Consider the following 57,671-nt stretch of genomic DNA (forward strand, 5'->3'; position numbering starts at 1 on the left):
AATGGGCCGGTGCGCCGGCGGGGGACCGTCGCGCGTCCCCGCCGTCGTCGTCTCGAAGGATCGCCATGTCCCGCAAGGCCTCCCTGTCCGGTTTCCACGAGTGGCTGCCCGCCGAGCGGCTCGTGGAGCAGCACGTGCTCGACACGCTGCGGCGGACCTTCGAGCTGCACGGGTTCGCCGGCATCGAGACCCGTGCCGTGGAGACCCTGGGCCAGCTGCTGCGCAAGGGCGAGGTGGACAAGGAGGTCTACGCGGTCTCGCGCCTGGCCGAGGACGAGGAGGTCGCCGCGGGCCTGCGCGATCCCAAGGACCCGGCCGACCCCAAGCGCCTGGCCCTGCACTTCGACCTCACCGTGCCGTTCGCCCGCTACGTCGTGGAGAACGCCGGCCACCTCGCCTTCCCCTTCCGTCGCTACCAGATGCAGAAGGTCTGGCGCGGGGAGCGCCCTCAGGAGGGCCGCGCCCGCGAGTTCACCCAGGCGGACATCGACGTCGTCGGCGACGGCGCCCTCTCGCCCCGGTACGACGCCGACGTCGCACTGGTGATGGCCGAGGCGCTCGGCGCCCTGCCGATCGGCGACTTCCTCATCCGCGTGAACAACCGCAAGCTCGCCGAGGGCTTCTACCGGGGCATCGGCCTGGAGGACACCGCCGGCGTGCTGCGCAGCATCGACAAGCTGGAGAAGGTCGGCCCGGAGGAGGTCGCGCGGCTGCTCCAGGAGGAGGTCGGCGCGAGCCCCGAGCAGGCTGCGCAGGCGCTGGCCCTGGCGGACATCCGCACGTCGGACACCTCGTTCGTCGAGCGGGTCCGCGCCCTGGGGGTGACCCACGAGCTGCTCGAGGAGGGGCTGACCGAGCTGGCCGACGTCGTCGCCACCCTGCACCGCCGCGCCCCCGGGCGCGCCGTGGCGGACCTGTCCATCGCGCGCGGCCTGGACTACTACACGGGCACCGTCTACGAGACCGTCCTGGTGGGCCACGAGCAGCTCGGCTCGATCTGCTCGGGCGGCCGCTACGACGCGCTCGCGTCCAAGGGGAACCGCGTGTTCCCCGGTGTCGGACTGTCCATCGGCGTGACGCGGCTGGTGATGCGCATGCTGTCCCAGCAGATGGCCGTGGCCTCCCGCTCCGTGCCGACCGCGGTGTACGTGGCGCTGACGGCGGACGAGGACTGGTCCGAGGCCCAGGACGTCGCGGCCCTGCTGCGGGAGCGCGGCATCCCCGCGGAGGTCGCGGTGTCCGCGGAGAAGTTCGGCAAGCAGATCAAGTATGCGGACCGCCGCGGCATCCCGTTCGTCTGGTTCATGGGTCGGGACGACGCCGGCGCGCGGGTCCACGAGGTGAAGGACATCCGCTCCGGCGAGCAGCACGCCGCGGACCCGGCCGACTGGACCCCGCCGGCCGAGGACCTGCTGCCGCAGGTCGCCCGCGCGCAGGACTGAGCGGACGCGGCCGCTATGCCGGCCCCGGTGTGCGACGCCGACACCCGTCCGCGCGTCGGGTCACCGGCCCCGGCGCCCGGCCCGCACGAACGCGCGCCCGCCCACCCCGATCAGGAACACGCCCGCCATCGCGGCCACGGACATCGGCGGCAGGCTGAGGGCGAGCAGCAGGCACAGGGCCAGGCCGAGGACGTTGACGGCGCGGGGCACGCGCAGCGGGCGCGGCCGGGCCGGGCGGCGGCCGTCGTCGTCCCCGCGCAGGGTCAGGGCGGACAGGTTCGCCACCGCGTAGTAGACGAGCACGCCGAACGAGCTGAAGCCCACCACGGTGAGGATGTCCGTGGTGAGCAGGAGCAGGATCACGGCCGCGGCCACCGTCAGCTGAGCCGTCCACGGCGTGCCGGTCCCCGCATGGACCCGTGCCAGGGGGCGGGGCAGGTCGGACTCGCGGGCCATGGCCAGGGCGGTGCGGGAGATGCCCGTCAGCAGGTTGAGCATGGCCCCGGCCGCGGCGAGGGCGGCGCCGGCCACCGCCACCCAGCCCCAGCCGGAGCCCAGGGCGGTCTCGAGCAGGTCGCGCACGGGCGCCGGGGACCGGGCCAGCCCGGAGGTCCCGAGGCCCGAGATCAGCGCCGTGGCGAGCAGCAGGTACAACGCCACGGTCACGGCGAGGGCGATCAGGATGGCGCGCGGGATCGTGCGTGCGGGGTCGATGACCTCCTCACCCATGGTGGCCACGCGCGCGTAGCCGGCGAACGCGAAGAACAGGACGCCCGCGCCCATGAGCACGCCCTGCACGGGGGAGTCGACGCCGAGCGCCGCGGCCGAGCCCCCGGGGGCCTCGCGCGCCAGGCCTGCGCCGATGGCCAACACGAGCACGGCGAGCACGGGCACGAGGATCGCCAACGTCGCCTGCGCGGTCCGCGTCACGCCCGCCATCGCCACCCCGGTGAGCACGACGACGGCGGCCACGCCCGTCCACCGGGCCGCGGCGGCGTCGTCGGGGAAGAGGTACAGGCCGAGGGTGGCCGCCATCGCGGCCACCGACGCGGTCTTGCCCGTGACGAAGCCCCAGCCGGCGACGAAGCCGGCCCACGGGTGCAGCTGCCGCCGGCCGTAGACGTAGGCGCCGCCGGACTCGGGGTGGACGGTGGCCAGCTGCGCCGTGGACAGGGCGTTGCACAGGGCCGCGACGGCCGCGACCGCCAGGGCCCCGTACAGCAGGCCGGGGTGGCCGCCGGTGAGCGCGGCCGCCAGGCCGATCGCGGTGAACACGCCCGCGCCGATCATCGAGCCGAGGCCGATCGCGACGGCGTGGAGCAGGGTCAGGCGGCGCTGCAGGGCGGCGGTCATGACGGGGTCCTCCTGGGCTGGGGCAGTGTGGACGGGGCACTAGACTGACGGGAACGGCGCGCGCCCGCCCCGCAGGCGTATCACACGGCGTCGACCATCACATGAACCCCGCACATCGTCCGGCGACCGGACGGAGAGGATCCTCGTGCTGCGCACCCACTCCCTCGGCGAGCTCAACGCCTCGCTCATCGGCCAGACCGTCACCGTCACCGGCTGGGTGGCGCGGCGGCGAGACCACGGCGGCGTGGCCTTCGTGGACCTGCGCGACGCCTCGGGCTTCGCCCAGGTTGTGGTGCGGGACGAGGCGGACTTCGACCCGCTGCGCAACGAGTGGGTTCTGCAGGTCACCGGCACGGTCGAGCGCCGCCCCGAGGGCAACGAGAACCCGAACCTTCCCTCCGGTGAGATCGAGCTGATCGCGGAGACCGTGACGGTGCTCAACACCGCCGCCGCGCTGCCGTTCCAGGTGGACGAGCACGTGGAGGTCGGCGAGGAGGCCCGGCTGCGCCACCGCTACCTCGACCTGCGCCGCCCGCAGCCCTCGCGCATCATGCGCCTGCGCTCCGAGGTCAACCGGACGGCGCGCGAGCTGCTGCACGGCGAGGGCTTCGTGGAGGTCGAGACCCCGACCCTCACGCGCTCGACGCCGGAGGGCGCCCGCGACTTCCTCGTCCCGGCCCGCCTGGCTCCCGGCTCCTGGTACGCCCTGCCGCAGTCGCCGCAGCTGTTCAAGCAGCTGCTGCAGGTGGGCGGGATCGAGAAGTACTACCAGATCGCCCGCTGCTACCGGGACGAGGACTTCCGCGCGGACCGTCAGCCCGAGTTCACCCAGCTGGACATCGAGGCCTCCTTCGTGGAGCAGGATGACGTGATCGCCCTCGGCGAGAAGATCGTCAAGGCCCTGTGGGCCCTCGTGGGCGTGGACGTGCCGACGCCGATCCGCCGCATGACCTACGCCGAGGCCATGGAGAAGTACGGCTCGGACAAGCCGGACCTGCGCTTCGGCCTCGAGCTGACGGACCTGACCGAGTACTTCAAGGACACCCCGTTCCGCGTGTTCCAGAACGAGTACGTGGGCGCCGTCGTGATGCCGGGCGGCGCCTCCCAGGCCCGCCGCACCCTCGACGCGTGGCAGGAGTGGGCCAAGCAGCGCGGCGCCAAGGGCCTGGCCTACGTGCTCATCCAGGAGGACGGCGAGCTGACCGGTCCGGTGTCCAAGAACATCTCCGAGGAGGAGAAGGCCGGGCTGGCCGCCGCCGTGGGCGCGAACCCGGGCGACTGCGTGTTCTTCGCCGCCGGCAAGCCGAAGGAGTCCCGCGCGCTGCTGGGTGCGGCCCGCGTGGAGATCGGCCGTCGCTGCGGGCTGTTCACCGACGCCGGTGACGGCGTGGCCGCGAAGGACGCCGACTGGGCGTTCGTGTGGGTCGTGGACGCGCCGATGTTCGAGCCGGCGGCCGACGCCGTGGCCTCGGGCGACGTCGCCGTGGGCGCGGGCGCCTGGACCGCCGTGCACCACGCGTTCACCTCGCCCAAGCCGGAGTTCGCGGACACCTTCGACACCGACCCGGGCTCGGCCCTGGCCTACGCCTACGACATCGTGTGCAACGGCAACGAGATCGGCGGCGGTTCCATCCGCATCCACCGTCAGGACGTGCAGGAGCGCGTGTTCGAGGTCATGGGCCTGTCCCCGGAGGAGGCGAACGAGAAGTTCGGCTTCCTGCTCGAGGGCTTCAAGTACGGCGCCCCGCCGCACGGCGGCATCGCGTTCGGCTGGGACCGCGTGGTCGCCCTGCTGGCCGGCACCGACTCGATCCGCGAGGTCATCGCGTTCCCGAAGACCGGCGGCGGCTTCGACCCGCTGACGGCCGCACCGGCGCCCATCACCGCCCAGCAGCGCAAGGAGGCCGGCGTCGACGCGCAGCCGGAGCCGAAGCAGGCCGAGGCCGAGCCGGGAGCCTGATCCGGGCCCGCGGCGGGCCCGCCTCAGCCGCGCCGCGGACCGGCCAGCTCGTCCGAGTCCACGATCAGCGTGAACGGCCCGGAGTTGGTGAGGGAGACGTCCATCTTCGCGCCGAACACCCCGCGCTCCACGCGCACGCCGGCGGCCTCGAGCTCGGCCGTGAACCGCTCGTAGAGCGGCTCGGCCTGGTTGCCCTTCGCCGCGCGCGTCCAGGACGGCCGCCGGCCCTTCCGCACGTCGCCGTACAGCGTGAACTGGCTGACGACGAGCGCCGGGGCACCGGCGTCGGTGAGGGACCGCTCGCCGTCGAGCATGCGGAGCCCGGCCACCTTGCGGGCCACCTGGACGGCCTCGGCCTCGGTGTCGTCGACGGTCACGCCGAGCAGGATCACCAGCCCCTCGCCCTCGAAGGAGCCGACGACTTTGCCGTCGACGGTCACGGACGCGGAACGGGCGCGTTGCAGAACGGCTCTCATGCAGCCATTCTGCAACGCGCCCGGAACCGGTCCGCGTCAGCGGATCACTGACGACGGGTCGGATTCACCTCGTACACGGTGGTCGAGCCGGAGACCTCGTTGGCGACGATCAGCAGGGCGGTGCCGGAGGGGGACTCGTCGGCCGGCACGAAGGTCAGGCCCTCGGCGCCCATGTCACCCAGGCCGGCCGCGGCGTCGTCGCCCGCGGCATCCCAGTCACGGTCGTTGACGTAGTCCACGTAGGTGGCGTTCCGCGGGTCGGTGATGTCGAAGACCATCACGCCGCCGATGCGCTCGAGGCCCACGAACGCGTAGGTGCGGCCCTGGATCGTGCCCACCACCACGGACTCGGGCTCGGGGCCCTTGTCATCCGAACGGGAGTCCCCGGACGGGGTCTCGTCGTTGTTCGCGTTGAACGCGTGCTCCGGCAGCTCGCCGGCGGCCACGAGCCGGGCGATCTGCTCCTCGATCATGCCGGCGGAGTCGAACAGGCGGGTGCCGTCCGCGGTGTAGATGGAGAAGGACCGGCCGCCCAGTGTGGTCAGGGAGGAGTGGCACTCGCGCTCAGAGTCGTAGCCGAGGTCGGTGAGCACCTTCAGGCGGCCCAGGGCATCCTTCTTCTGCAGGGCCTTGGCCCCCGGGAACTCGGCGGCGCACAGGTCCAGGTCGCTGACGCGCTCGGAGTCGTTGAAGTCGCCCCACTCCCGCCCGTCACCCTCGTTGGCGGTGACGACCAGGTTCTGACCGCGCCAGCGGTACGTGTCGATGCCGTCGGGCATGGGCAGGCCGTCGACCGGCCAGTGGCCCAGCTCGATGCCGCCGTCCTTGTCCGAGGCGTCCAGCATGCCCTCGGTGGACCAGTCGGTGGGCGTCAGCGCCCAGAGGTCCTCCAGCGTGGCGGACTTCAGGTCCACGACGGCGACGGCGTTGGCCTCCTGCACGGACACGTAGGCGGTGCGTCCGGTCGGGTCGACGGTGACGTACTCCGGCTCGAGGTTGCGGGCCACCCGACCGGCGGGCTCGTGACCGGCGGGCACGGCCACATCGGGGCCGGAGACGCGCACGCCGGCGGGCAGGGCGGTGCCGGCGTCGTAGGCGCGGAAGTCCACGGTGCGCACCGCGTCTTGGGTCAGGCGGGAGAACTGCTGGGCGTTCTTCGGCACGGAGACCACGGAGATCGTGCCCTCCGGGTCGACGGAGAAGTCGTCGGCCGGTTCGCCCTCGTTGGCGACCACCACGTACGCCCCGTTCGGGGAGAAGGCCAGCGAGTCCGGCAGGGCGCCCACCCGCACGCCGCCGAGGTAGCGCAGGGTGGTGGTGTCGAAGAACACGACCCAGCCGTGGTCGGTCTTCTCGGCGGCCTCCACGGCGACGGCCATCACGCCGCCGGAGACGGCCACGGAGTTCACCGTGGCGCCCTTGTCCGTGACGGAGCCGTCCGCGGTGCGCAGGCCCTCGGCGGAGAGGGTCCGCTCGGCCACGGGGGCGGCGTCGGCGCCCAGGCGCATGACGTCGACGGCGCCGCGCTGCGCATTCACCACGAACAGGCGGCCGGAGACCGCGTCGAAGGCCGGGATCTCGGCGGCGGACTCGCCGAACACGCCGGTCTCGTGGGTGCCGGCGCGGGTGAGCTCGATGCTCTTGCCGGACGGGTTGGCGGCGATGGCGGCGCGCTGGGCCGTGGCCGAGTGCGGGGCGGGCGCGCTGAGGGAGGCCGGGGCGAGGAAGGCCGTGGACAGGGTCGCGGCGGTGACGGCCGTGGCGAGGCGTGCGAGGCGAGGCATGGATGCTCCAGTCAGGGCAGGGAGGCGGAGGACGGGGTCACCCCATCGCACGGATGTGAACGGTCCGTGACGTCCCGGCCAGCGCGCGGTGTCCCGCGGGTGTCGACGCCCCGGACGCCCCGCGTGCCGTCCGCCGAGGTCAGTCCTCGCTCGGCAGCCCCGCGAGCACCCGCACCGTCGTGAGGTTCCGGGCCGTGCCGCGCACCCCGAGCGCCCGGTCGAGGCGGGCCGGAGTGAGCGGGGAGTCGGCGACCCCCGCGGCGCAGCGCATCCACAGCAGCCGTCCCTCCAGGGCCGTGCGATCCGGCCCCGCGGGTCGGTCGTCCCCGTGGTCGAGCGCGGCCAGGGCGGCGGCCGCCTCGGGTGCGGGGTCGTCCTCGAGCACGGTGAGCTGCGTGCGTTTCGGCTCGCCGCCGGCCCAGGGGAGCGCGTCGTGCAGCTCCAGGGCGCGCCGGAGCGTGCCCACGTCCACGAGGACCACGGGGACGTCGAGGCCGCCCTCCTCACGCGCCCGTCGCGCGAACCCCTGCCGCACGCCCTCCGCGGCTGCGTCGGAGGACGCCCGGAACAGGACGTTGCCGCTGGCCAGGTGGGTGGTGACCGCCTCCCCGCCGGCGGCCTGGGCCCAGCGGATCAGCGTGTCCTTGCCGACACGGTTGCTCCGCCCCACGTTGATCCCGCGCAGCAGCAGGACGTGGGTGTGGTCGGTGCGCGGGGCGGCGGGGCTCATGCGGCCATGATGCCACCCACGCCCCCGCGGGCCGAGGACTACCCTGGACCCGATGGACGACCTCTTCAGCGCCGCCCACAACGGGGCCGACGACGACGGCCCGGCCGGCACCGTGGCCGCCCCGCACCCCGGCGCACCGCTGGCCGTGCGCATGCGCCCGCGCACGCTGGATGACGTGCTGGGCCAGCGGCACCTCATGCGGCCGGGCTCCCCGCTGCGCAAGCTCGCCGAGCCCGATCCGGACTCCGCCGCGGGACCGAGCTCGGTCATCCTCTACGGGCCTCCGGGCATCGGCAAGACGACGCTGGCCCACGTGATCGCCCGCGCCCCCGGGCGCACGTTCACGGAGCTGTCCGCGATCACGGCCGGTGTGAAGGACGTGCGGCAGGTGATGGAGCAGGCCCAGCGCGAACGGGACCTCTACGGGCGCACCACCGTCCTGTTCCTCGATGAGATCCACCGCTTCTCCAAGGCGCAGCAGGACGCGCTGCTGCCGGGCGTCGAGAACCGCTGGGTCGTGCTGGTGGCCGCGACCACGGAGAACCCGTCCTTCTCCGTGATCGCACCCCTGCTCTCCCGGTCGCTGCTGCTCACGCTGCGTCCCCTCACGGACGACGACATCGTCGGGCTGCTGGACCGTGCCGTGACCCAGGAGCGCGGGCTCAACGGCGCCGTGGTGCTCCAGGACGACGCGCGGGACTACCTGGTGCGGATGGCCGGCGGCGACGCGAGGCGGGCGCTCACGGTGCTGGAGGCCGCGGCCGGCGTCGCCCTGGACAAGGCGCGCGAGGCCGGCCGGGCGGGGGAGGGCGCCGTCGCGGTCACGGACGAGGACGCCGCGCAGGCGATGGACCACCACGTCCAGCGCTACGACAAGGACGGCGACCAGCACTACGACGTGATCAGTGCCTTCATCAAGTCCATCCGCGGCTCGGACGTGGACGCGTCGATGCACTACCTCGCCCGGATGCTGGAGGCGGGGGAGGACCCCCGGTTCATCGCCCGGCGGCTGATCATCTCCGCGTCCGAGGACGTGGGCATGGCCGACCCGACCGCGCTGCAGACCGCCGTGGCCGCCGCCCAGGCCGTGCAGCTGATCGGCATGCCGGAGGGACGCATCATCCTGGCGCAGGCCGTGACGCATCTGGCCACCGCGCCGAAGTCCAACGCGAGCTACACCGCCGTGAACGAGGCGATCGCGGACGTGCGGGCCGGCCACACGGGCGCGGTGCCGGCGCACCTGCGGGACGCGCACTACCCCGGCGCGGCGGCCCTCGGCCACGGCCAGGGCTACGTCTACAGCCACGACGAGCCGCACGCCGTCGCCCGTCAGCAGTACGCGCCGGACCCCCTGGTCGGGAGGGACTATTACCGGCCCAAGCCCATCGGACACGAGAAGCGGCTCACCGAGCAGGTGGCCGCGCTGCGCCGGATCATCCGCGGCGACTGAGCGCGCGCCGGGCCCGAGGGCGGACGCCTCGGGCGGCCGCGCGGAATAAAGACCCCGGATCACCGGTTGTCCAGGGATGAGCGGGGCGGTCGACGTCGGCCCGCCGACTCCTCGCCCGCTCGCGCCCCCATGCACCACCGACGCACAGAAGGAACAGAAGGAGCCGCCCCCATGACCCAGTCCACTCCGCAGCAGTCCACCCCCCAGCACACCGCCGCGCAGCAGCCGGCCCCGTACGGCCGCCCCGGCGCCGGCGGCCCCGCCCTCCCGCAGGCCGACTACCGCATCCTGCGCTCCGTCCCGGCCTACGCCGAGGCCCAGGCCCTCGTGGACCAGCTCTCCGACGCCGGGTTCCCCGTGGAGCGCGTGCGCATCGTGGGCACCGGGCTGCGCTCCGTGGAGCAGGTCCTGGGCCGGATGACCACCGGCAAGGCCGCCGTCCGCGGCGGGCTGCAGGGCCTGTGGTTCGGCCTCCTGCTCGGCCTGCTCTTCTCGATCTTCGCCCCCGGCTTCGGGTTCCTCTGGATCCTGCTGATCTCCCTGGGCCTGGGCGCCCTGTGGGGGGCCGTCTTCGGGGCGATCGGCCACGCGGCCACCGGCGGCAGGCGCGACTTCACGTCCCTGCAGACCATGGAGGCCGAGTCGTACGACGTGCTGGTCGAGGCCTCCCACCTGGACCAGGCCGGTCAGCTCCTCGGCGCGGACCCCGGCACCGCGGCCACGCCGCGCGCCTGAGCCCCGGCCCGCCCCGTCGTCGTCGCTCTGGTAAGGTGGACCGGTCTGGCAGGCGCTGCGCCCCGGACGCATCCCCCTCGAACGGTCCACGGGACACCCGCGTGCCCGGTCGAGGGACGCGCAGCGCATCAGTGGATGACGGGCGGCGGCACGCCCCTCAGCTCTCCTCAGGATCGCGGGGAGGCCAGGTTCGAGTCCCCTTGACCCGTGTGCCCCGGCGCGCGGACGAGACCTCGAGACAAACCCGAACCGTGCCGCACGTCAAGGAAAGGCAGGTCCACCATGAGTGGCAACCTTCGCACCCGCCGCACCGTGCGGCACTCCCGCGCCCTGGGCATCGCGCTGACCCCCAAGGCCGAGAAGTACATGGAGCGTCGTCCGTACGGCCCCGGCCAGCACGGCCGTGCCCGCCGCAAGCAGGACTCGGACTACGCGGTGCGCCTCAAGGAGAAGCAGCGTCTGCGCGCCCAGTACAACATCCGCGAGGCCCAGATGCGCCGCTACTTCGAGGAGGCCAAGCGCACCGCCGGCCTGACCGGTGAGAACCTGGTCGAGCTCCTCGAGCAGCGCCTCGACGCCCTCGTGCTGCGTGCCGGCTTCGCCCGCACCATCCAGCAGGCCCGTCAGCTCGTCGTGCACCGCCACATCCTGGTGGACGGCAAGCGCGTGGACGTCCCCTCGTTCCGCGTGAAGGAGGGCCAGATGATCCACGTGCACGAGCGCTCGGAGAAGATGGTCCCCTTCCAGCTGGCCGCCGCCGGCGCCCACCAGCAGGTCCTGCCCGCCACCCCGGGCTACCTGACCGTGGAGATCGACAAGCTGCGCGCCACCCTCACCCGTCGCCCGAAGCGCTCCGAGGTCCCCGTGACCTGCGAGGAGCAGCTCGTGGTCGAGTACTACGCGCGCTGATCCGCCGCGGCCGGGTCCGTCCCGGACGACGGCGCCCCGCGCGTCCCGCAGGCCCGGTCACCTCTCGGAGGTGACCGGGCCTGCGGCGTCCCCCGGGCCCGCCGCCGGGGATCGGCGCCGCGCCCGGTAAGGTGGGGCCGGAATCCCTGCCGTCCGAAGGAGGCCCCCGCCATGCTCCGCTCGCTGCTGCTCGTCGGCGCCGGCGCCGCATCCGGCTGGTTCGCACACCGCGCCCTCGGCGACCGTGCCCACCCGGCCACCGACGCGACCGACGCGCCGACGTCTGACCCTGGCTCCGCGGGGGGGCGCGCGGGGTTCTCCGCCCGCCTGGACCCGGAGCGTCTGGCCCGCCAGGCCGGTGAGGCCGCCGCCGACGCCGCGGCGGCCGCCCTGCAGGACGGTGCCCGGCGCCTGGCCGAGCGCGTCCGCGCCGAGGCCCCCTGGGCCGCGCCCTACCTGCCCCACACGGGGCCGATCATCTCCGGGGAGACCGTGGAGCCGCCGTCGCACGGCGCCGCCCGCCCCCAGACCACCACCACGCAGAAGGACACCCCCGCATGAAGTCCCAGGAGATCGCCCGCCGCTGGACCGCCTTCTTTGAGTCCAGGGGGCACCGCGTGGTGCCGTCGGCGTCGCTCGTCTCGCCGGATCCGTCGCTGCTGTTCACGGTGGCCGGCATGGTCCCGTTCATCCCGTACTTCCTGGGGGAGCAGACCCCGCCGAGCCCGCGCGTCGTCTCGGTGCAGAAGTGCATCCGCACCGCGGACATCGAGGAGGTCGGCAAGACCGTCCGCCACGGCACCTTCTTCCAGATGTGCGGCAACTTCTCCTTCGGCGACTACTTCAAGGAGACGGCCATCCCGATGGCCTGGGAGCTGCTGACGTCCTCGGTCGAGGACGGCGGCTTCGGCCTGGACCCCGAGCGCCTCTGGGTCACCGTGTACCGCGAGGACGACGAGGCCGAGCGCATCTGGCGCGAGGACGTGGGCGTCCGTCCCGAGCGCATCCAGCGCATGGGCAAGGACGACAACTACTGGAACACCGGCCAGCCCGGCCCGGGCGGCCCCTGCTCGGAGATCTTCTACGACCGCGGCCCCGCGTACGGCGTCGACGGCGGCCCGGCCGCGGACGACACCCGCTACATCGAGATCTGGAACCTCGTGTTCATGCAGTACCGCCTCTCCGCGGTGCGCTCGAAGGACGACTTCGACATCGCCGGCGAGCTCGAGCACAAGAACATCGACACCGGTCTCGGCCTCGAGCGGCTCGCCATGATCCTCCAGGGTGTGGAGAACATGTACGAGACGGACCAGGTCCGCCCCGTGCTCGACCGCGCCGCGCAGCTGGCCGGCCGCTCCTACACCTCCACCGAGGACCCGGCCGACCCGCACTACGACGACGACGTCCGCCTGCGCATGGTGGCCGACCACGTGCGCTCGGCCCTGATGCTGATCAGCGACGGCGTGCGCCCCGGCAACGAGGGCCGCGGCTACGTGCTGCGCCGCCTCATCCGCCGCGTCGTCCGCGCCCTGCGCCTGATGGGCGTCACCGAGCCCGTTTTCCCTGAGCTGCTGCCGGTCTCCCGGGACGCGATGAAGGGCACCTACCCGGTGGTCGCGGACGAGTTCGAGCGCATCTCCCGGATCGCCTACGCCGAGGAGAAGGCGTTCCTGCGGACCATCGCCGCGGGCACGGCCCGCCTCGACGCCGCGGTGGGCCAGGCCCGCTCGGCGGGCGGCGGCATCGCGGGCCCGGACGCGTTCGAGCTGCACGACACCTACGGCTTCCCGATCGAGCTGACGCTGGAGATCGCGGAGGAGGCCGGCGTCGCCGTGGACGAGGCCGGGTTCCGCGCCCTCATGGCCGAGCAGCGCGACCGCGCCCGCGCGGACGCCAAGGCCAAGAAGGCCGGCCACACGGACACCGCCGTGTACCAGCGCCTGCGCGCCGAGGGCCAGACCCACTTCACCGGCTACACCGAGCACACCACCGAGTCCGTGGTGCGCGGCCTGCTGCAGAACGGCGAGGAGGTCGCGTCCGCCGGCGCCGGCACGGAGCTCGAGCTCGTCCTGGACGCCACGCCGTTCTACGCGGAGTCCGGCGGCCAGGCCGCGGACACCGGCCTGATCACCGGCGACGGCTTCCGCCTCGAGGTGCTCGACGTGCAGGCCCCCGTGAAGGGGCTGTCCGTGCACAGGGTCAAGGTCCTCGACGGCGAGGTCGCCGCCGGCGCGCAGGCCCTCGGCGCGATCGACCTGCAGCGCCGCCTCGACGGCGAGAAGGCCCACTCCGGCACCCACCTGGTGCACGCCGCACTGCACCAGATCCTCGGCCCCGAGGCCACCCAGTCCGGCTCCTTCAACAAGGAGGGCTACCTGCGCTTCGACTTCCGCTGGGCCGAGGCGCTCTCGGCCGGGGCCCGCTCCGAGGTCGAGGACGTGGTGAACATCGCCATCCGCGACGACCACGCCGTGCTCACCCAGGAGATGAGCCTCGAGGAGGCGCGCGCACTCGGCGCGATGAGCCTGTTCGGCGAGAAGTACGGCGACCGGGTGCGCGTCGTGGAGATCGACGGCGCCTGGTCCCGCGAGCTGTGCGGCGGCACCCACGTGGGCCGCACCGCGCAGATCGGCTCGCTGACCCTGCTCGGCGAGCAGTCCGTGGGCTCGGGCAACCGCCGCGTCGAGGCGCTCGTCGGCCTGGACTCGTTCCGCCACCTCGCCGCGGAGCGCACCCTCGTCTCCGAGCTCTCGGAGATGTTCAAGGCCCCGGCCGAGGAGCTCAAGGACCGCATCGGCGCCACCCTGGACCGGCTCAAGGCGGCCGAGAAGCAGGTCGCGGAGCTGCGGGCCCAGGCGCTGCAGGCCCAGGCCGGGCAGCTCGCCGGGCAGGCCCAGGACGTCACGACGTCCGCCGGGACGTCGGTGCGGGTGCTGGCGCACCACGTCGGCGACGTGGCCGGGGACCAGCTGCGTTCCCTCGTGCTGGACCTGCGCGCCCGGATCGAGTCGGCCGGCGGCAACGCGGCGGGCACGCCCGTGCTCGTGGCCCTCACGGCCGAGGCCAAGGGCCGGCCCCTCGTGGTCGTGGCGACCAACGAGGCCGCCCGCGCGGCCGGCCTCAAGGCGGGCGCCATGGTCAAGACCGCCACCGGCGTGCTCGGCGGCGGGGGCGGAGGCAAGGACGACGTCGCCCAGGGCGGCGGCCAGGACGTCACGCGCGTCGGGGACGCGCTCGAGGCCGTCGTCGCCGCGGTGCGCGCGGCCTGAGGCGGACGTGAGCGCAGGTCAGGACGGGGCCGCCGTGGCGAGCGACGCCGTGCGCCGGGGGCGCACCCTCGGCGTCGACGTCGGACGTGCCCGCGTGGGCGTCGCGTCGGCCGACCCCGACGGCCTGATCGCCACCCCCGTGGCCACCCTGCGGCGGGATGCGCGTCGACGTCGTGACGTGGACGAGCTCGTCGCCCACGCACGCGAGCTCGACGTCGTCGCCGTGTACGTCGGCCTGCCGGTGAATCTGCGGGGCGAGCACACGCCGTCCACGCAGGACGCCCTCGACTACGCGGACGCCGTCGCCGCCGCCCTGGTCGAGGCGGGCCACCCCGTGCCGGTCCGGCTCGTCGACGAGCGGCTCAGCACGGTCTCCGCGCAGGCCGGACTGCGGGCCGCGGGCCGGTCCGTCAAGTACAGCCGCGGCGTGATCGACCAGGCGGCCGCCGTCGCGATCCTGCAGGCCGCCGTGGACGAGCAGCGCCGCACCGGCCGCTGGGCCGGCCAGGACCGGGAGCAGATCCGGTGACCGGCGACCACCAGCACGCGCGGCGTGAGGACCACTGGGACGATCTGCTCGGCGACGAGGCCGACGTCCACGACGACCTCGACGTGTTCGGCTTCGCCCACGGCGAGGCGGACGAGGCCGATCTCGGCGTCCCGTCCCAGCCGGTCGACGCGGCCGGCCCATGCCGGCCCCGCACGTTCCTGCGTCGCCGGGGCTCCGGGTCCCACCCGGCCCCGCGGGTCGATCGCGGCGCCGGCCGGCGGCGGACCGCGCTGGTGCTGGGCACGGTGCTCGTGGCGTTCGCCGTCGTGGTCGGGCTGATCGTGCGCGGGTTCCTGGGCGGCCCCGACCACACGGCCGTCGAGGGCGACGAGGTGACGTTCTCGGTGGAGCCGGGCGAGGACCTGGGCTCCGTGGCGGCCCGCCTGGACCGGGCCGGCATCGTGGCCTCCGCCCGTGCGTTCGAGCGCGCCGCCAGGGACACGGGCAGCGGTCTCGTGCGCTCGGGGGACTTCGTGCTGCGCGAGCGGATGCCCGCGGCCGAGGCCCTCGCGGTGCTCCAGGGCGCCGCGGACGGGGCCGTGCACTACGTGCTCGTGGAGCGCGGCCGGCGACTCACCGAGGTGCTGGACGCCGTCGCCGAGGCCACGGGGCTGCCCCGCGAGGAGCTCGAGGCCGCCGCCCACGACCCGACCCGCTACGGCGTCCCCGGGGAGGCGGGCACGCTCGAGGGCTGGCTCGACGCGGGGGAGTACCGCCTCCCCGTCGACGCCACCGCCGAGCAGGTGCTCGACTCCCTGATCCGGCCCACCCTCGCCGAGCTCGACGCCCTCGACGTCCGCGACCCGGCCGAGCAGCAGCGCCTGCTCACGATCGCCTCCATCCTCGAGGCGGAGGCCCTGCCCCAGGACTACCGGCAGGTCGCCGGCGCCATCGAGAACCGCCTCGCCCCGGACAACACCGAGACGCGCGGGCTCCTGCAGATCGACGCCACCGTCACGTACGGCCTCGGCGTGCGCAGCCTCAGCTTCACCTCGGGCCAGCGCCAGGACGCGTCGAACCCCTACAACACGTACGTGCACCCGGGCCTGCCGCCGGGTCCGATCGGCATGCCCTCCGACGCGGCCGTCGAGGCCGCCCTCGACCCGGCCGAGACGGACGCCTACTACTGGGTGACCACGGACATCGGCACCGGCCACACCGAGTTCTCCCGCACCTATGAGGAGCACCAGCAGCACGTGCGCACCCTGCAGCGCTACTGCGCCTCCAATCCGGGGGTGTGCTGATGCGCCCCACGCTGCGCGCGGCGGTCCTGGGCCGGCCGATCGCCCACTCGCTCTCCCCGGTGCTGCACGCGGCCGGCTACCGGGTCCTGGGCCTCGACGTCGACTACGGCCGCCGAGACCTGGGCGAGGACGAGGTGCTCGCCTTCGCGGCCGAGCACCTCGGCGCCCCGGGCACGGCCGACGGCGGCGCGGCCGCGGCCCGCGGGCAGGACTGGCTCGGCTGCTCCGTCACCATGCCGCTGAAGCGGGCGGTCGTCGCCGCCGCCGGGCACGTCAGCGACCGCGTCCGCCTCCTGGGCACCGCGAACACCCTCGTGCGCGACCACCCCTCCGCGCCCGGGGTCGTCCACGCCGAGAACACGGACGTGGACGGCATCCTCGGCGCCCTCGCCGCGGCCGGCCTCGACCGTGCCGCCCGGGGCGGGACCGTCGGCGTCCTCGGGAACGGGGGGACCGCGACGGCGGCCGTCCTCGCCGCCGCCACGCTCGGCGCGGACGCGGTGCTCTTCGGCGTCCGCGACCCCGCCCGCGCCGCCGAGGTGACGGCCCTGGCCGACGCGCTCGGGCTGCGCTGGGCGACCCTGACCCAGGCGGATCTGCTCCGGCGGGCGCCGGGGCTGCGTGCCGTCGTCGCCACCCTGCCGCCGCGCGCCGCGGACGCCCTGGCCGCACACGTGCCGGCCGGCGCCGCCCTGCCGCCCCTGCTGGACGCGGCCTACGACCCGTGGCCCTCCGTGCTGGCGTCCGCCTGGTCCCGGGAGGGCGGTCCGGTGGCGTCCGGGCTGTCCATGCTGCTGCACCAGGGCATCGAGCAGGTCCGGCTGTTCACGGCCCGGCCCCGCGCCGCGGCCGGGATGCCCGAGCCGGACTGGGCGGCGGTGACGCGCGCCGCGGCGGACGCCCTGGGACCGGCCGCCGGCTGAGCGTCGAACGCCGGATCCGGTGCGTCCCGTCCGGTCACACGTGACGGCGCGGCGCCCCGTGCGTGAGAGACTGCACGCCATGGTGCGCTGGTTGACAGCGGGGGAGTCTCACGGCCCCGCGCTCACAGGAATCGTAGAGGGACTGCCGGCCGGGATCCCGGTCACGACGCAGGACGTGCAGGACGCGCTCGCGCGCCGCCGCCTGGGGTACGGGCGCGGCGCGCGCATGAAGTTCGAGCAGGACGCGGTGACGATCCTCGGCGGCGTCCGCCACGGCCGCACCCTCGGCTCGCCTGTGGCGATCCAGGTGGGCAACACGGAATGGCCCAAGTGGGAGAAGGTGATGGCCGCCGATCCCGTCCCCGCGGAGGAGCTCGACGGTCTGGCCCGCAACGCGGCGCTCACCCGCCCGCGGCCCGGCCACGCCGACCTGACCGGCATGCAGAAGTACGGCTTCGACGAGGCCCGCCCCCTCCTCGAGCGCGCCTCCGCCCGTGAGACCGCCGCCCGTGTGGCCCTGGGCACCGTCGCCCGCGCCTTCCTCGGCGAGCTCGGCGTGCGGATCGTCTCCCACACCGTGGCCTTCGGGGAGGCCGCCCTGCCGGAGGGCCACCCGTTCCCCGTCCCCGAGGACGAGGCCCGCCTCGACGCCGACCCGGTCCGCTGCCTCGACCCGCAGACCTCCGCGGCGATGGTCGCCGAGGTCGACGACGCCCACCGCGCCGGGGAGACCCTCGGCGGCGTCGTGGAGGTGCTGGCGTACGGCGTGCCGATCGGCCTGGGCTCCCACGTCCACTGGGACCGCCGCCTCGACGCGCGGCTGGCGGGGGCGCTCATGGGCATCCAGGCGATCAAGGGCGTGCAGGTCGGCGACGGGTTCGCCACGGCCGCCCGACGCGGCACCGCCGCCCACGACGGGATCGCCCGCGGCGCGGACGGCCGCCCCCGGCGCACGACCGACCGGGCCGGCGGCATCGAGGCCGGCATGTCGACGGGCGAGCTGCTGCGCGTGAGCGCCGCGATGAAGCCGATCGCCACGGTGCCGCGCGCACTGCCCACGGTCGACGTCGCCACGGGCGCGGAGACCACGGCCCACCATCAGCGCTCCGACGTGGCGGCCGTGCCCGCCGCGGGCATCGTCGCCGAGGCCATGGTCGCCCTCGTCCTGGCCGACGCGATGCTCGAGAAGTTCGGCGGCGACTCCGTGGCCGAGACGCGCCGCAACCTCGAAGCGTTCCAGGCCGCGGTCCCCGCCCTGCCGGAGCCGGGCGCCGACGTCGTGGCGGACGGCCCGATGGGCGACCCCCTGCCGTGACCGACACCCCCGGGACCGCGCCGGCCCCGGGACCGGACCCGAGCACGCGTCCCGTCCCCGGGCCCGTCACCGTGTGCCCGTGGGAGGGCATGATCGGTGCCCTCGAGGCGCGCCTGACGGCCGCGGCCACGGTGGCCGCCGCGGCCGACGAGGACCCGGCCGCGCGCCCGGCCCGCCGGATCGTCCTCGTCGGCCCGATGGGGGCCGGGAAGACGACGGTCGGCCGGGCCCTGGCCGCCGTGACCGGGCTGCCCTTCGTGGACTCCGACGAGCTGTTCACCCAGGTGCACGGCCCGATCCCGGAGTTCTTCGCCGAGCACGGCGAGGCCGCGTTCCGGGCGGAGGAGGCGCGCGTCATCGGCCATGTGCTCGGCCGACCCGCCCCGTGCGTCCTCTCGTGCGGCGGCGGCGCCGTCCTGCATCCGGGCACCCGCCGCGCGCTGGCCGGGCCGGACTCCGACGTCGTCTACCTCGCGGTCGGAGAGGAGGAGGCGCTGCGCCGCGTGGGCGGCGGCGCGGGCCGCCCCGTCCTGGCCGGAGACCCCGCCGGGACCTGGCGGCGCATCCTCGCCGAACGCGAGGGGCTGTACCGCGAGGTCGCCGACCTCGTGCTCGACACCACAGGCCTGACGGCCGCCGAGGCGGCCTGGCGTATCGTGGGGGACGCCCACCGCCCCCGAAGGAGTGAGTCACACCCATGACCGACCGTGAGCCGGACATCACCGAGCAGGAGACCCCGGGGGCGGCGCCCGCGGCCGCTCCGGCCGCACCCGAGGACGTGACGGTCATCCCCGTGGCCGGCGGCCACGAGGCGGCCGTGCACGGCGGCTACGACGTGGTGGTGGGCCGGGGCCTGCTCGCGCGCCTGCCGGACATGCTCGGCCCGACCGTCCGACGCGTGCTGGTCATCCATCCGCGCGCCCTCCGGGCCACCGGCGACGTCGTCAAGAACGACCTCGAGGCCGTGGGCCTGACCGCACTGACCGCCGAGATCCCGGACGCCGAGGAGGGCAAGCACCTGCAGGTGGCCGGGTTCTGCTGGCAGGTGCTCGGCCAGAACGACTTCACCCGGTCGGACGCGATCGTCTCCGTGGGCGGCGGCGCCGTGTCCGACCTGGCCGGCTTCGTGGCGGCCACGTGGCTGCGCGGCGTCCGCGTCGTGCACATGCCCACCACCCTGCTGGGCATGGTGGACGCGGCGGTGGGCGGCAAGACCGGCATCAACACCGCCGAGGGCAAGAACCTGGTGGGGGCGTTCCACAATCCGGCCGGCGTGCTGGCGGACCTGGACACGCTGCTCACCCTGCCGGCCAACGAGCTGATCTCCGGCCTGGCCGAGGTCGTGAAGTGCGGCTTCATCGCCGACCCCGCGATCCTCGACCTCATCGAGGAGGACCCGGCCCAGGCCCAGAACCCGCACTCCGCGCGGCTGCGCGAGCTGATCGAGCGTTCGATCCGGGTCAAGGCGGACGTCGTCTCCCGCGACCCCCGCGAGTCGGGCGCCCGCGAGGCGCTGAACTACGGCCACACGATGGGGCACGCGATCGAGCTCGCCGAGCGCTACCAGTGGCGCCACGGCGCCGCGGTGTCCGTGGGGCTGGTCTTCGCGGCCGAGCTGGCCCGCTCCCTCGGCCGGCTCGACGACGCCACCGCGGACCGCCACTGGTCGGTGCTGACGGCCCTGGGCCTGCCCGTCTCCTACCGCGGGGACCGGTGGCAGACCCTGCTCGAGGGCATCCGCCGGGACAAGAAGAACCGCGGCGACCAGCTGCGCTTCGTCCTGCTGGACGGGCTCGCGCAGCCCACCACCGTGGACATCCCGGACGCGTCCCTGCTCTTCGCGGCGTACCAGGAGATCGCGGAGTGAGCCGCCGCTGACCCCGGCCCCGCGCGGGGCCTCCCGTAGACTGGCCCGCGCACATCCAAGACCCCACCCACTGCAGGCGGACCCGTGACGGTCCGCGAGACCGATTGGGAGCACACACGTGGCAACGAGCAACGACATCAAGAACGGCGCCGTCCTGAAGCTGGAGGGCCAGCTCTGGAACGTCACCGAGTTCCAGCACGTCAAGCCGGGCAAGGGCGGCGCGTTCGTCCGCACCAAGATGAAGAACATCACCACGGGCAAGGTCGTGGACAAGACCTTCAACGCCGGCGCCAAGGTCGAGTTCGCCACCGTGGACCGCTCCGACTACCAGTACCTCTACCAGGACGGCGCGGACTACGTGTTCATGGACGTCAAGGACTACGACCAGATCACCGTGCCCGGGGCCGTGGTCGGCGACGCCGCGAAGTACATGCTCGAGAACACCCAGGTGGTCATCGCCCTGCACGAGGGCACGCCGCTGTACCTCGAGATGCCGGCGTCCGTGGTCCTGGAGATCACCTACACCGAGCCGGGCCTGCAGGGGGACCGCTCGTCCGCCGGCACCAAGCCCGCCACCGTGGAGACCGGCGCCGAGATCCAGGTGCCGCTCTTCGTCGAGCAGGGCACCCGCGTCAAGGTCGACACCCGCACCGGCGACTACCTCGGCCGCGTCAATGACTGAGCGGGCCTCCGCCGGCTCCGCTGCCAAGCGGGGGACCACGGCGCGCAGCCGCTCCCGGCAGCGTGCGGTGGAGATCCTGTTCGAGGCCGAGCAGCGGGGCTCCAGCGCGCTGGAGGGCATCCGCACCCGCCGCGAGAGCACCGATCTGCAGGTGAACGCCTACACCCAGCGGCTCGTGGAAGGCGTCATCGCGGACCAGGAGCGGCTCGACGAGGCCCTGAGCTCCTACTCCCGCGGCTGGTCCCTGGACCGCATGCCCGCCGTCGACCGGGCGATCCTGCGCGTGGGGGCCTGGGAGCTGCTGTTCCAGGACGACGTGCCGGACGCCGTCGCCATCTCCGAGGCCGTCGCCCTGGCCGCCCAGCTGTCCACGGACGACTCGCCCGAGTTCGTCAACGGTCTGCTCGGCCGCCTGCAGCAGGTCAAGCCGACGCTGCTCGCCTGAGCGGCCGAGAGCTCCGTCACGAGGCCCGTCCCGCACCGCGTCATCCGCGCCGTGGGGCGGGCCTCGCTGGTAGAGTCGGCGACGTCCCGCGCGGGGGCCCACCGGCGCCCCGGGACGAACCACGCATCCTTTAAGAGCCGTCCTGTGAGGCGGGGAAGGAGGCGCCGGCATGGGAACTGACCCCGCCGCACCTCGTGCTGCCCGGACCGTGCTGTCCACGTCCGAGATCGACCGGGCGCTGACCCGGATCGCCCACGAGATCCTCGAGTCCAACAAGGGCGCCGAGGGTCTCGTCCTGATGGGGATCCCGCGCCGCGGGGCCCCCCTGGCCCGGCGGCTCGGCGCCCTGCTGGCCCGCATCGAGCCGGCCTTCGACCCCACCGCCGCCGTCGGTGAGGTGGACGTGACGCTCTACCGGGACGACCTCCGCCGCGGCACGGCCCGCACCCCGATGCCCACCCGCCTGCCCGAGGTCCCCCTCGACGGCGCCGTCGTCGTGCTCGTGGACGACGTCCTCTTCTCCGGCCGCACCGTCCGGGCCGCCCTCGACGCGATCGCCGACCTGGGCCGCCCCGCCGCCGTGCGCCTGGCCGTCCTCGTGGACCGCGGGCACCGCGAGCTGCCCGTCCGGGCCGACTTCGTGGGCAAGAACCTGCCGACCTCCACCGCCGAGCGCGTCCAGGTCCGGCTCATGGAGGTCGACGGCCCCGAGGGCACCGGCGAGGTCACTGAGGACGCCGTGAGCATCGTCGACCGTGTCGCGACCCGGGAGGGTTGAGCCGTGCGCCACCTGCTGTCCACCGCCGACCTCTCCCGCGCCGACGCCCTCGCCGTCCTCGACACCGCCGAGGAGATGGCCGCCGTCAACCAGCGCGAGGTCAAGAAGCTGCCCGCCCTGCGCGGCCGCACCGTGGTGAACCTCTTCCTCGAGGACTCCACCCGCACCCGCATCTCCTTCGAGGCCGCCGCCAAGCGGCTCTCCGCGGACGTGATCAACTTCTCCGCGAAGGGGTCGTCCGTCTCCAAGGGGGAGTCGCTCAAGGACACCGTCCAGACGCTCGAGGCCATCGGCGCGGACGCCATCGTGATGCGCCACTGGTCCTCGGGCGCGGCCCGCCAGCTGGCCGACTCCGGCTGGGTGCGCTCCGCCGTCGTGAACGCCGGCGACGGCACCCACGAGCACCCCACCCAGGCCCTCCTGGACGCCTTCACCCTGCGCCGGCGCCTCGCCGCGGCGACGGGAGAGGACCTGGTCGGCCGGGACCTGACCGGCATGCGCGTGGTGATCGTGGGGGACATCCTGCACTCGCGCGTGGCCCGGTCCAACGTGTGGCTGCTCAGCACGCTGGGCGCACAGGTCACCCTGGCCGCCCCGCCCACCCTGCTGCCCGTGGGCGTGGCCGCGTGGCCGTGCCAGGTCACCTACTCGCTGGACGAGGCCCTCGACGCCGGCCCCGACGCCGTCATGATGCTCCGCGTCCAGGCCGAGCGAATGGGCGGCGCCTTCTTCCCGTCCGCAGGGGAGTACACCCGGACCTGGGGGCTGACCGACGACCGCTTCGCCCGCCTCACCGCCGGCCGGGGCGCCCTGCTCGACGAGCCCGTGGTCATGCACCCCGGCCCGATGAACCGCGGCCTGGAGATCAGCCCGGCGGCGGCGGACTCGCCCCGCAACACCGCCCTCGAGCAGGTCGCCAACGGCGTGTCCGTCCGCATGGCGGTCCTGCACCTCGTCCTCAACCACGACCAGGAGGTCCGCCCGTGAGCGCCCCCAGCCCCGCCCCCCTGCTGCTGCGCAGCGCGCGCCTGACCACGGGCGAGACCGCCGACGTGCTCGTCGCCGAGGGCCGGATCGCCGCCCTCGGCCCGGACGCCGCGACCCACGCCGCCGGCCTCGACCCGGCCCCCGAGGAGGTCGACTGCGCCGGCCTGGTGCTGCTGCCCGGGCTCGTCGACCTGCACACCCATCTGCGCCAGCCCGGCAAGGAGGACGCGGAGACGGTCGAGACCGGCACCCGCGCCGCCGCGATGGGCGGCTTCACCTCGGTCCACGCGATGGCCAACTCGACGCCGACGGCCGACACCGCCGGCGTGGTGGAGCAGGTGTGGCGGCTGGGCCGGGACGCGGGCTGGTGCGATGTGCACCCCGTGGGCGCGGTGACCGTGGGCCTGGCCGGCGAGGCCCTGGCCGACCTCGGCGCGATGGCCGACTCGCAGGCCCGCGTGCGGATGTTCTCCGACGACGGCATGTGCGTCCACGACGCCGTGCTGATGCGCCGTGCGCTCGAGTACGTGAAGTCCTTCGGCGGCTTCGTGGCCCAGCACGCGCAGGAGCCGAACCTCACCGCCGGCGCCCAGATGAACGAGTCCGAGCTCTCCGGCGTCCTCGGCCTGGCCGGCTGGCCCGCCGTGGCGGAGGAGGCCATCATCGCCCGTGACGTGCTGCTGGCCCAGCACGTGGACTCCCGCCTGCACGTGTGCCACGTCTCCACGGCCGGCTCCGTCGAGCTGATCCGCTGGGCCAAGGCCCAGGGCGTGGCCGTGACCGCCGAGGTCACCCCGCACCACCTGCTGCTCACCGAGGAGCTCGTCCGCTCCTACGACCCCGTGTTCAAGGTCAACCCGCCGCTGCGCCGCGAGTCCGACGTGATGGCCCTGCGCGCCGGGCTGGCCGACGGCACCATCGACACCGTGGGCACCGACCACGCCCCACACACCGCCGAGACCAAGCAGTGCGAGTGGACGGTCGCGGCGATGGGCATGACGGGCCTCGAGACCGCCCTGTCCGTGGTGCAGCAGGCGATGGTGGACACCGGCCTGATGGACTGGGCCGGCGTCGCCCGCGTAATGTCCACGGCGCCGGCCCGGATCGCCGGCCTGACCGACCAGGGCCAGGCCGACGAGCGCGGCGTCCCGCGCGTCGGCGCCGTGGCCAACCTCGTGCTCGTGGACCCGCAGGCCCGCCGCACCGTGGACCCCGAGCAGCACCTGACCAAGTCCCGCAACAGCCCGTACCGGGGCATGGAGCTGCCGGGCGCGGTACGCCACACGGTCTACCGCGGCGCCCGCGTCGTCGCCGACGGCGCCCCCGCCCGGCCGTACCGCCACCCGGCCCTGACGGAGACGGGGGAGCGCGCGTGAGCATCACCTCCCTGGCCGCCGCCCTGGCGGCCCGTCCCGTCCCGCCGCGGACCCCGACGAAGGACTACGCGGACGTGTGGCTGCCGGTGACCCTGGGCACCCTGGCCGTCGTCCTCGTGCTGCTCGGCCTGCTGGCCCTCGGGTGGCGGGCCCGCCGCCGGGCGCAGGCCGGGATCCCGGCCCCGGCCCCCGTGCCGACGGCCCTCTACGACGCCGAGCCGACGCTGTCCGCGGAGGGCATGCACGTGGGCACGGTGCGCGGCGAGGACCGACTGGACCGCGTGGCGGTGCACGGCCTGGGCCTGCGCTCGCGCGCCGTCCTCGAGGTCCACGACGCCGGCACCCACCGCGGCCTGCTCGTGCTCCGCCCCGGGGCCGCCAACCTGTTCATCCCCGCGGACGACCTCGTCGAGGCCGGCCTGTCCGGCGGGATCGCCGGCAAGTTCGTCGAGCCGGGCGGGCTCGTCGCCTGGGGCTGGCGCCTCGGCGACGTCGAACTCACCTCCGCCTTCCGCCCCGACCGCCCCGAGGACCGCGACCGGCTCCTCGCCGCCCTGCAGACCATCATCGACCCCGCCCCGGCCGACCCGGCCGGCCGCGCAGGAGAAGGAGACCCCCGATGAGCACCCCCACCGACGACCTGGCCCTGCTCGTCCTCGAGGACGGCACCGTCCACCGCGGCCGGGCCTACGGCGCCCGCGGCCGCACCCTGGGCGAGGCCGTGTTCACCACGGGCATGACCGGCTACCAGGAGACCCTCACCGACCCGTCCTACGCGGGGCAGATCATCGTGCAGACCTCCCCGCACATCGGCAACACCGGGGTCAACGACGCCGACCGCGAGTCGCGGGCGATCTTCGCCGCCGGCTACGTGGTCCGCGACGCGGCCCGGCGTCCGTCCAACTGGCGCGCCGAGCGCACCCTCGACGAGGAGCTCGAGACGTTCGGCGTCGTCGGGATCCGCGAGGTCGACACCCGGGCCATCACCCGCCGCCTGCGCACCGAGGGCTCGATGCGCGCCGGCGTGTTCTCCGGCGAGCACGCCGCCCGCCCGGAGGCCGAGCTGCTGGCGGAGGTGCGCGCCCAGCCGTCGATGGCCGGCGCCCGCCTCGCGGAGTCCGTCACCACGGAGCAGCCGTACGTCATCGAGCCGGCCGAGCACGGCTGGGAGGGCGAGCCGATCGCCGAGATCGCCGCCCTCGACCTCGGCATCAAGGCCGCCACGCCGCGGCACCTGGCCTCCCGCGGCATCCGCGTGCACGTGCTGCCCGCGGCCACGGACCTGGCCGGCATCCGCGCCGTGGACCCGGACGGCGTCTTCCTGTCCAACGGCCCCGGCGACCCGGCCACGGCAGACGCCCAGGTGGAGCTGCTGCGCGAGGTCCTCGACGCCGGCCTGCCGTTCTTCGGCATCTGCTTCGGCAACCAGATCTTCGGCCGCGCGCTCGGCTTCGACACCTACAAGCTGAAGTTCGGCCACCGCGGCCCGAACCAGCCGGTGCTGGACAAGGCCACGGGCCGCGTGGCCATCACCTCCCAGAACCACGGCTTCGCCGTGGACGCCCCCCTCGGCGAGCCGATCGAGGCGCCGGAGTCGCGCTTCGGCCGCGTCGAGGTCTCCCACTGGTCCCTGAACGACCAGGTCGTCGAGGGCCTGCGCCTGCTCGACCGGCCCGCCTTCTCCGTGCAGTTCCACCCGGAGTCCGCGGCCGGCCCCAACGACACCCTCGACCTGTTCGACCGCTTCGTGCAGCTGCTCACCGAGCACCGCGCCGCCACCACCCCCGCCACCGAAGGAGCCTGATCCATGCCCAAGCGCACCGACCTGAAGTCCGTCCTGGTCATCGGCTCCGGCCCCATCGTGATCGGCCAGGCCGCCGAGTTCGACTACTCGGGCACCCAGGCCATCCGCGTCCTCAAGGAGGAGGGCGTCCGCGTCGTCCTCGTCAACTCCAACCCGGCCACGATCATGACCGACCCGGAGCTGGCCGACGCCACCTACGTCGAGCCCATCACCCCGGCCGTGGTCGCCAAGATCATCGAGAAGGAGCGCCCGGACGCCCTGCTGCCCACCCTGGGCGGCCAGACGGCGCTGAACACCGCCATCGCCCTCGACAAGGACGGGGTGCTCGAGCGCTTCGGCGTCGAGCTGATCGGCGCGAACATCGAGGCCATCGAGCTCGGCGAGAACCGCGAGCTGTTCAAGGGCGTCGTGGAGCGTGCCGGCGGCGAGTCCGCCCGGTCCCACATCGTGCACACGATGGAGGAGGCCCTGGCCGCCGTCGAGGACCTGAAGTACCCCGTGGTGGTGCGCCCCTCGTTCACGATGGGCGGCCTCGGCTCCGGCATGGCCTACGACGAGGCCGACCTGTACCGCATCTGCGGCGCCGGCCTGCAGTACAGCCCGACCTCCGAGGTCCTGCTCGAGGAGTCCATCCTCGGCTGGAAGGAGTACGAGCTGGAGATGATGCGGGACAAGAACGACAACGTCGTCGTCGTCTGCTCCATCGAGAACGTGGACCCCGTGGGCGTGCACACCGGCGACTCCATCACCGTGGCCCCGGCCATGACGCTGACGGACCGCGAGTACCAGAAGCTGCGGGACATCTCGATCAACGTCATCCGCGAGGTCGGCGTGGACACCGGCGGCTGCAACATCCAGTTCGCGGTGAACCCCGTGGACGGGCGCGTCGTCGTCATCGAGATGAACCCGCGCGTCTCCCGCTCCTCGGCGCTGGCCTCGAAGGCCACCGGCTTCGCGATCGCCAAGATCGCCACCAAGCTGGCCCTGGGCTACACGATGGACGAGATCCCCAACGACATCACCCAGAAGACCCCGGCGTCCTTCGAGCCGGTCCTGGACTACGTGGTCGTGAAGGTCCCGCGCTTCGCGTTCGAGAAGTTCCCGGCGGCGGATCCCACGCTGACCACCACCATGAAGTCGGTCGGCGAGGCCATGGCCATCGGCCGCAACTTCACGGAGGCCCTGCAGAAGGCCCTGCGCTCGCTCGAGCAGAAGGGCTCGGAGCTCGCGTTCCCGCAGGACGCCGACCCGCAGGCCCTGCTCGCGGCGGCGAGCACGGCCACCACCGACCGGCTCTCCCAGACCCAGCAGGCGCTCTACGCCGGCGCCACGATCGAGGAGGCCTTCGAGGCCACCGCGATCGACCCGTGGTTCCTGGACCAGTTCGTGCTCATCAACGAGGTCGCGGACGAGATCCGCGACGCCGAGGTCCTCGACGAGGCCCTGCTGCGCCGCGCCAAGCGGCACGGGTTCTCCGACGCCCAGATCGGCTCGCTGCGGCACATGGACGCCGCGGTCGTGCGCGGCGTGCGTCACGCCCTGGGCGTGCGCCCCGTCTACAAGACCGTGGACACCTGTGCCGCCGAGTTCGAGGCCTTCACCCCGTACCGGTACTCCAGCTACGACCTCGAGACCGAGGTCGCCCCGCACGAGGGCGAGTCGGTGATCATCCTCGGCTCGGGCCCGAACCGGATCGGCCAGGGCATCGAGTTCGACTACTCGTGCGTGCACGCCACCATGGCGCTGCGCGAGGCCGGCTACGAGACCGTGATGGTCAACTGCAACCCGGAGACGGTATCCACGGACTACGACATCTCCGATCGCCTCTACTTCGAGCCGCTCACGCTCGAGGACGTCCTGGAGGTCATCGCGGCAGAGGAGGCCTCCGGCGGCGTGCGCGGCGTCTTCGTGCAGCTCGGCGGCCAGACCCCGCTCAAGCTGGCCCAGCAGCTCGCCGACGCCGGCGTGCCGATCCTGGGCACCTCGCCCGCGGCCATCGACCTGGCCGAGCACCGCGGTGAGTTCGCGCTCGTGCTCGAGCGCGCGGGCCTGGTGGCGCCGAAGAACGGCACGGCCGTCTCCTTCGACGACGCCAAGCGCGTGGCGGACGAGATCGGCTACCCCGTGCTCGTGCGCCCCTCCTACGTGCTCGGCGGCCGCGGCATGGAGATCGTGTACTCCGAGGAGGCGCTGGCCCACTACGTGGCGCACGCGACGGAGATCACCCCCGACCAGCCGATGCTCGTGGACCGCTTCCTCGAGGACGCGATCGAGATCGACGTCGACGCCCTCTACGACGGCACCGAGCTGTACCTCGGCGGCGTCATGGAGCACATCGAGGAGGCGGGCATCCACTCGGGCGACTCCGCGTGCGTGCTGCCCCCCGTCACCCTGGGCCCGGACGTGCTCGAGCGCGTGCACCGCGCCACCGAGCGGATCGCGGCCGGCGTCGGCGTGCGCGGCCTGATCAACATCCAGTTCGCGCTCGCCTCGGACGTGCTGTACGTGATCGAGGCGAACCCGCGCGCCTCGCGGACCGTGCCGTTCGTCTCGAAGGCCACGGGCGTCCAGCTGGCCAAGGCGGCCGCGCGGATCGGCGTCGGCGAGAGCATCGCCGACCTGCGCGCGGCCGGCATGCTGCCCACGGCGTACGACGGCGGCACCCTGCCGATCGGCGCGCCCGTGGCGGTCAAGGAGGCGGTGCTGCCGTTCACCCGCTTCCGCACCGCGGAGGGCCGCGTGGTCGACTCGCTGCTGGGCCCGGAGATGCGCTCGACGGGCGAGGTCATGGGCATCGACAAGCACTTCGACACCGCGTTCGCCAAGTCCCAGTCCGCCGCCGGCGGCCCGCTGCCCACCTCGGGGCGCGTGTTCGTGTCGGTCGCGAACCGGGACAAGCGCACCCTCGTGGGCCAGGCCAAGCGCCTCGTCGACCTCGGCTTCCAGGTGGTCTCCACCGGCGGCACCGCCGAGGTGCTGCGGCGCAACGGCATCCCCGCGGAGGTCGTGGCGAAGATCGCCGACGCCGGGCACGAGGACGGCGCGGGCACCGTGCTGGAGCAGCTGCACGCCGGCACCGTCGATCTCGTGCTGAACACGCCCTCCGGCGGCGACGCCCGCACGGACGGCTACGAGATCCGCGCGGCCGCGACGTCGCTCGGCGTGCCGGTGATCACGACCACGGCCGAGTTCGGGGCGTGCCTGCAGGCCATCGAGGCCATGCGGTCCTACGAGTGGTCCGTCACCTCACTGCAGGAGCACGACGCGCGCCTGCAGCAGGCTGTCGCCGGTCCGGAGGCCGCGGCGTGACCACGACGGCGACGGGCGGCGCGGGGCCCCGCGCCCCCTTCGGGCGGCGGCTGGCCCAGGCCATGGAGACGGCCGGTCCGCTGTGCCTCGGCGTGGACCCCCATCCGGGCCTGCTGCGGCAGTGGGGCCTGAGCGACACCCCGGCGGGCCTCGAGGCGTTCTCCCTGACCGCCCTCGAGGCGGCGGTGGGTCCCGAGGGGCCCCGCGTGGCGGCGATCAAGCCCCAGGTGGCGCTGTACGAGCGCCACGGATCGGCCGGCCTGGCGGCCCTGGAGCGGCTGCTCGCGGCCGCCCGAGACGCCGGGGTGCTCACGATCGCGGACGCCAAGCGCGGTGACATCGGCTCCACCATGGACGGCTACGCCGCCGCGTGGATCGCCGATGCCTCGCCCCTGGCCGCGGATGCGGTGACGCTCAGCCCGTACCTGGGTTTCGGCACCCTCGTGCCGACCATCCGCGCCGCCCACGAGGCCGGCCGCGGCGTGTTCGTCCTCGCGCTGACCTCCAATCCGGAGGGCCGCGAGGTCCAGCACGTGGGCGAGGGGTCGGCCGAGGGATCGGTCGCCCGGCGCATCGCCGCGGCGGCGGCCGCCGAGAACGCGGCCCTGCGCGGCGACGACGCGTGGGGGCCGGTGGGACTCGTCTTGGGCGCCACGGTGGCCGCCGAGGCGGACCGCCTCGGCCTGGACCTGCCGGCCCTCGGCGGGCCCCTGCTGGCGCCCGGGTTCGGTGCCCAGGGCGCCACGGCCCGGGGCATGCGGGCCGACTTCGGGACGGCCTGGCCGCAGGTCTTGGCGACCTCGTCCCGCGGCATCCTGAGCGCGGGCCCGTCGGTGGCCTCGCTGGTGGACACGATCGAGGAGAATCGCGCCGCCCTGCGGTGACGCCCGCGTCCTCCCGGCGCGCCCGTGCCGTGTGGACGGGATGGTATCTTCCCTTTCGATCGGCTGTGCTCGTCGTCCTTGACGGTGGAAGGGTCTCGACGGGGCCGGTGAGGAATGAGAGGCATCGAGGTCAGACCATGGCGTTGCGGCAGCTCAGTGTGCAGGAGCGGGCGGAGGCCCGGAGGAAGGCCCTCCAGGCCCGCCAGGCGCGGGCGGAGCTCAAGGCGGCCTTCGCCGCCGGTGCGGTCGGCCTGGCCGACGTGTTCGCGCGCGCGGACACCGAGGACGCCGTCGCCCGCCTGCGGACCGTGGACCTGCTGCTGGCCCTGCCGGGCGTGGGCGAGGTCCGGGCCCGGGAGACGATGGCGGGGTGCGGCATCTCGCCGCGGCGTCGGCTGGGCGGCCTGGGCCGTCGTCAGCGCGAGGCGTTGATCGCCTATATTGGCCGGTGACCCCCACACCCCGGCGGGTCGGCGCCGGCCCGGGTGAAGGGCCTGCGAGGCCCGTCCCACCAGGAGGATGCGTGACCGACACGTTCGACCCCGGACCCGCCCCCGCCGTCCCGGTGGCCCGCACCGCCGTCCAGGAACGCCCCCCGGGCCCGGGCGTCACCGTCCTGGCAGGACCCACCGCCGTCGGCAAGGGCACCGTCTCGGCCTATGTCCGCGAGCACTATCCCGAGGCCTGGCTGTCCGTCTCCGCCACCACCCGCCCGGCGCGCCCGGGTGAGGAGGACGGGGTGCACTACTACTTCACGACGCCGGAGGAGTTCGACTCCCTCGTCGAGGCGGACGAGATGCTGGAATGGGCCGTCGTCCACGGCGTCCACCGCTACGGCACGCGGCGCGACCGTGTGATGGAGGCCGTGGCGCAGGGGCGCCACGTCCTGCTGGAGATCGACCTGCAGGGCGCGCGCCAGGTCCGCCGTGCGCTGCCGGAGGCCACCTTCGTGTTCCTGGCGCCGCCGAGCTGGGAGGAACTCGTGTCCCGGCTGCTCGGCCGCGGCACCGAGAGCCCGGAGGAACAGCGGCGTCGGCTCGAAACGGCTAGACTGGAACTCGCAGCGGAACCCGAGTTCGACGCCGTCGTCGTGAACGACCGCGTGGAGCGGGCCGCCGAGGAACTGGTGAGACTCATGGGGCTGGACCCCGAGCGCCGTCCGACCGAGGCCTGAGGACCGGCCGCACCGACGCCGCACCCGGCGCCGACGTGACAGTGAGATGAAGACTTTGGAGACCCCGTGACCGAACAGTACGAAGGCATCGTCAACCCGCCCATCGACTCCCTGCTGGAGCGGGTCGACTCGAAGTACGCCCTGGTGCTCTTCGCCGCCAAGCGGGCCCGGCAGATCAACGCCTACTACTCGCAGCTGCACGAGGGGCTGTTCGAGTACGTCGGCCCGCTCGTGGACACCCAGCTGAACGAGAAGCCGCTGTCCATCGCCCTGCGCGAGATCGAGGCCGACCTGCTCGAGTCCCACGAGGCCGTCGAGGCCACCCCGGAGGCCGACCTGGCCGCCGAGGACTTCGGCGACTTCTCCCTGCCGGGCGAGGACGACCCGTTCGCCACCCTCGAGTCGTCCGACGCCCACCAGCCGATGGGCGATCCCGCCGCCATCGAGGAGGCCGCCGAGACGGTGCGCGCCGAGGAGGGCACCTCCGAGGACGCCACGGAGGCCTGAGCCCGTCATGGAGATCGTCCTCGGGGTCGGCGGCGGCATCGCGGCCTACAAGGCGGCGCTGCTGCTGCGCTTGATGACCGAGGCCGGCCACGGCGTGACCGTGGTGCCCACCGCCAACGCCCTCGAGTTCGTGGGCGCGGCGACGTGGGAGGCCCTCTCCGGTCGCCCGGTCCGCACGGACACGTTCGAGGCGGTCGACGAGGTGAACCACGTCCGGCTCGGCCGGCGTGCGGACCTCGTGGTGGTCGCGCCGGCCACGGCCGACCTGCTCGCGCGCACCGCCGCGGGGATGGCGCCCGACCTGCTGGGCAACGTGCTGCTCACCGCCACGTGCCCCGTCGTCCTGGCCCCCGCCATGCACACCGAGATGTGGCACCACCCCGCCACGGTGGCCAACGTCGCCCTCCTGCGCGAGCGCGGCGTCACGGTCGTGGATCCCGCCGTGGGCCGCCTCACCGGGGCCGACTCCGGCGCCGGACGTCTGCCCGAGCCCGCCGAGATCTGGGAGCGTGCGCAGGCCGCCGCCGCCGCGGGCGCCCCGCGCCGTCCCCGGGCCTCCGGGTCCGACGCCGAGCCGACGCCCGGCCCGCTGGCCGGTCGCACCGTGGTGATCACGGCCGGGGGCACCCGCGAGGCCCTGGACCCGGTCCGCTACCTGGGGAACCGCTCCTCCGGCAAGCAGGGGGCCGCCCTGGCGCGCGCCGCCCTCGACGCCGGCGCCACCGTGCGGTTCGTCGCCGGGTCCATGTCCGTCCCGACGCCCGAGGGCGTCGAGCGCGTCGTGCCCGTGGAGTCCACGCAGGACCTGTTGGACGCCGTGCAGGCGGAGGCCGCCGACGCCGACGTCCTCGTGATGGCGGCGGCCGTCGCGGACTTCCGGCCGGCCGAGGTCTCGGACGCCAAGATGAAGAAGGGCGACGACGGCGGCGCGCCCGTCATCGTGCTCGAGCGCACCCCGGACGTGCTCGCCACGGCCGTGCGCACCCGCTCCGAGGGCGGGCCCATGGCCCCGCTCATCGTCGGCTTCGCCGCGGAGACCGGCGACGCGACGTCCTCCGTGCTCGAGTACGGCCGGGCCAAACTGGCGCGCAAGGGCTGCGAGGTGCTCGTGGTCAACGAGGTCGGCACGGACAAGGTGTTCGGCCGGGACGAGACCGCCGTGACCATCCTGTTCGCCGACGGCCGCCCCGCCGTGGAGGCCGCAGGCTCCAAGGACGAGGCCGCGGCCGCCGTCGTGCAGGCGATCGTGGATGACCTCGCCGGTCGCGACCCCGTCGGCGCGTCGGGCCGCTGACCTAGACTGTGCGGCATGACCGATGCCGCCTCGCTGAGCCCCGCCCGCCACGCCGACCCGTATTCGGGGGTGGGCGGCGGAGAGCTCCGCCTCTTCACCTCCGAGTCCGTCACGGCGGGCCACCCCGACAAGATCTGCGACCAGATCTCCGACGCCATCCTGGACGCGATCCTCGCCGCCGACCCGTCGGCGAAGGTGGCCGTGGAGACCCTGACCACCACCGGCCTGGTGCAGGTGGCCGGCGAGGTGAACACCTCAGCGTACGTGGAGATCCCCAGGATCGTGCGCGAGACCATCCTGGACATCGGCTACGACTCCTCGGCCAACGGCTTCGACGGCGCCCAGTGCGGCGTGAACATCTCCATCGGCCAGCAGTCCTCGGACATCTTCGCCGGCGTCTCCCGGTCCCTCGAGGCCCGCGAGTACGGCTCGGCGGACGAGGTGGACGAGCAGGGCGCGGGGGACCAGGGCATCATGTTCGGCTACGCCACGGACGAGACCCCGGCGTACATGCCCATGCCCATCTACCTCGCGCACCGGCTCTCCGAGCGGCTCACCGCGGTGCGCCGGGCGGAGAACACGCCCATGCCGTACCTGCTGCCGGACGGCAAGACGCAGGTCACCATCGGCTACGCGCCCGGCCACGTGCCCACCACGGTCGAGGCCGTGGTGGTCTCCACGCAGCACCACGAGTGGGTCACGCAGGAGCAGCTGCGGGCGGACGTGGAGGAGCACGTGATCCGGCCCGTCATCGAGCGCTCCGGCCTCGACACCTCCGGCATGCGGATCATCATCAACCCGGGCGGCAAGTTCGTCATCGGCGGCCCCGTGGGCGACGCCGGCCTCACCGGTCGCAAGATCATCGTGGACACCTACGGCGGCATGGCCCGGCACGGCGGCGGCGCCTTCTCCGGCAAGGACCCGTCCAAGGTGGACCGCTCCGCCGCCTACATGCTCCGCTGGGTCGCGAAGAACGTGGTGGCCGCCGGCCTCGCCTCGCGCGCCGAGTTCCAGGTGGCCTACGCGATCGGTTCGGCCCGGCCCGTGGGCCTGTACGTGGACACCTTCGGGACGGCCACGGTGCCGGAGGAGAAGATCATCGAGGCCGTGAACGCGGTGTTCGACCTGCGTCCGGCCGCCATCGTGAAGGAGCTGAACCTCCTGCGGCCCATCTACCGACGGACCGCCGCGAACGGCCACTTCGGCCGGGACGACGCCGACTTCACGTGGGAGCGCACGGACCGCGTCGAGCAGCTGCGCGCTGCCGCCGGCCTCTGACCCGGAGGCGGGCATCACAGACGCGCTGTTCGCCCTCCCGGAGCCGGAGGACGCGCCCCGACTGCCGGAGCGGGCCGAGGGGTGGCCGGAGCGGCCGATCGCACGCGTCCTGCTGGACTCGCCCGTGCCGCACCTGGACCGCGAGTTCGACTATCTCGTGCCCGTGGCCCTGGACGACCGGGCGGTCCCCGGCTCCCGCGTGTCCGTCCGCTTCGGCGGACGGGCCATGACGGGCTGGCTCGTCTCGCGGGAGCAGGAGCCGGCCACCGGCGCCCAGCTCACCGAGCTCACCGGCGTGCTCACCGTCATCCCGCCGCTGACGGAGGAGGTCCTGGCGACCGCGCGCGCGGTGGCCCGCCGCCAGGCCGGCGTCGTCACGGACGTGCTGCGGGCCGCGGTGCCCCCGCGCGTCGCGCAGGTCGAGAAGGCCGCCCTGGCGGAGGACGCGGAAACCGCCGCGGACCACCCTGTGACGCTGACCGGCACGGACGCCGAGCGCCCGGAGCCTCCCGCGGCGGAGGAGGGCCTCGTGCCCACGGTGTGGGAGTCCCTTGAGGGGGGCACCGCGTTCGTGTCCGCCGTGCTGGCCGGGGACGCCGCGCGGGCGGCCGCCGTCGTGCCCTCGCGCCTGTTCGAATGGGACGAGGCGGGCGCGCTGGCCGCCCTGGCGCGCACGGTGGCCGCCTCGGACGGCGGCGTCCTACTGCTGGTGCCCGACCACCGCGACCTCGACCGGCTCTGCGCCGCCCTCGACGAGCACGTGGGGGAGGACGCCTACGCGCGGATCGGCTCCGAGGACGGCAACACGCCCCGGTACCGCGCCCACCTGGCCGCGCTGCGCGGCACCCGGCGCATCGTGGCCGGCACCCGGGCCGCCGTGTGGTCGCCCGTGCGCGACCTGCGGCTGGTGGTGCTCTGGGACGACGGCGACGACGCGTGGGCAGAACCCCGCGCGCCCTACTTCCACGCCCGAGAGGTCGTGCTGGAGCGGGCCCGCGCGACCGGCGCGGCGCTGCTCTTCGCCGGGCCCTCCCGGTCCGTCCCGGTGCAACGGCTCGTCGAGTCGGGCTGGCTGCTGCACCTGGGCCCCTCCCGCGCGACCCAGCGGGAGCTCGGGCCGCGGGTCGTCTCCACCGCCGACGCCTGGGAGACGGCGCGCGACCCGTTCGCGCAGCGGGCGCGGTTGCCGCAGGCCGCCTGGGCCGCCGCCCGCGCCGCGCTGCTCGGGCCACGGCCCGGCCCGGTGCTCGTGCAGGTGGCCCGGGCCGGCTTCATCCCCGCCCTCGTGTGCGAGCGCTGTCGCACGCCCGCCCGCTGCCGCGTCTGCGCGGGGCCGCTGGGCTTCCGCGACGCGCGGGCCGCCCGGCACGGGGAGGTGGCGTGCCGGTGGTGCGGCACCCGGGAGCGCGGCTTCCGGTGCACCGAGTGCGGCGGCACGACGCTGCGGGCCGGGGCCCGCGGCGTGGACCGCACGGCCGAGGAGCTGGGCCGGGCGTTCCCGCGCGTGCCCGTGCACGCCTCCTCGGCGCAGCACATGCTCGGCTCGGTGCCGCCCGGGCCCTCCCTGGTGGTGGCGACCGTGGGGGCCGAGCCGGTGACGCCCGACGGCTACGCGGCCGCCCTGCTGCTCGACGGGGACAGCCAGCTCCAGCGCGAGGGCCTCGACGTGCCGGGCCGGGTGCTCGCCCGCTGGCTCGCGGCCGCCTGCCTGGTCCGCCCCGCCTCCGACGGGGGCGTCGTGGTGGTCACCGCGGACGCGGGGGAGGCGGTGAACGCGCTCGTCCGACGGGACCCCGACGGCTTCGCCGCGCGCCAGGTCGCCGAGCGGCGCGAGCTGCACCTTCCTCCCGCCGGCCGCCTCGCAGAGGTCACGGGGGAGGCCGCCGCCGTCGCGGAGTACCTCGAGCTCGTGGAGGCCGCCCGCCGGGAACGGCCGGACGAGGACGTCCACGAGGATCCGCACTCGGCCCCGCTCGACGGCGGCCCGGCGCGACTGCCCTGGATCGGGCCGGTGCCGGACCCCGCCGACGAGATCCGCTCCCGCGCCCTGCTGATCTTCCCCTACGCGGCGGCCGAGGCCACCGTCGGCGCCCTGCGCGCCGCCCGGTCCGCGGCGAGCGCTCGGCGCGAGACCGCCCCGGTGCGGGTGCGGCTCGACCCGGCCGGGGTGCTCTGAGGGGGCGGCCGGACCGGCCCCCAGCCCGAGGGGCCGGAGCGCGGCGACGCCGGGGCGACGACGACGTCAGCGGCCGGCGCGGCGGAACCAGTCGCGGATCAGCGCCGCGCAGGCGGCCGGCCGCTCGTAGTGCAGCAGATGCCCGACGCCGTCGAGGACGTGCAGCTCCGCCGTGCCGCCCGCGTCGTCGATCGCCGCGGCGAGCGCCTCCTGTGCCGGCACCGAGCCCAGCGGATCCTCCCGCCCCGCGACCAGCAGCACCGGCAGGCTGAGGCGGGCGGCGACGTCGGCCACGGAGCCCGTGCTCGAGGCGCGGTACGCCTCGGAGAGCATGCGTGCGGAGGCGAAGTCCGAGAAGTGGCGCCGGTGCTGGTCATGGGTGTACGCGAGGACATCCCTGTCCCTGGTGCGGGTCATGGCGAGCGTGGTCACCCACACGACCGGCGGCGCGCCCAGCAGCAGCCGCGCCGGGCGCTCGGGCAGGCGGGCGGCGACCTCGTAGTACCCCTCGGCGACGGCCGCCAGCACCCGACTCGACACGGACGCCGACGCCTCCAGCGCGGGTTCGGCGATGGGGTTGAGCAGGACCAGCCGTCCCCACCGGGACGGGTCCCGCGCGACCAGCTCGGCCGCCACCGTCGTCCCGTAGGAGTGCGCGACCAGCACGGGGGTCGCCCGCAGACCCAGGGCGGCGACGACGGTGGCCACCGCGTCCGCGTGATGGGCCACGGTGTGCTCGGCGTGGGGGAAGGGCTCCGAAGCCCCGAAGCCGGGCAGCTCGATCGAGTGGATCGGATGCTCCGGGAGCGCGTCGGCCAGCAGGGCGAGGCCGTGGTGGTCCCCGCGGAAGCCGTGCACGAACACGAGCGGGGCAGCGGCCGCGTCCCCCTCGGGTGCGCCGGGCGATCCCGGCGCGGCCACCGGAACGGGGGTGTACTCCCACACGGCCACGGACGACCGGATCCCGCTGACGGGGTCCGGGACGGCCAGGGTGTGCCGGCGGGGCGTCCGGGCCGGGTGGCCCGTGAGCACGCGGGGATCGGCGGGCGCCGCGGGCGGGCGCAGCAGATCGCGCAGGCGGACGGGCGGGCCCGGGGCGGCGGACGGCGTCGGGACAGGCACGTCCCCACCCTAGCCAGGCCTTCGACCGCCGACGCCGTGGCGCCTCGTCTCCGCTGGACGCGGGGACGGGGTCCGCCGAGATGCTCGGCCTGATCGCGACCGCGGCGTGCCAGCGGGAGGGCGGCCTTGGGGTGGGCCTGAGGCCACGCTGCCCGGAACCCGGCGACGCCTGGTCCTGGCCACGATGGCGCGCGCGTGCCTACCGTACTCCGGCCCGTCCTCGGTCCCGGGGCCCGCACGGGCGCACCCCGTCCCCCACGAAAGGCCCATGCGTGCAGCACCCCGTCGCGCTCAGATCCCTGAAGATCGCCCTCGCCTTCGTCGGCCTGCTCGTCGGCGCCGGCTTCGCCACCGGCGCCGAAGTCATCCAGTACTTCGTGGGCTTCGGCTGGATCGGCGTCGTGGGCGCGGGACTGGCCGGCCTGCTCGTCACCGCCGGCGGCGCCGTCATCCTCCAGCTGGGCAGCGTGTTCCTCGCGGCCGACCACAAGGTCGTCTTCCGCAGCGTCTCGCACCCCGTGATGGCCCGGATCCTGGACGTCGTGGTGACGGTGACGCTCTTCGCGATCGGCGTCGTCATGCTCGCCGGGGCGGGCTCGACGCTCGCCCAGCAGTTCGGCTGGCCGACGTGGGCGGGCTCCACCCTGATGACCCTGCTCGTGCTCGTGACGGGCATGCTGGACGTGGAGAAGGTCTCCGCGATCATCTCCCTGATCACGCCCCTGGTGGTCGTCGCGGTCGTGGCCGGGTTCGTCCACGTCCTGGTCACCCGCGACGGCGGCTTCACCGCCCACGAGTCCCTCGCCGTCCAGGCCACCACGCCGGTGGACCCGTGGTGGCTGTCCTCGGTCAACTACTTCGGCCTCGTCGTCGTGATGGCCGTGTCCATGTGCCTCGTGATCGGCGGGTCCATCACCCACCCCCGGGAGGCGTTCCTCGGCGGCCTCACCGGTGGCCTGATGTACACCGCCCTGCTCCTGATGGCCTCCACGCTGCTCTACCTCGGCTACGCCGAGATCGGCCGCGCCGACGTCCCCATGCTGCGGCTGTTCGCCTCGATCGCGCCCTGGCTGGGCTGGGCGATGGTCGTGGTGATCTACCTGATGATCTTCAACACCGCGATCGGCATGTTCTACGCGCTGGGACGCCGCCTCACGGCCGACCGCCCGGGCCGCTACCGGCCCGTGTTCGCCGGCGTCACGCTGCTGGCCTTCGCGGTGAGCTTCGTCGGCTTCGGCGACCTGATGAACGTCGTCTACCCGGCGCTGGGCCACCTGGGGATCGTGCTCGCGCTCGTGCTCCTCGTCTGGTGGCTCACCCACCGCCGGCAGATCTCCGCCGAGTCGGGGCTGCGTCTGCGCCTGCTCGCGCTGCTCCGCCTGCGTGAGCATCCGGAGAAGACCTTCACGGCCCAGCACGCAGTGCAGCTGCAGGAGGCGGTCGGGGACTCCGTGGCGGCCCCGGACGCGGTGACGGAGGCCCTCGAGGACGAGGTCGCCCAGGTGCTCGAGGAGGACGACGCGCTCACCTCCGGAGGGGCGCGCCCCGGTCCCGACGCCGGGCCCGAGCGTCCGGCAGGCGGCAGCCACTCCGCCTGAACGCGCCTGCCCGGCCGGGCACGGCGTCTCGGAGCGGCCCTGTGGCCGAGCCGGGGCGCCGTCGCCGTAGGATGGGGTGGCCGGCCGTGCCGCCGGCCCCGTCCGCGCCGCCCGAGGGCCGGCGCCCCATCCCGACTGCGTGAGGACTCGAACCGCCGTGAGCCAGACCCCCGACAGCGCCGTGCCGGCCACCCCCAGCATCCCCGCCGACGCGGAGTACTCGTTCCGTGACGTGGAGGCCCGCTGGGCCGGGTACTGGGAGCAGGCCGGGACGTTCGCCCCGCGCGAGGACGGCTCCGAGACCCGCACCGTGGTCGACATGTTCCCGTACCCGTCGGGCGACCTGCACATGGGGCACGCCGAGGCGTTCGCGATGGGCGACGTCGTCGCGCGCCACTGGATGCAGCGCGGCTTCGACGTGCTGCATCCCATCGGCTGGGACTCCTTCGGCCTGCCGGCCGAGAACGCCGCCATCAAGCGCGACGCCCACCCGGCCGAGTGGACCTACGCGAACATCGAGACGCAGAAGCGCTCCTTCCAGCGGTACGGCATCGCCGTGGACTGGTCCCGTGAGCTGCACACCTCGGACCCCGAGTACTACCGGTGGACCCAGTGGCTGTTCCAGCAGCTGTACCGCAGGGGCCTGGCGTACCGGAAGGACTCCCCGGTCAACTGGTGCCCCCAGGACCAGACGGTGCTCGCCAACGAGCAGGTCGTGGACGGCCGCTGCGAGCGCTGCGGCACCGAGGTCACCAAGCGGACCCTGAACCAGTGGTACTTCCGCATCACCGAGTACGCGGACGCGCTGCTGGACGACATGGACCAGCTCACCGGCCACTGGCCCGAGCGCGTGCTCGCCATGCAGCGCAACTGGATCGGCCGCTCCGAGGGCGCCCACGTCGACTTCCAGGTCGAGGACGGCCCCGTCGTCACGGTCTTCACCACCCGGCCGGACACGCTGCACGGCGCGACCTTCATGGTGGTCGCCGCCGACGCCCCGCTGGCCGCCGAGCTCGCCGGCGACGACGTGCGGGCCGAACTCGAGGCGTACCGCGAGGACCTGAAGAAGGTCTCGGACATCGACCGCCAGGCCACGGACCGTCCCAAGAGCGGCGTGTTCCTGGGCCGCCACGCGGTGAACCCGCTGACCGGTGAGCGTCTGCCGATCTGGGCCTCGGACTACGTGCTGGCCGACTACGGCACGGGCGCCATCATGGCCGTGCCGGCCCACGACCAGCGCGACCTCGACTTCGCCCGCGCCATGGGCCTGCCCGTGCGCACCGTGCTGGACACCGGCGAGGAGGACCCGGCGGTCTCCGGCGTCGCGACGACCGGCGAGGGCATCCTGGTGAACTCCGGGGAGCTCGACGGCCTGGACAAGACCGCCGCCATCGCGCGGGCCATCGAGATCGTGCAGGAGCGCGGCACCGGCCGGGGCACCACCACGTACCGCCTGCGCGACTGGCTGCTCTCCCGTCAGCGCTTCTGGGGCACCCCGATCCCCGTGGTCCACTGCCCGGACTGCGGCGAGGTGCTCGTGCCGGAGGACCAGCTGCCGGTCACCCTGCCGACCGACCTCAAGGGCGAGCAGCTCGCCCCCAAGGGCCAGTCGCCCCTGGCCGCGGCGACGTCGTGGGTCGAGGTGGACTGCCCGCAGTGCGGCGGCCCCGCGCGACGGGACACCGACACCATGGACACGTTCGTGGACTCGTCCTGGTACATGCTCCGCTACGCGTCCCCGAACGACGACGCCCGCGTTTTCGACCCCGACGCCCTGCGCCGCTGGCTGCCCGTGGACCAGTACGTGGGCGGCGTGGAGCACGCGATCCTGCACCTGCTGTACGCCCGCTTCTTCACCAAGGCCCTGCACGACCTCGGCCTGGTGCCCTTCACCGAGCCGTTCCGCGCCCTGCTCAACCAGGGCCAGGTGCTCAACGGCGGCAAGGCCATGTCCAAGTCGCTGGGCAACGGCGTGGACCTGGGCGACCAGCTGGACGAGTTCGGCGTCGACGCCGTGCGCCTGACCATGGTGTTCGCCTCGCCGCCCGAGGACGACGTGGACTGGGCCGACGTCGCCCCGGGCGCCGCCGGCAAGTTCCTGGCCCGCGCGTGGCGCCTGGCCCGCGACGTCCGCGCGACGGGCGCCCCGGCCGGCACGGACCCGGCGGGCGGGGCCGTGACCCTGCGCCGGGTGACCCACCGGACCGTGCACGAGGCCCAGCAGCTGCTGGACGACGGCAAGTTCAACGTGGTCGTCGCCAAGACGATGGAGCTGGTCAACGCGGCCCGCAAGGAGATCGACGCCGGCGCCGGCGCGGCCGACCCCGCCGTCCGCGAGGCCGCCGAGGCCGTGGCCGTGCTGCTCTCGCTCGTGGCGCCGTACACGGCCGAGGACATGCGGGTGCTGCTCGGCCACGAGCCCTCCGTGGTCCGCGCCGGCTGGCCCGCGGTGGACGAGGCGCTGCTGGTCGAGGACACCGTCACGGCGGTCGTCCAGGTCAAGGGCAAGGTCCGCGACACCCTCGAGGTGCCCGCGGACATCACCGCCGAGGATCTCGAGGCGCGCGCCCGCGCGTCGCAGAAGGTGCGGAACTTCATCGGGGACGCCGAGATCGTCAAGGTGATCGTGCGCGAGCCCAAGCTCGTGAACCTGGTGATCCGCTGACCGCGTGAGACCGTCCCCGACCGGGCCGGGGGAGAGGAGGCAGGCCGTGGCGAGCATCGAGCAGTGGCGCGACGATGCGCTCGTCCGCCTGCGCTCCCGCCGCTCCCAGCTGGCCGGGCGGGCACGCTACGGGCTGCGCCCGCCCCGCCGGGACCGCACGGCCGTCGTCACGGACTCGGCCGCGGCCCTGCCCGGCGCCGTCCTCGGACACGGTCTGGCCGCGGGGATCCGCCAGGTGGCGCTGCCCGTCATGGTGGGCGAGCAGATCCACACGGAGGGCACGGACGAGCTCGCGCTGGAGCTGCCGCTGGCCCTGGCCGCCGGCACCCCGGTGCGCACCTCACGGCCCTCGCCGGGCGCGTTCCGGACGGCCTACGCCGAGCTGGCCCGCGCCGGCTACGCACGCATCCTCTCCGTCCACCTGTCCGGCGAGCTCTCCGGCACCGTGGAGGCCGCGCGCCTGGCCGCCGCGGAGGCCGAGCGCCCGGTGACCGTGGTGGACTCGCGCACCGTGGGCTTCGCGCTGGGCATGGCCGTGGTGGACGCCGCCGTGGACGCGGGGGTGGGCATGCCCGTGGCCCGCATCCGCGAGCGGCTCGAGGCCACCGTGGACTCCAGCCACGTGCTGTTCACGGTGCCCAGCCTCGAGCAGCTGCGCCGGGGCGGGCGGATCAGCGGGCTGGCCTCGCTGCTGGGCACGCTGCTGCAGGTGCGCCCCGTCATGGCCGTCGACGACGGCGCGATCGGCCTGGTCGACCGCCCGCGGTCCGCGGCCCGGGCCGTCGACCGGCTCGTGGAGCTCGCGACCGAGCGGGCCGGCGAGGACCCGGTGCGGATCGCCGTGCACGAGTACGGCGACCCCGAGACGGCCGTGCAGCTCGCGGAGCGGCTCCAGCCGGTCTCCACCACCCCCGTGCCCGTCGTCGAGCTGCCCGCCGTGCTCGCCGCGCACCTGGGCCTGGGCGCCCTGGGTGTGGTGATCTGCCCGCTGGAATCGCCCACGGGGGGCTCGGGGGACTGAGGCCGCCCGTGCGGGAGCGCCGAGGAGACGGGCGCGTCCGTTCCTGCACACCACCCTGGACCGCGGAGGTCATCCCCAGGTCGGGTGCGGGACGCGCCCGACTCGGCGACGGGGCCGCAGACTGCCCGCATGAGCCCCAGCCACCGCCTCTGCGACGATCCGCCCGCCTTCGCCCCGGACCCCGCGCCCGCGGCCGCCCCCGACGTCGACACAGCCGGCCCGCACGCCGCGTCCCGGTGGGAGCGCACCCCACCTCGGGGCCCGGTGCTGCGGTGGCGGCCGGCCCTGCTGGCCGTCACCGTGCTGCTCGTCGCCGCCACGGCCTGGTGGGCGGTGGCCTGGCTGACCACCCCGGCGCCGCCCGCGGCCATCCCGGCGGCCGCGGCCGGTGCAGGCATCCCGCAGACCGACGCGCCCTCCACCGCCCCGTCGGCGGCGGGCACCGACGCGCGGACGTCCGAGGCGGGGCCGTCGGGGGAGGCGTCCGGCCCCGCCGGGTCCGGCCCGCTGCGGGTGCACGTGGTGGGCGAGGTCGCCCGGCCGGGAGTGGTCAGCCTCGCGCCGGGCTCCCGGGTGGCCGACGCCGTGGGCGCCGCCGGCGGCCCGACCCGGCACGCCCGGGCGGAGCGCATCAACCTCGCGGCCCCGTTGGACGACGGCCAACAGGTCCTCGTCCCCTCCGCCCGCACACCGCAGGACGCCCTGGACCGGGTGGCCGGGGCCGCGCAGGCGCAGCCCACGCCGACCACGGGCAGGGCCGGTGGCGGAGGCGAGCCGGGCGGCGCCGAGTCCGGCGACACCGTGGACCTGAACACCGCCGACGCCACGGAGCTGCAGACCCTGCCCGGCGTCGGCCCCGCCACGGCGGAGAAGATCATCGCCCACCGCGAGACGGTCGGCCCGTTCACCGGCCTGCAGGACCTGGACGCGGTGCCCGGCATCGGCCCGGCCACGCTCGACCGGCTGCGTGACCACGTCTCGTGGTGAGCCCGGCCCCGGGCCCGCCCAGCGATCCCGTGGACCGCCGCGCCCGCCACCGCGAGGTGCCCGGCCCGCTCGAGGCCCGGTGGGTGCCCGCCCTGCTCGTCTGCCTGACCCTCGGGATCCTCGGCGTCGCCTGGGACGCCCCGGCCCGCTCGGCGGCGGCCCTCACCGGGCTGGCCGTCGCCGCGGCCGCCGTCCTGGGCGCCGCCCGCTCGACCGGTCGGATACGGGGCGTGGCCACCGCGACGACGCTGGCCGGCGTGGCCGCGGCCCTGATGCTGCAGCACTCGGCCGGGCCCGCCGCCGCGGCCAGCGCCAGCGGCTGGACCGGCGCGGTGCACGCCGGCTCACCGCTGCGGCTCGAGCTGACCCTGGACGGGCCCGCCACCCGGAGCGAGGCGACCTTCGGCCCGCGCTGGAGCGTGCCCGTGCGGGTCGAGACGTTCGGTCATCCGCCGCGGGCCCCCGAGGCGGCCGTGACGGCCCGACTCACGGGCGGGGGCGCACCGCCCGCGACGATCGCCGCGCCGTTGGACGGGACGGCGGCCCCCGGCGGCGGGCCGGGATCGCGGGTGTGCGTGGTGGCCCGGCCGTCGAGGTCCGGCTCCACCGTGTTCCTGGCCGCCGCGGCCGCCCCGCAGCCGGGACCCTGCCCCGGCGGGGCGGAGCCGGCAGGCGGGGCCACCGACGGCGGCCCGGGCCCGCCGCGGCGGGAGGCGCTGCGCGCCGCGTTCCGTCAGTCCGCGGAGGGCACGGTCGGCACGGCGCCGGAGCTCATCCCGGGGCTGGTGCTGGGCGACCGCTCCGCCCAGGGGGCCGCCCTCGACGACGCCATGAAGGCCTCGGGCCTGTCGCACCTGTCTGCCGTGTCCGGGGCCAACGTGGCCATGATCCTCGGCGCGGTCGCGATCACCCTGCGCAGCGCGCGGGTGCACCGGGCGGTGGTCCTCAGCGCCGGGCTGGCGGTCCTCGGGGTGTTCGTGGTCGTCGTGGGGCCGGAGCCGTCGGTCCTCCGGGCGGCCGTGATGGGCGCTCTCGGCGCCCTCGCGGTGTTCTTCGGCCGCGCGCGGCAGGCGTTCGGACTCCTGACGGTGGGCGGCACGGCCCTGCTCGTCGCGGTGCCGGCCCTCGCCGTGGAACCGGCCTTCCACCTCTCCCTGGCGGCGACCGCGGGCATCGTCCTGGGCGGCGCGCCCCTCGACCGTGCGCTGCACGCCGGGCTCGGCCGGGTGCTGCCCGACGTCGTGGCGCGGTGGCTCTCGGCGTCGCTCGCGGTGACCGTGGCCGCCCACCTGGCCTGCCAGCCGATCATCCTGGCCATGACCGGTGAGGTGTCGGCCTACGCGGTGCCGGCCAATCTGCTGGCCGCCCCGGCCGTGCCGCCCGTGACCGTCCTGGGCACCCTCGCCGCGGCCCTCGCCCTGCCCGCGCCGGGGATCGCCGCCGCCCTCGTCGCCGTGATCCAGTGGCCCGCGGCCTGGATCGGGTGGGTCGCCCACACCAGCGCCTCCCTGCCCGGGGCGCTGCGTCCGTGGCCGGCCGGAGCCCTCGGCGCCGGGCTGGGCGTCCTGCTGGTGGCCGCGACGCTCCTCGGATTCGCCGCCGTGCTCCTGCTCGAACGACGCCGGGCCGCCCCGGTGCGGCGTGTCGGCCGCAGCGCGCCGCGGACCCGCGAGCGCCTCCCCGCCCTGGTCGTGCTCGCCGCCGCGCTGGCCGCGGCCACCACGGGTGCGGTCGGGGCGGTCCTCGTGCCGCGGGCCTCGGGCGCGGCCCCGCCGGACTGGGCGGTGGCGTTCTGCGACGTCGGCCAGGGAGACATGGCCGTGTTCCGGTCCGGCCCGCGCGCGGGGGTCGTCGTCGATGTCGGGCCCGAGCCTGGGCTCGCTCGTCGCTGCCTCGACGACCTCGACGTCGACCGGGTGGACGCCGTGCTGCTCACCCACCTGCACGCCGACCACACCGGGGGACTGCCCGGCGTGGTCGACCGCGCCTCCCGCGGGGCGGTGCACTACGCGACCCGGGACGCGCCGGCGCAGGGCAGGGGAGGGCGCGGCGGCGAGGCGGACGGCGTCGACCGGCCCGCCGACGCGGCACGGCTCCGCACCGGCGCGACGGGCACGGCCGGGCCGGTGCGGTGGCACGTGCTGCTCGCCGACGCGCGGGCCCCCGAGGAGAACGACGCCTCCGCCCAGGTGCTGGTCACCGTCGAGAGCGAGGCCGGTCCGGTCACGACGCTGATCACCGGCGACATGGAGGAGGACGCCTCCGCGGCATGGGTCGCGGGGCACCGGTCCGATGCCGCCGCTCCGCCGCGCGTGGACGTGCTCAAGGTCGCCCACCACGGGGCCCGCAACGGTGGGACGGCCGTGCCGCGCGCGGTCGGCGCCCGCCTGCACATGGTCTCCGTGGGCGCCGACAACCCGTACGGACACCCCCACCGGGCCACGGTGGACGCGCTCGGCCGCCTCGGGCCGGTGGCCCGCACCGACCTGCACGGCACGCTGGCCCTCACGGCCGCGGACGGCCCCGACCCCGACGGCGCGCCCGAGATCACGGCTCACACCGTCCGCCCGCCCTCGAGCGTCCGCACCGGACCCTAGGATGGGACGCATGTCCGCCGCCCGCAGCCCCCGTTCCGGCCGAGCCGGCCGCACCGACCCGCTGGCCTGGCGGCGAGCCGAGCCCGCCCCGCTCATGCTCCTCAAGGGACCCGAGGACCATGCCGCCCGCTGGGTGACGGACCGCGTGACCCAGGCTCTGCGCGAGCGCCACGGCCAGCTGGAGATCCACCGGCTCCGCGCGGGGGAGTACCAGCCCGGCCAGCTGGCCACCGCGGCCAGCCCGTCCCTCTTCGCCGAGCCCACCCTCATCACGGTCGAGGGCCTCGAGGCCATGAACGACGCGTTCCTCGAGGACGCCCTGCGCCTCGTCCAGCAGGGCCCCGGCGCGGACGACGTCACGCTCGTGCTGCGCCACACCGGCGGCAACCGCGGCAAGAAGCTGCTGGACGCCGTCGCCCAGGCCGGCACGGTGGTCGAGTGCGTGCCGCTGAAGAAGGACGAGGAGCGGCTGGCCTTCGTGCAGGCCGAGTTCCGCGACCGGCGTCGGCGCATCGACGAGGAGGCGGCCCGCGCGCTCATCCGCGCCACCGGCGCCTCGCTCACGGAGCTCGCGGCCGCGTGCGCCCAGCTCGTCGACGACACCGAGGGCGTCGTCACCGTCGAGACCGTGGACACCTACTACAGCGGCCGCGTGGAGGCCACGAGCTTCGCGGTGGCCGATGCGGCGCTCGAGGGGCAGGCGGCGAGGGCCGTGTCCCTCGTGCGGCACGCGATGGCCACCGGCGTCCACCCGGTGATGATCACCGCGGCGCTCGCGCTCAAGGCGCGGCAGGTGGCGCGGATGATCGACGCCCGCCGGCCCGCCGCCGAGCTGCCGTCCCTGCTCGGGGTGGCCCCGTTCCAGGTGCGCTACATCCAGCAGGCGGCGCGGCACTGGACGGCGGCCGGCATCGCGCAGGCCGTGGAGTGGATCGCCCAGGCCGACGCCGAGGCCAAGGGCGCCTCCCGCAACCCGGAGTTCGCCGTCGAGCGCGCGGTCATCCGCGTGGCCACCGCCGTCAGCCGCTGACGGCGCCGCCGGACGGCACCCCACGGGGGCAGCCCGGACACGAAACGGCCCCCGCACCGATCGCTCGGGGCGGGGGCCGCGGTCACAGCCGGGGGCGTGGATTAGCCGAGGAGGGCCTTCACGCGGGCGGCGATGCCGGACTTGCGGTTCGCGGCCTGGTTCTTGTGGATGACGCCCTTCGAGGCGGCCTTGTCCAGCTTGCGGGAGGCGGTGCGCAGGGCGGCGGCGGCGGCCTCGGCCTCGCCGGCGGCGACGGCCTTGTCCACGGCGCGGATGGCGGTCTTCAGCTCGGACTTCACCGCGACGTTGCGCTGGCGCGCCTTCTCGTTGGTGAGGATGCGCTTCTTCTGGGACTTGATGTTAGCCAAATCGGGTCCTTCGTCGTCGGCGGCGCGGACGAGGGTCCGGGCGCCGCATGAACAGGGGGTCGTGGAGGGTGCCCGGATCCGTGGACTGAGCGGCGTGGGGAACACCGATGATGACCCGTTCCGGGGGTGCCCGTCGACCGGCGGACACAATGCGGACGATCCTACCACCCAGACCCCGCGATCCGCGCGGCCGACTCAGCGCACCCGCCTCCGGGCGCGGGCCAGCGCGGCCGTGACCCGGTCGAAGGCCGCCCGGTCCAGGACGCCGCCCTCCCGGCGCACCGCGGCCGGATCCACGCGGACCACCCGGTCCAGCTTCACCTCCGAGGCGCGGCCGGACCGGTCCCAGGCGCCTGCGCCCACGTCCACGTAGTCCTCGTCGCGGGTCAGCGCGTTGTTCCGGTCCCGGCTGGTCAGCATGAGCCCGAGCAGGAGCGCCCCGTCCCGGCCGATCAGGAGCACGGGGCGGTCCTTGCCCCGGCCGTCCATCTCCTCGTACGGCACCCAGGTCCACACGACCTCGCCCGGCCCGGCCGTCGGCCCGGGCGCGGGCGCGTATTCGACGCGGACGGTCCCGGTGAAGTCCGGCAGGGACACGTGGCGGTCGGTGTCCTGTCGCCGGGGCCGGCGCTCCTGCCCGGGCCCGGGCATCGGCCACGAGTCGGTGGGCTCCGTGGGGTCCCACGCGGGCCCGGGAGGCCCGGGCGGGCCCGGGAAGGGCGACGGGCCGCTCCGTTCGCCGGCCCGTCGACCGGCCTCAGAGGCGGCTCGACGCGGCCGGGCGTCGTCGCGGAGGGCGCCGATCAGGCGTGCCGTCCGGCGGCCGAGGGACAGGGCGCGATGCAGGTCGAAGGCCATGGGCGCGAATCTAGTGGACGCGCGGGCCCGGCGTCCGGGTCGGCTCGGCGGCGGGACATGAGAGACTAGGCGGTCAGAGTCCCGTCCCCGTCACCCGTAGAGGAAGTGCCCGTGTCGCCCCTGGCGTCGAACCCCCCGGTGCCCGCTGCCACCGACCCCTCGGTGATCCGCAACTTCTGCATCATCGCCCACATCGACCATGGCAAGTCCACGCTGGCGGACCGCATGCTGCAGGCCACCGGCGTCGTGCAGCCCCGCGACATGAAGGCCCAGTACCTGGACCGCATGGACATCGAGCGTGAGCGCGGCATCACCATCAAGTCCCAGGCCGTGCGCATGCCCTGGTCCGTGGACGGGGTGGACTACGCCCTGAACATGATCGACACCCCCGGGCACGTGGACTTCACCTATGAGGTCTCCCGCTCGCTGGCCGCGTGCGAGGGCGCGATCCTGCTGGTGGACGCCGCCCAGGGCATCGAGGCCCAGACCCTGGCGAACCTCTACCTCGCCATGGAGCACGAGCTGGAGATCATCCCCGTGCTCAACAAGATCGACCTGCCCGCCGCGGATCCGGACCGCTACGCGGCCGAGCTGGCCTCCCTGATCGGCTGCGAGCCCGAGGACGTGCTGCGCGTCTCCGGCAAGACGGGCGTCGGCGTCGAGGAGCTGCTGGACCGCGTGGTCCGCGCCATCCCCGGCCCGGAGGGCGACGCGGACGCCCCGGCCCGCGCGATGATCTTCGACTCCGTGTACGACACCTACCGGGGCGTCGTCACGTACGTGCGCGTCGTGGACGGCCGGCTCTCCCCGCGGGAGAAGGTCCGCATGATGTCCACGGGCACCACCTACGAGCTCCTCGAGATCGGCGTCTCCTCCCCGGAGCCCGTGCCCACCAAGGGCCTGGCCGCGGGCGAGGTGGGCTACCTCATCACCGGCGTGAAGGACGTGCGTCAGTCCAAGGTGGGCGACACGGTCACCAACCACGCCCACCCGGCGGAGCAGTCCCTGGGTGGCTATGAGGACCCCAAGCCCATGGTGTTCTCGGGCCTGTACCCCATCGACGGCTCGGACTATCCCGTGCTGCGTGACGCCCTGGACAAGCTCAAGCTCAACGACGCCGCGCTCGTCTACGAGCCGGAGACCTCGGTCGCGCTGGGCTTCGGCTTCCGCGTCGGCTTCCTCGGTCTGCTGCATCTGGAGATCGTGCGCGAGCGTCTCGAGCGCGAGTTCGACCTCGATCTCATCTCCACCGCGCCCAACGTGGTCTACGAGGTCACCCGGGAGGACCGTGAGGTCGTCACCGTGACCAACCCCTCCGAGTTCCCCGAGGGCAAGATCCTCGAGGTGCGCGAGCCCATGGCCTCGGCCACGATCATCGTGCCGGCGGAGTTCATCGGCGCCGTCATGGAGCTGTGCCAGGCCAAGCGCGGCAACCTCAAGGGCATGGACTACCTCTCCGAGGAACGCGTGGAGATCCGCTACTGGATCCCCCTGGCCGAGATCGTGTTCGACTTCTTCGACCAGCTCAAGTCCCGCACCAAGGGGTACGCCTCGCTGGACTGGAAGGCCGACGGCGACCAGGTCGCCGACCTCGTCAAGGTGGACATCCTGCTCCAGGGCGAACAGGTGGACGCGTTCTCCTCCATCACCCACAAGGACAACGCCTACGCGTACGGCGTGATGATGACGGGCAAGCTCAAGGAGCTGATCCCGCGCCAGCAGTACGAGGTGCCGATCCAGGCCGCCATCGGCTCGCGCATCATCGCCCGCGAGAACATCCGCGCGATCCGCAAGGACGTGCTCTCCAAGTGCTACGGCGGAGACATCTCCCGCAAGCGCAAGCTGCTCGAGAAGCAGAAGGAGGGCAAGAAGCGCATGAAGATGGTCGGCCGGGTCGAGGTCCCGCAGGAGGCCTTCATCGCCGCCCTGTCCTCGGACGGCGCCGGCGCCGACCAGGCGGCGAAGAAGTAAGTGCCCGCCCTGCCCCTCGGCGAGCCCGTCCCCGACGACGGCCGGCTGCCGGCCGACGTCGGGCAGCGGGTGCGCGCGGCCGCCCGCGACGGCGCGGCGCGCACCTTCAGCCTGTACGTCCACGTGCCGTTCTGCACGGTGCGCTGCGGCTACTGCGACTTCAACACGTACACGGCCGTCGACTTCGGCCCCGGCGCGGGTCGCGGCGACTACTGGGAGTCGGCGGTCGCGGAGCTGGACTTCGCCGCGGACGTGCTCGCGTCCTCGGACGTGCCCGCCCGCCCGCTGCACACGGTGTTCTTCGGCGGCGGCACGCCCACGCTCCTGCCGGCCGCGGACCTCGTGCGCATCCTCCAGGCGGCGGTGGACCGGTTCGGGATCGCGCCCGGCGCGGAGGTGACCACCGAGGCCAACCCGGACACGATCACCCCGGAGTACGCCCGCCAGCTCGCGGCCGGCGGCTTCACCCGTCTCTCCCTGGGCATGCAGTCCGCGATGCCGCACGTCCTCGCCACGCTCGAGCGCACCCATCGGCCCGAGTCCGTCCCCGCCGCCGTCGCCGCGGCCCGCGAGGCCGGCCTGGAGGTGTCCCTGGACCTGATCTACGGGACCGCGGGGGAGTCCCTCGCCGACTGGCGGGCCACGCTCGAGGCCGCCGTCGCCCTGGCCCCGGACCACGTCAGCGCGTACTCGCTGATCGTGGAGGAGGGCACCAAGCTCGGGGCCCAGGTGGCCCGCGGCGAGGTGGCGGACGTGGACCCCGACGACCAGGCGGACAAGTACCTGCTCGCCGAGGAGCTGCTCGGCACCGCCGGCTACCGCTGGTACGAGGTGTCCAACTGGGCGCGCGACCCGCAGGGCTCCGGGGTCCACCGTGCGCGGCACAACGTGGCGTACTGGGAGGACCAGGACTGGTGGGGGATCGGCCCGGGCGCGCACTCGCACCTCGCCGGGGTCCGGTTCTGGAACGCCAAGCACCCCGCCGCCTACGCGCAGCGGCTGGCCACAGGGGTCACCCCCGCCGTGGGCCGCGAGCGGCCCGACGCCGACGCGCGGCGCCTCGAGCGCATCATGCTCGCGGTGCGCACGGTGGACGGGCTCCCGACCGCGGAGCTCGTCTCGGAGACGCCGGGGGAGGCCGCGCGGATCCGCGGGGCGATCGCCGAACTCATCGCCGCGGGCCTGCTGGACGGGCGCGCCGCCGTCGACGGCCGCATCGTCCCCACGCTCGAGGGGCGGCTGCGCAACGACGCGATCGTCCGGGCGCTGGCCGGCTTCTGACCGGCCGGCCCCGGGTCAGCGCAGGATGCGCAGGTTGAACGGGTACCGGAACGGACGGCCCTTGGACACGTGCGAGGCGCCCATCACGCCGTAGACCGCCATGGCGGCCCACGTGAGCGCGCCGAGGATCGCGAAGATCGGGCCGACCACCGGCAGCAGGGACAGGAAGAAGAACAGGAGCGTGATGAGCGTGGGCGGCCCGGAGAAGTTCAGGGCCTCCCGCGACTCCTGCGAGGTGAACGGGCCGCGGTCGCGGTAGAGCAGCCACACGACCAGCGGGCCGAGCACGCCGAACGCCAGACTGAGGTGGGCCAGCGCCGCGCGGTCACGGTCCTGCTTCGCCGTGAGCGGGGCGCCGCGGCCGCCGGCCGAGACGAGCCAGGCGGGCGGGCCGTGGCCGGTGCGGCCGGCGTCGGGCTGCGCGCGGGTGTTCACGAGGGGCTCCTCCTGGATCGCGGGACCCGCGCGCCGGGGACCGGGCGCAGGGCATGGGCCAGCATAGCGCGGGCGGGCGGGGGCCGCGCCGAGATCAGTGCTCGGGTGCGGCGGTGAGGAAGTCGATGAGCTCCTCCACGCGGCCCAGCAGGGACGGCTCGAGGTCCGCGTACGTGGTGACGTGGGAGAGCAGCCGCTTCCACCCCAGCCCCGTGGCCTCCTTGCTCCCGTGCGGCCAGCCCAGTCCCCGCAGGATCCCCGTCTTCCAGTCCTGCCCCTTCGGCACGACGGGCCACGCGGGGATGCCGAGGACGGAGGGCTTGATGACCTGCCAGACGTCCACGTAGGGGTGACCGAGGATGAGCACGTTGCCCGCGGCCCCCGGCACGCGCATGGCCTCGGCCGCGAGGCGCTCCTCCTTGGACCCGGTGACGAGGTGGTCCACGAGGATCCCGAGCCGGCGCCGCGGACCGGGGGCGAACGCACGGATCGCCCCGGCGAGGTCGTCCACGCCGTGCAGGGGCTCCACGACGATGCCCTCGAGGCGCAGGTCCTCGCCCCACACCTTCTCCACCAGCTCGGCGTCGTGCACGCCCTCCACCCAGATGCGAGAGGCGCGGGCGGTGCGGGCCCGCGCCCCCTCGACCCGTCGCGAGCCGGAGGCGGTGCGGGCCGGCGCCGCCGGGGCCGCGGCGGTCGGGGGGACCAGGGTCACGGGCTCGCCGTCGATCCAGAAGCCGCCGCCGAGGGGGAAGCCGCGGCGCACGCCGCGGCGGTCCTCCAGGACCACCACGTGCACGCCGCCGGAGCGCTCGATGCCGATCACGGCCCCGGTGAAGCCGGAGGCCACGTCCTCGACCACCGTGCCGGGGGTGGCGGGCACATCGGGGACGGTCCGGGCGGGGCGGCGCGTCAGGTCGTCGTGGCCCGCGGGGCCCCAGCTGCTCCAGTCCATGGGAGAGCACGGTAGCAACGGGGGCGGGCGATCACCGTGAGCGAAGCCGTGCGGGCCGGTCGGGTCGTCCCCCCGGGTCGGACGGTAGCATTGGCACTTGACCCGCCGGAGTGCCAGCCAGGGGCACCTCCGGGGTCGCCCCGGATCCCGACGGACCAGAGGAGGACCGAGATGTCGGAGCAGCCCCGCCGCCTGCAGGTGCTCCAGGCGATCGTGGAGGACTACGTGGCGCTGCGCGAGCCCGTGGGCTCCAAGGCGCTCGTGGAACGGCACGCCCTGGGCGTGTCCTCCGCGACCGTGCGCAACGACATGGCGGCGCTCGAGGAGGAGGGCCTCATCGTGGCCCCGCACACCTCCGCCGGGCGCGTCCCCACGGACAAGGGCTACCGCGTGTTCGTCGACCGCCTCTCCGAGGTGAAGCCGCTGTCCCCGGCCGAGCGCCGGGCCGTGCGGACCCTGCTGGACCCGGAGACGGACACCGAGCACATGATGGAGTCCACGGTCCGCCTCCTGGCCCAGCTGACCCAGCAGGTCGCCGTCGCGCAGTTCCCCCACGAGGACGGCTCCACGATCCGCCACCTCGAACTGGTCTCCCTCGCGCCCACGCGCGTGCTCGTGGTCCTCATCCTGTCCACGGGGCGGGTGGACCAGCGGCACGCCGTGCTGGACCGTCCGGTCGAGGAGGCGGAGCTGTCCGTGCTCCGCGGCCTCCTGCTGGACGCCCTGCTGGGGCTCGGTCCGGTGCAGGCGGCCACCGTGGTGGACGACGTCGTCGCCCGGGTCCGCCCGGAGCACCGGCAGTCCGCCGCCCTCGTGGCCGCGGCCGTCCACGACCTGCTCGAGGCCGGCCGGCAGGACCGCATCGTCCTGGCCGGCACCGCCAACCTGGCCCGCTCCCCGGGGGACTTCGGCGCGTCCATCGGGCCGATCCTGGAGGCGCTCGAGGAGCAGGTGGTGCTGCTGCGCCTGCTCACGGAGATGGAGCAGGACGCCCACGGGGTGTCCGTGCGGATCGGCTCCGAGAACGCCGGATCGCTCGCGGACACCTCGGTGGTCGCGGCCGCCTACGGCCCCGGCGCCGTGGCGAAGGTCGGTGTCATCGGACCGACCCGGATGGACTATCCGGGCACCATGGCCGCCGTCCGGGCGATCGCCCGCTATCTCTCCCGCATCCTGACCACCTGACGCGCCTCTGCGCGTCCTGGCGGGCCCCGTCCCGCATCGCCCCACGTCCCGCTCTCCCCGAGAGGAATCCCCACCGTGACCGACCACTACGAGACGCTCGGCGTCAGCCGTGACGCCAGCACTGAGGAGATCCGCCGCGCCTACCGCAAGCTCGCGCGCACCCACCACCCGGACGTCAACCCCGACCCGGAGGCGGCCGAGCAGTTCAAGCGCATCTCCCACGCCTACGAGGTGCTCTCGGACGAGGGCCGGCGTCGGGCGTACGACACGACGGGCAATGAGAACGGCCAGGCCGGCTTCCCGGGCGGCTTCGGCGGGGCGGGCGGCTTCGGGGGCTTCGCCGACATCTTCGAGACCTTCATGAACGCCGCCGGCCAGGGCGGCCGCGGCGGCCCCGCCAGCCGCGCCCGCCGCGGCCAGGACGCCCTGGTGACCGCGCGGATCGACCTGCGCGACGCCGTCTTCGGCGGCGAGCAGACGATCGAGCTGGACACGGCCGTGCGCTGCGATCGGTGCGAGGGCTCGTGCTGCGAGCCCGGCACCCAGCCGGAGACCTGCCAGACCTGCCACGGCCACGGCATGATCCAGCGCCCCGTGCGGTCGCTGCTGGGCACCGTCATGGCCACCGAGGCCTGCCCCGCCTGCCAGGGGTTCGGCACCGTCATCCCGACGCCCTGCCACGAGTGCGACGGGCAGGGCCGCGTCCGCACCCGGACGCCGCTGACCCTGCGCATCCCCGCGGGCGTGGACGACGGCACCCGCATCCACCTCGCCGGCCGCGGCGAGGCCGGCCCGGGCGGCGGCCCGAACGGGGACCTCTACGTGGAGATCGCGGTCCGCCCGGACGAGACCTTCCGCCGCGAGGGCGACCACCTGGCCACCACCGTGACCGTCCCCATGGCCGCCGCGGCCCTGGGCACCACCGTCACGCTGGACACCCTGGACGGCAAGCAGTCCGTCAGCCTGGACCCGGGCGTGCAGTCCGGCCACGTCGAGGTCCTCCACGGCCTGGGCGTCGGCCGCCTGCGCGGGCAGGGCCGTGGCGACCTCAAGGTGGACGTGGTGGTCACCACGCCCACCGACCTGGACGACGAGCAGCGCCAGCTCCTGGAGCGCCTGGCCGAGGTGCGCGGCGAGGAGGTCGTGCACGGCGCACCCCAGGCCAAGGGCATGTTCGCCCGGCTGCGGGAGAACCTGAGGAACCTGTGACCGCCCCCCTGTTCCACCTCGAGCCGGGCGCCCTGGCCGGCGCGAGCGCGGGCGCGGAGGTCGTCTTCGGCGGTCCCGAGGCCCGGCACGCCGCCGCGGCCATGCGCCTGGCCCCCGGGGAGGCCGTGCTCCTGGCCGACGGGTCGGGCACGCTCGGCCACGGCACCGTGCTCGCGGCCGCCCCGGACGCGGTGACCGTGCGGCTGGACACGGTGGCGGAGGAGCCGGCGCCCACCCCGGCGCTCGTGCTCGTCCAGGCCCTCGCCAAGGGCGACCGGGATCTCATGGCGGTCCAGGCCGCCGTCGAGCTCGGCGTGGACGCCGTGGTGCCCTGGGAGGCCGAGCGCTCGATCGTCCGCTGGAAGGGTCCCAAGGCCGCCAAGGCCCGCCAGAAGTGGGCGGACACGGCCCGCGCGGCCGCCAAGCAGGCGCGTCGCGCCCGGGTGCCCGCGGTCCGGGACCACGTCTCCGGGACGGCGGTCGCCGGGCTGGTCCGGGACGACGACGGCGGCCGGCTCGTCCTCGTGCTGCACGAGGACGCGGAGCACGGGGTGTCCGCGGTGCCCGCGGAGCGACTCTCCGCGGCCGCCGAGATCGCCGTCGTCGTGGGCCCCGAGGGCGGGATCGGCCCGGCCGAGCTCGAGGCCTGCGTGGCCGCGGGGGCCGTGCCGGTGCGGCTCGGCCCGCACGTGCTGCGCGCCTCCACGGCCGGCCCCGCCGCCCTCGCCGTGCTCCAGCACCGGCTCGGCCGCTGGTGAGCCCCGGCAGGACGACGCGCCGACGCCTAGATGTTGTGGGTCATGAGGTTCTTGCCACGGGGTACGGGCTGAGATGAGACGAGTGGGCCCCGCCCCGCAGGATGGAAGTTCCTACACCACCGACCTGCCCGAGAAGACCCACTCATGACTCACGCTAACGCACCCCTGACCCCGACCGGCCGTCTCAGGATGGTCCACCGCCACCTGCACGACGGGATCCCGCAAGCACACGTGGCAGCCGAGTTCCGGGTGAGCCGGCCCACGGTGGCCACCTGGGTGGCCCGCTACCGCGCCGAGGGCGAGGCCGGCCTTCAGGACCTGCCCAGCCGGCCGCACCGTTCACCTGCCCAGCTCGATCCGGTCCTGGTCGCCCAGATCCACGCCCTGCGGCGGGAGCGCAAGTGGTCCGCACGGCGCATCCATCACCACCTCGTCTCCGAGGGCCACCGGGTGTGTCTTCGTACCGTGGGACGGTGGCTGCACCGACTCGGGATCTCCCGCCTACGGGACCTGACCCCGGCCGGAGAAGACCTGCGCCAACGACCACAGAAGATCACCGCGAGAGGGCCGGGGCACATGGTGCACCTGGATGTGAAGAAGATCGGGAAGATCCCAGACGGGGGCGGTTGGCGCACCCACGGACGTGACAGTGAAGCAGGCCGTGCTTCCAAGCGCGGGCCTGGCCGGCGGGTCGGCTACACCTACCTGCACTCGGCGATCGACGGGTTCACCCGGCTGGCCTACACCGAGGCGTTGGAGGACGAGCGGACGGTGACCACGATCGGGTTCTTCTGCCGGGCGCGGGCGTTCTTCGCCGCCCACGGCATCACCGTGGACCGGGTGATCACGGACAACGGAAACAACTACCGGGCTGCGGACTTCACCGCCAAGGTGGTCTCGCTCGGGGGCCGGCATCACCGGATCCGCCCC

49 protein-coding genes (1 of these 49 running past the window's edge) are annotated in these 57,671 nt (G+C 74.6%); 40 read left to right on the top strand and 9 right to left on the bottom strand.

Going from position 1 to position 57,671, the window contains the following annotated elements:
- Nucleotides 1-65 precede the first annotated feature (65 nt).
- Nucleotides 66-1,442: a histidine--tRNA ligase gene (hisS, locus tag ACZ1IK_RS06870; RefSeq protein ID WP_036313678.1), complete on the top strand. Its 1,377-nt coding sequence runs from the start codon at nucleotides 66-68 to the stop codon at nucleotides 1,440-1,442.
- Nucleotides 1,443-1,502: 60 nt separating this feature from the next.
- Here hisS and ACZ1IK_RS06875 read toward each other — a convergent pair whose 3' ends face one another.
- A complete protein-coding gene (locus tag ACZ1IK_RS06875; protein WP_044659820.1) occupies nucleotides 1,503-2,795 on the bottom strand; it encodes an APC family permease in 1,293 nt (430 codons plus the stop codon).
- 145 nt (nucleotides 2,796-2,940) lie between these two features.
- Between ACZ1IK_RS06875 and aspS the strand changes: the two genes are divergently transcribed.
- On the top strand, nucleotides 2,941-4,755 hold the full coding sequence (gene aspS / locus ACZ1IK_RS06880) for an aspartate--tRNA ligase (protein WP_044659819.1): 1,815 nt from the start codon (nucleotides 2,941-2,943) through the stop codon (nucleotides 4,753-4,755).
- 23 nt (nucleotides 4,756-4,778) lie between these two features.
- Here the strand turns inward: aspS and dtd are convergent, their stop codons facing one another.
- The 3 genes from dtd to ACZ1IK_RS06895 form a co-directional block, all read right to left on the bottom strand.
- Entirely contained in the window at nucleotides 4,779-5,231 is a 453-nt protein-coding gene (gene dtd, locus ACZ1IK_RS06885; RefSeq protein WP_044659818.1) for a D-aminoacyl-tRNA deacylase, read from the bottom strand.
- A gap of 44 nt (nucleotides 5,232-5,275) precedes the next feature.
- The gene (locus ACZ1IK_RS06890) at nucleotides 5,276-7,015 is read right to left on the bottom strand and encodes a choice-of-anchor I family protein (RefSeq protein ID WP_465098416.1); all 1,740 of its coding nucleotides are present in this window, start codon (nucleotides 7,013-7,015) and stop codon (nucleotides 5,276-5,278) included.
- Between the two features lie 139 nt (nucleotides 7,016-7,154).
- Complete coding sequence (locus tag ACZ1IK_RS06895; RefSeq protein WP_044659816.1) at nucleotides 7,155-7,745, bottom strand: DUF1697 domain-containing protein; 591 nt, start codon at nucleotides 7,743-7,745, stop codon at nucleotides 7,155-7,157.
- Nucleotides 7,746-7,797: 52 nt separating this feature from the next.
- Here ACZ1IK_RS06895 and ACZ1IK_RS06900 point away from each other — a divergent pair, with 52 nt between their 5' ends.
- The 26 genes from ACZ1IK_RS06900 to ACZ1IK_RS07025 all read left to right on the top strand — a co-directional run bounded on the left by ACZ1IK_RS06900 (nucleotide 7,798) and on the right by ACZ1IK_RS07025 (nucleotide 36,701).
- Complete coding sequence (locus tag ACZ1IK_RS06900) at nucleotides 7,798-9,195, top strand: replication-associated recombination protein A (RefSeq protein ID WP_044659815.1); 1,398 nt, start codon at nucleotides 7,798-7,800, stop codon at nucleotides 9,193-9,195.
- 171 nt (nucleotides 9,196-9,366) lie between these two features.
- On the top strand, nucleotides 9,367-9,930 hold the full coding sequence (locus ACZ1IK_RS06905; protein WP_020621560.1) for a general stress protein: 564 nt from the start codon (nucleotides 9,367-9,369) through the stop codon (nucleotides 9,928-9,930).
- Between the two features lie 282 nt (nucleotides 9,931-10,212).
- Nucleotides 10,213-10,839: a 30S ribosomal protein S4 gene (rpsD, locus tag ACZ1IK_RS06910; protein ID WP_020621561.1), complete on the top strand. Its 627-nt coding sequence runs from the start codon at nucleotides 10,213-10,215 to the stop codon at nucleotides 10,837-10,839.
- Nucleotides 10,840-11,010: 171 nt separating this feature from the next.
- The gene (locus ACZ1IK_RS06915) at nucleotides 11,011-11,400 is read left to right on the top strand and encodes a hypothetical protein (protein ID WP_020621562.1); all 390 of its coding nucleotides are present in this window, start codon (nucleotides 11,011-11,013) and stop codon (nucleotides 11,398-11,400) included.
- Entirely contained in the window at nucleotides 11,397-14,108 is a 2,712-nt protein-coding gene (gene alaS / locus ACZ1IK_RS06920) for an alanine--tRNA ligase (protein WP_113914220.1), read from the top strand. The genes ACZ1IK_RS06915 and alaS overlap by 4 nt, the downstream gene beginning before the upstream one ends.
- Before the next feature lie 7 nt (nucleotides 14,109-14,115).
- Nucleotides 14,116-14,637, top strand: coding sequence for a Holliday junction resolvase RuvX (ruvX, locus tag ACZ1IK_RS06925; protein ID WP_052006958.1), 522 nt, complete (start codon nucleotides 14,116-14,118; stop codon nucleotides 14,635-14,637).
- Nucleotides 14,634-15,902, top strand: a complete 1,269-nt coding sequence (gene mltG / locus ACZ1IK_RS06930; RefSeq protein WP_113914219.1) for an endolytic transglycosylase MltG — start codon at nucleotides 14,634-14,636, stop codon at nucleotides 15,900-15,902. The genes ruvX and mltG overlap by 4 nt, the downstream gene beginning before the upstream one ends.
- Complete coding sequence (locus ACZ1IK_RS06935; RefSeq protein WP_113914224.1) at nucleotides 15,902-16,825, top strand: shikimate dehydrogenase family protein; 924 nt, start codon at nucleotides 15,902-15,904, stop codon at nucleotides 16,823-16,825. The genes mltG and ACZ1IK_RS06935 overlap by 1 nt, the downstream gene beginning before the upstream one ends.
- A gap of 79 nt (nucleotides 16,826-16,904) precedes the next feature.
- On the top strand, nucleotides 16,905-18,140 hold the full coding sequence (gene aroC / locus ACZ1IK_RS06940; protein WP_036336604.1) for a chorismate synthase: 1,236 nt from the start codon (nucleotides 16,905-16,907) through the stop codon (nucleotides 18,138-18,140).
- Nucleotides 18,137-18,841: a shikimate kinase gene (locus ACZ1IK_RS06945; protein ID WP_044659812.1), complete on the top strand. Its 705-nt coding sequence runs from the start codon at nucleotides 18,137-18,139 to the stop codon at nucleotides 18,839-18,841. Before aroC ends, ACZ1IK_RS06945 begins: the two co-directional genes overlap by 4 nt.
- On the top strand, nucleotides 18,838-20,007 hold the full coding sequence (aroB, locus tag ACZ1IK_RS06950; protein WP_081097731.1) for a 3-dehydroquinate synthase: 1,170 nt from the start codon (nucleotides 18,838-18,840) through the stop codon (nucleotides 20,005-20,007). The genes ACZ1IK_RS06945 and aroB overlap by 4 nt, the downstream gene beginning before the upstream one ends.
- A 118-nt stretch (nucleotides 20,008-20,125) precedes the next feature.
- A complete protein-coding gene (efp, locus tag ACZ1IK_RS06955; protein WP_002857030.1) occupies nucleotides 20,126-20,689 on the top strand; it encodes an elongation factor P in 564 nt (187 codons plus the stop codon).
- Nucleotides 20,682-21,134 carry a transcription antitermination factor NusB gene (nusB, locus tag ACZ1IK_RS06960; RefSeq protein ID WP_044659811.1) on the top strand — a complete coding sequence of 151 codons (453 nt, stop codon included), beginning with the start codon at nucleotides 20,682-20,684 and terminating at the stop codon, nucleotides 21,132-21,134. The genes efp and nusB overlap by 8 nt, the downstream gene beginning before the upstream one ends.
- A 169-nt stretch (nucleotides 21,135-21,303) precedes the next feature.
- Nucleotides 21,304-21,912 carry a bifunctional pyr operon transcriptional regulator/uracil phosphoribosyltransferase PyrR gene (gene pyrR / locus ACZ1IK_RS06965; protein ID WP_036313707.1) on the top strand — a complete coding sequence of 203 codons (609 nt, stop codon included), beginning with the start codon at nucleotides 21,304-21,306 and terminating at the stop codon, nucleotides 21,910-21,912.
- Between the two features lie 3 nt (nucleotides 21,913-21,915).
- Nucleotides 21,916-22,899, top strand: coding sequence for an aspartate carbamoyltransferase catalytic subunit (locus ACZ1IK_RS06970; protein WP_036313715.1), 984 nt, complete (start codon nucleotides 21,916-21,918; stop codon nucleotides 22,897-22,899).
- Nucleotides 22,896-24,275: a dihydroorotase gene (locus tag ACZ1IK_RS06975; RefSeq protein ID WP_036313718.1), complete on the top strand. Its 1,380-nt coding sequence runs from the start codon at nucleotides 22,896-22,898 to the stop codon at nucleotides 24,273-24,275. Before ACZ1IK_RS06970 ends, ACZ1IK_RS06975 begins: the two co-directional genes overlap by 4 nt.
- A complete protein-coding gene (locus ACZ1IK_RS06980) occupies nucleotides 24,272-24,898 on the top strand; it encodes a PH-like domain-containing protein (RefSeq protein ID WP_012750893.1) in 627 nt (208 codons plus the stop codon). Before ACZ1IK_RS06975 ends, ACZ1IK_RS06980 begins: the two co-directional genes overlap by 4 nt.
- Nucleotides 24,895-26,079 (top strand): glutamine-hydrolyzing carbamoyl-phosphate synthase small subunit, encoded by a 1,185-nt coding sequence (gene carA / locus ACZ1IK_RS06985; protein ID WP_036313720.1) that lies wholly within the window; start codon nucleotides 24,895-24,897, stop codon nucleotides 26,077-26,079. Before ACZ1IK_RS06980 ends, carA begins: the two co-directional genes overlap by 4 nt.
- A gap of 3 nt (nucleotides 26,080-26,082) precedes the next feature.
- The gene (gene carB / locus ACZ1IK_RS06990) at nucleotides 26,083-29,388 is read left to right on the top strand and encodes a carbamoyl-phosphate synthase large subunit (RefSeq protein ID WP_010078599.1); all 3,306 of its coding nucleotides are present in this window, start codon (nucleotides 26,083-26,085) and stop codon (nucleotides 29,386-29,388) included.
- Nucleotides 29,385-30,272, top strand: a complete 888-nt coding sequence (gene pyrF, locus ACZ1IK_RS06995; protein ID WP_036313723.1) for an orotidine-5'-phosphate decarboxylase — start codon at nucleotides 29,385-29,387, stop codon at nucleotides 30,270-30,272. The genes carB and pyrF overlap by 4 nt, the downstream gene beginning before the upstream one ends.
- Nucleotides 30,273-30,409: 137 nt before the next feature.
- Complete coding sequence (mihF, locus tag ACZ1IK_RS07000) at nucleotides 30,410-30,724, top strand: integration host factor, actinobacterial type (RefSeq protein WP_036313727.1); 315 nt, start codon at nucleotides 30,410-30,412, stop codon at nucleotides 30,722-30,724.
- A 71-nt stretch (nucleotides 30,725-30,795) separates the two neighbouring features.
- Nucleotides 30,796-31,446, top strand: coding sequence for a guanylate kinase (gmk, locus tag ACZ1IK_RS07005; RefSeq protein WP_010078602.1), 651 nt, complete (start codon nucleotides 30,796-30,798; stop codon nucleotides 31,444-31,446).
- 66 nt (nucleotides 31,447-31,512) lie between these two features.
- On the top strand, nucleotides 31,513-31,953 hold the full coding sequence (gene rpoZ, locus ACZ1IK_RS07010) for a DNA-directed RNA polymerase subunit omega (RefSeq protein ID WP_036313731.1): 441 nt from the start codon (nucleotides 31,513-31,515) through the stop codon (nucleotides 31,951-31,953).
- Between the two features lie 7 nt (nucleotides 31,954-31,960).
- On the top strand, nucleotides 31,961-33,247 hold the full coding sequence (gene coaBC, locus ACZ1IK_RS07015; protein WP_465098417.1) for a bifunctional phosphopantothenoylcysteine decarboxylase/phosphopantothenate--cysteine ligase CoaBC: 1,287 nt from the start codon (nucleotides 31,961-31,963) through the stop codon (nucleotides 33,245-33,247).
- A gap of 15 nt (nucleotides 33,248-33,262) precedes the next feature.
- A complete protein-coding gene (gene metK, locus ACZ1IK_RS07020) occupies nucleotides 33,263-34,525 on the top strand; it encodes a methionine adenosyltransferase (RefSeq protein ID WP_036313737.1) in 1,263 nt (420 codons plus the stop codon).
- A 124-nt stretch (nucleotides 34,526-34,649) separates the two neighbouring features.
- Nucleotides 34,650-36,701: a primosomal protein N' family DNA-binding protein gene (locus ACZ1IK_RS07025; protein ID WP_036313740.1), complete on the top strand. Its 2,052-nt coding sequence runs from the start codon at nucleotides 34,650-34,652 to the stop codon at nucleotides 36,699-36,701.
- Nucleotides 36,702-36,767: 66 nt separating this feature from the next.
- Here the strand turns inward: ACZ1IK_RS07025 and ACZ1IK_RS07030 are convergent, their stop codons facing one another.
- The gene (locus ACZ1IK_RS07030; RefSeq protein WP_101966030.1) at nucleotides 36,768-37,823 is read right to left on the bottom strand and encodes an alpha/beta fold hydrolase; all 1,056 of its coding nucleotides are present in this window, start codon (nucleotides 37,821-37,823) and stop codon (nucleotides 36,768-36,770) included.
- Nucleotides 37,824-38,095: 272 nt separating this feature from the next.
- Between ACZ1IK_RS07030 and ACZ1IK_RS07035 the strand changes: the two genes are divergently transcribed.
- The 6 genes from ACZ1IK_RS07035 (at nucleotide 38,096) to holA (ending at nucleotide 47,721) form a co-directional block, all read left to right on the top strand.
- Nucleotides 38,096-39,421 carry a YkvI family membrane protein gene (locus ACZ1IK_RS07035; RefSeq protein WP_036336588.1) on the top strand — a complete coding sequence of 442 codons (1,326 nt, stop codon included), beginning with the start codon at nucleotides 38,096-38,098 and terminating at the stop codon, nucleotides 39,419-39,421.
- A gap of 157 nt (nucleotides 39,422-39,578) precedes the next feature.
- A complete protein-coding gene (leuS, locus tag ACZ1IK_RS07040) occupies nucleotides 39,579-42,086 on the top strand; it encodes a leucine--tRNA ligase (protein ID WP_465098418.1) in 2,508 nt (835 codons plus the stop codon).
- Nucleotides 42,087-42,132: 46 nt separating this feature from the next.
- Entirely contained in the window at nucleotides 42,133-43,107 is a 975-nt protein-coding gene (locus ACZ1IK_RS07045) for a DegV family protein (RefSeq protein WP_036313753.1), read from the top strand.
- 129 nt (nucleotides 43,108-43,236) lie between these two features.
- Nucleotides 43,237-44,094, top strand: a complete 858-nt coding sequence (locus ACZ1IK_RS07050; protein ID WP_036313756.1) for a ComEA family DNA-binding protein — start codon at nucleotides 43,237-43,239, stop codon at nucleotides 44,092-44,094.
- A complete protein-coding gene (locus ACZ1IK_RS07055; protein WP_465098419.1) occupies nucleotides 44,091-46,691 on the top strand; it encodes a ComEC/Rec2 family competence protein in 2,601 nt (866 codons plus the stop codon). Before ACZ1IK_RS07050 ends, ACZ1IK_RS07055 begins: the two co-directional genes overlap by 4 nt.
- Before the next feature lie 10 nt (nucleotides 46,692-46,701).
- Nucleotides 46,702-47,721, top strand: a complete 1,020-nt coding sequence (gene holA / locus ACZ1IK_RS07060) for a DNA polymerase III subunit delta (protein WP_036317182.1) — start codon at nucleotides 46,702-46,704, stop codon at nucleotides 47,719-47,721.
- A gap of 101 nt (nucleotides 47,722-47,822) precedes the next feature.
- Here the strand turns inward: holA and rpsT are convergent, their stop codons facing one another.
- Nucleotides 47,823-48,089 (bottom strand): 30S ribosomal protein S20, encoded by a 267-nt coding sequence (rpsT, locus tag ACZ1IK_RS07065; RefSeq protein WP_002854699.1) that lies wholly within the window; start codon nucleotides 48,087-48,089, stop codon nucleotides 47,823-47,825.
- Nucleotides 48,090-48,284: 195 nt separating this feature from the next.
- Nucleotides 48,285-48,947, bottom strand: coding sequence for a type II toxin-antitoxin system PemK/MazF family toxin (locus ACZ1IK_RS07070; protein ID WP_036317185.1), 663 nt, complete (start codon nucleotides 48,945-48,947; stop codon nucleotides 48,285-48,287).
- A 111-nt stretch (nucleotides 48,948-49,058) separates the two neighbouring features.
- Between ACZ1IK_RS07070 and lepA the strand changes: the two genes are divergently transcribed.
- Together lepA and hemW are read left to right on the top strand one after the other, a co-directional pair.
- Nucleotides 49,059-50,918, top strand: coding sequence for a translation elongation factor 4 (lepA, locus tag ACZ1IK_RS07075; protein WP_129044192.1), 1,860 nt, complete (start codon nucleotides 49,059-49,061; stop codon nucleotides 50,916-50,918).
- A complete protein-coding gene (gene hemW / locus ACZ1IK_RS07080; RefSeq protein ID WP_465098420.1) occupies nucleotides 50,919-52,199 on the top strand; it encodes a radical SAM family heme chaperone HemW in 1,281 nt (426 codons plus the stop codon).
- 15 nt (nucleotides 52,200-52,214) lie between these two features.
- Here hemW and ACZ1IK_RS07085 read toward each other — a convergent pair whose 3' ends face one another.
- Entirely contained in the window at nucleotides 52,215-52,634 is a 420-nt protein-coding gene (locus ACZ1IK_RS07085) for a DUF4870 domain-containing protein (RefSeq protein WP_002854682.1), read from the bottom strand.
- Nucleotides 52,635-52,728: 94 nt separating this feature from the next.
- Entirely contained in the window at nucleotides 52,729-53,589 is an 861-nt protein-coding gene (locus tag ACZ1IK_RS07090) for a DUF3097 family protein (protein ID WP_010078617.1), read from the bottom strand.
- Nucleotides 53,590-53,760: 171 nt separating this feature from the next.
- Here ACZ1IK_RS07090 and hrcA point away from each other — a divergent pair, with 171 nt between their 5' ends.
- The 4 genes from hrcA to ACZ1IK_RS07110 all read left to right on the top strand — a co-directional run.
- Complete coding sequence (hrcA, locus tag ACZ1IK_RS07095) at nucleotides 53,761-54,774, top strand: heat-inducible transcriptional repressor HrcA (protein ID WP_073116454.1); 1,014 nt, start codon at nucleotides 53,761-53,763, stop codon at nucleotides 54,772-54,774.
- Between the two features lie 75 nt (nucleotides 54,775-54,849).
- Entirely contained in the window at nucleotides 54,850-55,983 is a 1,134-nt protein-coding gene (gene dnaJ, locus ACZ1IK_RS07100) for a molecular chaperone DnaJ (RefSeq protein ID WP_036380884.1), read from the top strand.
- Nucleotides 55,980-56,741 (top strand): 16S rRNA (uracil(1498)-N(3))-methyltransferase, encoded by a 762-nt coding sequence (locus tag ACZ1IK_RS07105; protein ID WP_101962541.1) that lies wholly within the window; start codon nucleotides 55,980-55,982, stop codon nucleotides 56,739-56,741. Before dnaJ ends, ACZ1IK_RS07105 begins: the two co-directional genes overlap by 4 nt.
- A 144-nt stretch (nucleotides 56,742-56,885) precedes the next feature.
- A protein-coding gene (locus tag ACZ1IK_RS07110; protein ID WP_465098421.1) for an IS481 family transposase crosses the window boundary here: on the top strand, nucleotides 56,886-57,671 show its 5' portion. Its footprint extends 222 nt past the window's final position; 786 of the gene's 1,008 nt are visible here — the first part of the coding sequence; its start codon is at nucleotides 56,886-56,888; the stop codon falls past the right edge of the window.

Source organism: Micrococcus sp. CS26 (assembly GCF_055522295.1).

What these genes read in the sequence shown, in the direction of transcription:
- hisS (WP_036313678.1), top strand. Translation starts at nt 66, where the DNA reads ATGTCCCGCAAGGCCTCCCTGTCCGGTTTCCACGAGTGGCTGCCCGCC.
- ACZ1IK_RS06875 (WP_044659820.1), bottom strand. Translation starts at nt 2,795, where the DNA reads ATGACCGCCGCCCTGCAGCGCCGCCTGACCCTGCTCCACGCCGTCGCG.
- dtd (WP_044659818.1), bottom strand. Translation starts at nt 5,231, where the DNA reads ATGAGAGCCGTTCTGCAACGCGCCCGTTCCGCGTCCGTGACCGTCGAC.
- ACZ1IK_RS06890 (WP_465098416.1), bottom strand. Translation starts at nt 7,015, where the DNA reads ATGCCTCGCCTCGCACGCCTCGCCACGGCCGTCACCGCCGCGACCCTG.
- ACZ1IK_RS06895 (WP_044659816.1), bottom strand. Translation starts at nt 7,745, where the DNA reads ATGAGCCCCGCCGCCCCGCGCACCGACCACACCCACGTCCTGCTGCTG.
- ACZ1IK_RS06900 (WP_044659815.1), top strand. Translation starts at nt 7,798, where the DNA reads ATGGACGACCTCTTCAGCGCCGCCCACAACGGGGCCGACGACGACGGC.
- ACZ1IK_RS06905 (WP_020621560.1), top strand. Translation starts at nt 9,367, where the DNA reads ATGACCCAGTCCACTCCGCAGCAGTCCACCCCCCAGCACACCGCCGCG.
- rpsD (WP_020621561.1), top strand. Translation starts at nt 10,213, where the DNA reads ATGAGTGGCAACCTTCGCACCCGCCGCACCGTGCGGCACTCCCGCGCC.
- ACZ1IK_RS06915 (WP_020621562.1), top strand. Translation starts at nt 11,011, where the DNA reads ATGCTCCGCTCGCTGCTGCTCGTCGGCGCCGGCGCCGCATCCGGCTGG.
- alaS (WP_113914220.1), top strand. Translation starts at nt 11,397, where the DNA reads ATGAAGTCCCAGGAGATCGCCCGCCGCTGGACCGCCTTCTTTGAGTCC.
- ACZ1IK_RS06935 (WP_113914224.1), top strand. Translation starts at nt 15,902, where the DNA reads ATGCGCCCCACGCTGCGCGCGGCGGTCCTGGGCCGGCCGATCGCCCAC.
- aroC (WP_036336604.1), top strand. Translation starts at nt 16,905, where the DNA reads ATGGTGCGCTGGTTGACAGCGGGGGAGTCTCACGGCCCCGCGCTCACA.
- aroB (WP_081097731.1), top strand. Translation starts at nt 18,838, where the DNA reads ATGACCGACCGTGAGCCGGACATCACCGAGCAGGAGACCCCGGGGGCG.
- nusB (WP_044659811.1), top strand. Translation starts at nt 20,682, where the DNA reads ATGACTGAGCGGGCCTCCGCCGGCTCCGCTGCCAAGCGGGGGACCACG.
- pyrR (WP_036313707.1), top strand. Translation starts at nt 21,304, where the DNA reads ATGGGAACTGACCCCGCCGCACCTCGTGCTGCCCGGACCGTGCTGTCC.
- carA (WP_036313720.1), top strand. Translation starts at nt 24,895, where the DNA reads ATGAGCACCCCCACCGACGACCTGGCCCTGCTCGTCCTCGAGGACGGC.
- carB (WP_010078599.1), top strand. Translation starts at nt 26,083, where the DNA reads ATGCCCAAGCGCACCGACCTGAAGTCCGTCCTGGTCATCGGCTCCGGC.
- mihF (WP_036313727.1), top strand. Translation starts at nt 30,410, where the DNA reads ATGGCGTTGCGGCAGCTCAGTGTGCAGGAGCGGGCGGAGGCCCGGAGG.
- coaBC (WP_465098417.1), top strand. Translation starts at nt 31,961, where the DNA reads ATGGAGATCGTCCTCGGGGTCGGCGGCGGCATCGCGGCCTACAAGGCG.
- metK (WP_036313737.1), top strand. Translation starts at nt 33,263, where the DNA reads ATGACCGATGCCGCCTCGCTGAGCCCCGCCCGCCACGCCGACCCGTAT.
- ACZ1IK_RS07050 (WP_036313756.1), top strand. Translation starts at nt 43,237, where the DNA reads ATGAGCCCCAGCCACCGCCTCTGCGACGATCCGCCCGCCTTCGCCCCG.
- holA (WP_036317182.1), top strand. Translation starts at nt 46,702, where the DNA reads ATGTCCGCCGCCCGCAGCCCCCGTTCCGGCCGAGCCGGCCGCACCGAC.
- ACZ1IK_RS07070 (WP_036317185.1), bottom strand. Translation starts at nt 48,947, where the DNA reads ATGGCCTTCGACCTGCATCGCGCCCTGTCCCTCGGCCGCCGGACGGCA.
- ACZ1IK_RS07090 (WP_010078617.1), bottom strand. Translation starts at nt 53,589, where the DNA reads ATGGACTGGAGCAGCTGGGGCCCCGCGGGCCACGACGACCTGACGCGC.
- hrcA (WP_073116454.1), top strand. Translation starts at nt 53,761, where the DNA reads ATGTCGGAGCAGCCCCGCCGCCTGCAGGTGCTCCAGGCGATCGTGGAG.